This window comes from Salmonella sp. SAL04157 (assembly GCF_046551635.1).
GTDB lineage: Bacteria > Pseudomonadota > Gammaproteobacteria > Enterobacterales > Enterobacteriaceae > Salmonella > Salmonella enterica.
Map to the genome: position 1 here is coordinate 1 of NZ_JBGDVS010000007.1, position 57007 is coordinate 57007.

The 57007-nt window shown below is 47.4% G+C and carries 58 protein-coding genes and 3 pseudogenes; 14 read left to right on the forward strand and 47 right to left on the reverse strand.

The window, feature by feature from the left end; genetic code table 11:
• From ACLJRE_RS15790 to ACLJRE_RS15800, 3 genes and pseudogenes are all read right to left on the reverse strand, one after another.
• The coding region (locus ACLJRE_RS15790; RefSeq protein WP_410957446.1) for a class I SAM-dependent methyltransferase at positions 1–823 on the reverse strand (823 nt) is incomplete at its 3' end.
• A 10-nt stretch (positions 824–833) separates the two neighbouring features.
• The gene (locus ACLJRE_RS15795) at positions 834–1091 is read right to left on the reverse strand and encodes a YjhX family toxin (protein ID WP_001681810.1); all 258 of its coding nucleotides are present in this window, start codon (positions 1089–1091) and stop codon (positions 834–836) included.
• Positions 1092–1392: 301 nt separating this feature from the next.
• Positions 1393–1503 (reverse strand): annotated as a pseudogene (locus ACLJRE_RS15800) (autoinducer 2 ABC transporter substrate-binding protein); the annotation flags it as partial.
• 234 nt (positions 1504–1737) lie between these two features.
• Here ACLJRE_RS15800 and umuD point away from each other — a divergent pair.
• From umuD to ACLJRE_RS15815, 3 genes are all read left to right on the forward strand, one after another.
• Complete coding sequence (gene umuD, locus ACLJRE_RS15805; RefSeq protein ID WP_023226847.1) at positions 1738–2160, forward strand: translesion error-prone DNA polymerase V autoproteolytic subunit; 423 nt, start codon at positions 1738–1740, stop codon at positions 2158–2160.
• Positions 2160–3434 carry a Y-family DNA polymerase gene (locus ACLJRE_RS15810; RefSeq protein ID WP_071953562.1) on the forward strand — a complete coding sequence of 425 codons (1275 nt, stop codon included), beginning with the start codon at positions 2160–2162 and terminating at the stop codon, positions 3432–3434. Before umuD ends, ACLJRE_RS15810 begins: the two co-directional genes overlap by 1 nt.
• A gap of 131 nt (positions 3435–3565) precedes the next feature.
• Entirely contained in the window at positions 3566–3835 is a 270-nt protein-coding gene (locus ACLJRE_RS15815; protein ID WP_001222413.1) for a hypothetical protein, read from the forward strand.
• 99 nt (positions 3836–3934) lie between these two features.
• Here ACLJRE_RS15815 and ACLJRE_RS15820 read toward each other — a convergent pair whose 3' ends face one another.
• From ACLJRE_RS15820 to ACLJRE_RS15865, 10 genes are all read right to left on the reverse strand, one after another.
• Complete coding sequence (locus ACLJRE_RS15820) at positions 3935–4261, reverse strand: DUF3085 domain-containing protein (RefSeq protein WP_071953563.1); 327 nt, start codon at positions 4259–4261, stop codon at positions 3935–3937.
• Between the two features lie 76 nt (positions 4262–4337).
• A complete protein-coding gene (locus tag ACLJRE_RS15825) occupies positions 4338–5237 on the reverse strand; it encodes a hypothetical protein (RefSeq protein WP_071953564.1) in 900 nt (299 codons plus the stop codon).
• A 73-nt stretch (positions 5238–5310) separates the two neighbouring features.
• Entirely contained in the window at positions 5311–6219 is a 909-nt protein-coding gene (locus ACLJRE_RS15830; RefSeq protein ID WP_071953565.1) for a hypothetical protein, read from the reverse strand.
• 71 nt (positions 6220–6290) lie between these two features.
• Positions 6291–8240: a zincin-like metallopeptidase domain-containing protein gene (locus ACLJRE_RS15835; protein WP_071953566.1), complete on the reverse strand. Its 1950-nt coding sequence runs from the start codon at positions 8238–8240 to the stop codon at positions 6291–6293.
• Positions 8241–8328: 88 nt separating this feature from the next.
• Positions 8329–8787, reverse strand: coding sequence for a hypothetical protein (locus ACLJRE_RS15840; RefSeq protein WP_000115421.1), 459 nt, complete (start codon positions 8785–8787; stop codon positions 8329–8331).
• A gap of 77 nt (positions 8788–8864) precedes the next feature.
• Positions 8865–9158, reverse strand: a complete 294-nt coding sequence (locus ACLJRE_RS15845) for a hypothetical protein (RefSeq protein WP_171946858.1) — start codon at positions 9156–9158, stop codon at positions 8865–8867.
• Complete coding sequence (locus tag ACLJRE_RS15850; RefSeq protein ID WP_000979718.1) at positions 9158–9610, reverse strand: hypothetical protein; 453 nt, start codon at positions 9608–9610, stop codon at positions 9158–9160. Before ACLJRE_RS15850 ends, ACLJRE_RS15845 begins: the two co-directional genes overlap by 1 nt.
• 17 nt (positions 9611–9627) lie before the next feature.
• Entirely contained in the window at positions 9628–9837 is a 210-nt protein-coding gene (locus ACLJRE_RS15855; RefSeq protein ID WP_000018145.1) for a hypothetical protein, read from the reverse strand.
• A gap of 370 nt (positions 9838–10207) precedes the next feature.
• The gene (locus ACLJRE_RS15860) at positions 10208–10588 is read right to left on the reverse strand and encodes a hypothetical protein (RefSeq protein ID WP_071953568.1); all 381 of its coding nucleotides are present in this window, start codon (positions 10586–10588) and stop codon (positions 10208–10210) included.
• 95 nt (positions 10589–10683) lie between these two features.
• Positions 10684–10986 carry a hypothetical protein gene (locus ACLJRE_RS15865; protein WP_071953569.1) on the reverse strand — a complete coding sequence of 101 codons (303 nt, stop codon included), beginning with the start codon at positions 10984–10986 and terminating at the stop codon, positions 10684–10686.
• A 1011-nt stretch (positions 10987–11997) separates the two neighbouring features.
• Here ACLJRE_RS15865 and ACLJRE_RS15870 point away from each other — a divergent pair.
• On the forward strand, positions 11998–12738 hold the full coding sequence (locus ACLJRE_RS15870; protein WP_071953570.1) for a hypothetical protein: 741 nt from the start codon (positions 11998–12000) through the stop codon (positions 12736–12738).
• A gap of 375 nt (positions 12739–13113) precedes the next feature.
• Positions 13114–13758, forward strand: a complete 645-nt coding sequence (leuE, locus tag ACLJRE_RS15875) for a leucine efflux protein LeuE (protein WP_101994457.1) — start codon at positions 13114–13116, stop codon at positions 13756–13758.
• Between the two features lie 171 nt (positions 13759–13929).
• On the opposite strand, the gene ACLJRE_RS15880 is transcribed toward leuE, so the two are convergent.
• The gene (locus tag ACLJRE_RS15880; RefSeq protein WP_071953572.1) at positions 13930–15345 is read right to left on the reverse strand and encodes a UvrD-helicase domain-containing protein; all 1416 of its coding nucleotides are present in this window, start codon (positions 15343–15345) and stop codon (positions 13930–13932) included.
• The gene (locus tag ACLJRE_RS15885) at positions 15342–17069 is read right to left on the reverse strand and encodes an ATP-dependent nuclease (protein ID WP_071953573.1); all 1728 of its coding nucleotides are present in this window, start codon (positions 17067–17069) and stop codon (positions 15342–15344) included. The genes ACLJRE_RS15880 and ACLJRE_RS15885 overlap by 4 nt, the downstream gene beginning before the upstream one ends.
• Positions 17070–17267: 198 nt before the next feature.
• Here ACLJRE_RS15885 and ACLJRE_RS15890 point away from each other — a divergent pair, with 198 nt between their 5' ends.
• Positions 17268–17870, forward strand: a complete 603-nt coding sequence (locus tag ACLJRE_RS15890; protein WP_410957449.1) for a site-specific integrase — start codon at positions 17268–17270, stop codon at positions 17868–17870.
• A gap of 145 nt (positions 17871–18015) precedes the next feature.
• The gene (locus ACLJRE_RS15895) at positions 18016–18213 is read left to right on the forward strand and encodes a hypothetical protein (RefSeq protein WP_410957450.1); all 198 of its coding nucleotides are present in this window, start codon (positions 18016–18018) and stop codon (positions 18211–18213) included.
• A gap of 143 nt (positions 18214–18356) precedes the next feature.
• On the opposite strand, the gene ACLJRE_RS15900 is transcribed toward ACLJRE_RS15895, so the two are convergent.
• Entirely contained in the window at positions 18357–20621 is a 2265-nt protein-coding gene (locus ACLJRE_RS15900) for a restriction endonuclease (protein ID WP_410957451.1), read from the reverse strand.
• 329 nt (positions 20622–20950) lie between these two features.
• On the opposite strand from ACLJRE_RS15900, the pseudogene ACLJRE_RS15905 reads away from it, so the two are divergent.
• Together ACLJRE_RS15905 and ACLJRE_RS15910 are read left to right on the forward strand one after the other, a co-directional pair.
• Positions 20951–21092, forward strand: a pseudogene (locus tag ACLJRE_RS15905) (arsenate reductase); the annotation flags it as partial.
• 325 nt (positions 21093–21417) lie between these two features.
• The gene (locus tag ACLJRE_RS15910; RefSeq protein WP_410957452.1) at positions 21418–23358 is read left to right on the forward strand and encodes a tetratricopeptide repeat protein; all 1941 of its coding nucleotides are present in this window, start codon (positions 21418–21420) and stop codon (positions 23356–23358) included.
• Between the two features lie 422 nt (positions 23359–23780).
• Here ACLJRE_RS15910 and ACLJRE_RS15915 read toward each other — a convergent pair whose 3' ends face one another.
• Positions 23781–24701, reverse strand: a complete 921-nt coding sequence (locus ACLJRE_RS15915) for an integrase domain-containing protein (protein ID WP_071953575.1) — start codon at positions 24699–24701, stop codon at positions 23781–23783.
• Positions 24702–26013: 1312 nt separating this feature from the next.
• On the opposite strand from ACLJRE_RS15915, the gene ACLJRE_RS15920 reads away from it, so the two are divergent.
• Positions 26014–26622: a DUF1062 domain-containing protein gene (locus tag ACLJRE_RS15920; RefSeq protein ID WP_071953693.1), complete on the forward strand. Its 609-nt coding sequence runs from the start codon at positions 26014–26016 to the stop codon at positions 26620–26622.
• Positions 26623–26710: 88 nt separating this feature from the next.
• Here ACLJRE_RS15920 and ACLJRE_RS15925 read toward each other — a convergent pair whose 3' ends face one another.
• The 3 genes from ACLJRE_RS15925 to ACLJRE_RS15935 all read right to left on the reverse strand — a co-directional run bounded on the left by ACLJRE_RS15925 (position 26711) and on the right by ACLJRE_RS15935 (position 29414).
• On the reverse strand, positions 26711–27457 hold the full coding sequence (locus ACLJRE_RS15925) for a MipA/OmpV family protein (protein ID WP_057521402.1): 747 nt from the start codon (positions 27455–27457) through the stop codon (positions 26711–26713).
• An 83-nt stretch (positions 27458–27540) separates the two neighbouring features.
• On the reverse strand, positions 27541–28182 hold the full coding sequence (locus ACLJRE_RS15930) for an IbrB-like domain-containing protein (protein WP_057521403.1): 642 nt from the start codon (positions 28180–28182) through the stop codon (positions 27541–27543).
• Entirely contained in the window at positions 28167–29414 is a 1248-nt protein-coding gene (locus ACLJRE_RS15935; RefSeq protein WP_140212124.1) for a phosphoadenosine phosphosulfate reductase, read from the reverse strand. The genes ACLJRE_RS15930 and ACLJRE_RS15935 overlap by 16 nt, the downstream gene beginning before the upstream one ends.
• A 286-nt stretch (positions 29415–29700) precedes the next feature.
• Here ACLJRE_RS15935 and ACLJRE_RS15940 point away from each other — a divergent pair, with 286 nt between their 5' ends.
• Complete coding sequence (locus tag ACLJRE_RS15940) at positions 29701–30060, forward strand: hypothetical protein (protein ID WP_410957453.1); 360 nt, start codon at positions 29701–29703, stop codon at positions 30058–30060.
• Between the two features lie 223 nt (positions 30061–30283).
• Complete coding sequence (locus tag ACLJRE_RS15945; RefSeq protein WP_410957454.1) at positions 30284–30646, forward strand: hypothetical protein; 363 nt, start codon at positions 30284–30286, stop codon at positions 30644–30646.
• A 102-nt stretch (positions 30647–30748) separates the two neighbouring features.
• Here the strand turns inward: ACLJRE_RS15945 and ACLJRE_RS15950 are convergent, their stop codons facing one another.
• The 22 genes from ACLJRE_RS15950 to ACLJRE_RS16055 form a co-directional block, all read right to left on the reverse strand.
• The gene (locus tag ACLJRE_RS15950; RefSeq protein WP_220573955.1) at positions 30749–32257 is read right to left on the reverse strand and encodes a conjugal transfer protein TraG N-terminal domain-containing protein; all 1509 of its coding nucleotides are present in this window, start codon (positions 32255–32257) and stop codon (positions 30749–30751) included.
• A gap of 3 nt (positions 32258–32260) precedes the next feature.
• Entirely contained in the window at positions 32261–32593 is a 333-nt protein-coding gene (locus ACLJRE_RS15955; protein WP_410957455.1) for a hypothetical protein, read from the reverse strand.
• Positions 32590–34020, reverse strand: a complete 1431-nt coding sequence (locus tag ACLJRE_RS15960; protein WP_057520022.1) for an integrating conjugative element protein — start codon at positions 34018–34020, stop codon at positions 32590–32592. The genes ACLJRE_RS15955 and ACLJRE_RS15960 overlap by 4 nt, the downstream gene beginning before the upstream one ends.
• A 14-nt stretch (positions 34021–34034) precedes the next feature.
• Positions 34035–35003 carry a TIGR03756 family integrating conjugative element protein gene (locus tag ACLJRE_RS15965; RefSeq protein ID WP_057520021.1) on the reverse strand — a complete coding sequence of 323 codons (969 nt, stop codon included), beginning with the start codon at positions 35001–35003 and terminating at the stop codon, positions 34035–34037.
• A complete protein-coding gene (locus ACLJRE_RS15970; RefSeq protein WP_057521407.1) occupies positions 35000–35392 on the reverse strand; it encodes a TIGR03757 family integrating conjugative element protein in 393 nt (130 codons plus the stop codon). Before ACLJRE_RS15970 ends, ACLJRE_RS15965 begins: the two co-directional genes overlap by 4 nt.
• Before the next feature lie 154 nt (positions 35393–35546).
• Positions 35547–35933, reverse strand: coding sequence for a hypothetical protein (locus tag ACLJRE_RS15975; RefSeq protein ID WP_000054770.1), 387 nt, complete (start codon positions 35931–35933; stop codon positions 35547–35549).
• Positions 35934–36086: 153 nt separating this feature from the next.
• Positions 36087–38924, reverse strand: coding sequence for a conjugative transfer ATPase (locus ACLJRE_RS15980; RefSeq protein ID WP_057520019.1), 2838 nt, complete (start codon positions 38922–38924; stop codon positions 36087–36089).
• Positions 38924–39373 (reverse strand): TIGR03751 family conjugal transfer lipoprotein, encoded by a 450-nt coding sequence (locus tag ACLJRE_RS15985; protein WP_000244536.1) that lies wholly within the window; start codon positions 39371–39373, stop codon positions 38924–38926. Before ACLJRE_RS15985 ends, ACLJRE_RS15980 begins: the two co-directional genes overlap by 1 nt.
• Entirely contained in the window at positions 39360–40838 is a 1479-nt protein-coding gene (locus tag ACLJRE_RS15990; protein WP_410957456.1) for a TIGR03752 family integrating conjugative element protein, read from the reverse strand. The genes ACLJRE_RS15985 and ACLJRE_RS15990 overlap by 14 nt, the downstream gene beginning before the upstream one ends.
• Complete coding sequence (locus ACLJRE_RS15995; RefSeq protein WP_193834677.1) at positions 40828–41727, reverse strand: TIGR03749 family integrating conjugative element protein; 900 nt, start codon at positions 41725–41727, stop codon at positions 40828–40830. Before ACLJRE_RS15995 ends, ACLJRE_RS15990 begins: the two co-directional genes overlap by 11 nt.
• Positions 41727–42380 (reverse strand): PFL_4703 family integrating conjugative element protein, encoded by a 654-nt coding sequence (locus ACLJRE_RS16000; protein ID WP_057521411.1) that lies wholly within the window; start codon positions 42378–42380, stop codon positions 41727–41729. The genes ACLJRE_RS15995 and ACLJRE_RS16000 overlap by 1 nt, the downstream gene beginning before the upstream one ends.
• On the reverse strand, positions 42377–42751 hold the full coding sequence (locus ACLJRE_RS16005; protein ID WP_071953587.1) for a TIGR03750 family conjugal transfer protein: 375 nt from the start codon (positions 42749–42751) through the stop codon (positions 42377–42379). The genes ACLJRE_RS16000 and ACLJRE_RS16005 overlap by 4 nt, the downstream gene beginning before the upstream one ends.
• Positions 42752–42760: 9 nt before the next feature.
• Positions 42761–43126, reverse strand: a complete 366-nt coding sequence (locus tag ACLJRE_RS16010) for a TIGR03745 family integrating conjugative element membrane protein (protein ID WP_223228898.1) — start codon at positions 43124–43126, stop codon at positions 42761–42763.
• Between the two features lie 26 nt (positions 43127–43152).
• Positions 43153–43392: a TIGR03758 family integrating conjugative element protein gene (locus tag ACLJRE_RS16015; protein ID WP_001251281.1), complete on the reverse strand. Its 240-nt coding sequence runs from the start codon at positions 43390–43392 to the stop codon at positions 43153–43155.
• Positions 43392–43718, reverse strand: a complete 327-nt coding sequence (locus ACLJRE_RS16020; RefSeq protein ID WP_057521413.1) for an RAQPRD family integrative conjugative element protein — start codon at positions 43716–43718, stop codon at positions 43392–43394. Before ACLJRE_RS16020 ends, ACLJRE_RS16015 begins: the two co-directional genes overlap by 1 nt.
• Before the next feature lie 163 nt (positions 43719–43881).
• Positions 43882–44640: a TIGR03747 family integrating conjugative element membrane protein gene (locus ACLJRE_RS16025; RefSeq protein WP_071953589.1), complete on the reverse strand. Its 759-nt coding sequence runs from the start codon at positions 44638–44640 to the stop codon at positions 43882–43884.
• Complete coding sequence (traD, locus tag ACLJRE_RS16030; protein ID WP_220573949.1) at positions 44637–46727, reverse strand: type IV conjugative transfer system coupling protein TraD; 2091 nt, start codon at positions 46725–46727, stop codon at positions 44637–44639. The genes ACLJRE_RS16025 and traD overlap by 4 nt, the downstream gene beginning before the upstream one ends.
• Before the next feature lie 19 nt (positions 46728–46746).
• Entirely contained in the window at positions 46747–47316 is a 570-nt protein-coding gene (locus ACLJRE_RS16035) for a restriction endonuclease (protein ID WP_057520012.1), read from the reverse strand.
• Between the two features lie 9 nt (positions 47317–47325).
• The gene (locus tag ACLJRE_RS16040; RefSeq protein ID WP_410957457.1) at positions 47326–47826 is read right to left on the reverse strand and encodes an integrating conjugative element protein; all 501 of its coding nucleotides are present in this window, start codon (positions 47824–47826) and stop codon (positions 47326–47328) included.
• Between the two features lie 35 nt (positions 47827–47861).
• Entirely contained in the window at positions 47862–48548 is a 687-nt protein-coding gene (locus ACLJRE_RS16045; protein WP_071953591.1) for a transglycosylase SLT domain-containing protein, read from the reverse strand.
• Positions 48527–49258: a TIGR03759 family integrating conjugative element protein gene (locus ACLJRE_RS16050; protein ID WP_057520072.1), complete on the reverse strand. Its 732-nt coding sequence runs from the start codon at positions 49256–49258 to the stop codon at positions 48527–48529. Before ACLJRE_RS16050 ends, ACLJRE_RS16045 begins: the two co-directional genes overlap by 22 nt.
• 27 nt (positions 49259–49285) lie before the next feature.
• Entirely contained in the window at positions 49286–50200 is a 915-nt protein-coding gene (locus ACLJRE_RS16055) for a hypothetical protein (RefSeq protein ID WP_410957458.1), read from the reverse strand.
• 207 nt (positions 50201–50407) lie between these two features.
• On the opposite strand from ACLJRE_RS16055, the gene ACLJRE_RS16060 reads away from it, so the two are divergent.
• Positions 50408–51142: a hypothetical protein gene (locus ACLJRE_RS16060; protein ID WP_304988597.1), complete on the forward strand. Its 735-nt coding sequence runs from the start codon at positions 50408–50410 to the stop codon at positions 51140–51142.
• 312 nt (positions 51143–51454) lie between these two features.
• Here the strand turns inward: ACLJRE_RS16060 and ACLJRE_RS16065 are convergent, their stop codons facing one another.
• From ACLJRE_RS16065 to ACLJRE_RS16085, 5 genes are all read right to left on the reverse strand, one after another.
• On the reverse strand, positions 51455–52093 hold the full coding sequence (locus ACLJRE_RS16065) for a hypothetical protein (protein WP_071953594.1): 639 nt from the start codon (positions 52091–52093) through the stop codon (positions 51455–51457).
• Positions 52094–52155: 62 nt separating this feature from the next.
• Entirely contained in the window at positions 52156–53352 is a 1197-nt protein-coding gene (locus tag ACLJRE_RS16070) for a conjugal transfer protein TraF (RefSeq protein ID WP_071953595.1), read from the reverse strand.
• A 111-nt stretch (positions 53353–53463) separates the two neighbouring features.
• The gene (locus ACLJRE_RS16075; RefSeq protein ID WP_071953596.1) at positions 53464–54339 is read right to left on the reverse strand and encodes a hypothetical protein; all 876 of its coding nucleotides are present in this window, start codon (positions 54337–54339) and stop codon (positions 53464–53466) included.
• Between the two features lie 213 nt (positions 54340–54552).
• Positions 54553–55020: a hypothetical protein gene (locus ACLJRE_RS16080; RefSeq protein ID WP_071953597.1), complete on the reverse strand. Its 468-nt coding sequence runs from the start codon at positions 55018–55020 to the stop codon at positions 54553–54555.
• 96 nt (positions 55021–55116) lie between these two features.
• A complete protein-coding gene (locus ACLJRE_RS16085) occupies positions 55117–56268 on the reverse strand; it encodes a site-specific integrase (protein WP_071953598.1) in 1152 nt (383 codons plus the stop codon).
• An 82-nt stretch (positions 56269–56350) separates the two neighbouring features.
• Between ACLJRE_RS16085 and ACLJRE_RS16090 the strand changes: the two are divergent.
• Positions 56351–56737 (forward strand): annotated as a pseudogene (locus ACLJRE_RS16090) (phage tail protein); the annotation flags it as partial.
• Positions 56738–57007: the final 270 nt, after the last annotated feature.

Below are 57007 nucleotides of genomic sequence, written 5' to 3' on the forward strand. Positions count from 1 at the left end.
GCAGAGCAAAGAGCTTGCCCTCAAAAGTCTCGCTGACCGGCCACTCGCTACTGTCCGGGTGTGATAGTATTTTGAAGCCCGCGTTACCGAGCAAACTGGCATATTCGTCATCGCGCCAGGCCGTCATCTGACTGCCAAAACGGCTAATGCGACCGTTTTCATCTATCGCCCAGAACTGCGTTGAGCTGGTCTGCGTCTCTTCATCCCAGGCGTTTTCCGTCAGCAGCAGATGAGATGCCGCAAGGAACAGTCCGTGCGGACAACGCTGCCAGCTCGCCGGCGCCATACCCTGACGTTTAACTTCATCAAAAGTATGAACTTCAACAAGCAGCCTGCCGCCTGGTACCAGCCACCGAGCACAGCGGCTGATAAGGGTCTGAGCGTCAGTGGCACTGAAAACATTCAGCTCTCCAAACGTCATCATGATGAACTCGAACTGTGTCTCCGGCCAGTAGGTGCGAATATCCTGCCGGATGTAGTCAATGCTCAGACCGGCGGTTTGCGCCTGCTGACGAGCCCACTCGATGGATGCCGGTGAAAAATCAACGCCCGTACAGCAATATCCACGCTCCGCCAGCAAGCGGGTGTATAAACCCGGGCCGCAGCCGATATCCAGAATGCGTGCACCAACCAGTAGCTGACGGGCAATCCACCCAACCTGCTGTTCAATTACGATCTGTCTGCGGCTGGCCCAGTCATGCTCCTGCGACAGATGGTTTTCCAGCATGCGCTGGCTAAACGCCGGCTCTTCCCAGGGTATTTTACTTTCAGCTGCAGACAGCTGCAGCCGACCGGAGGAAGAAATGAGAGTACTGATATCCATAAAACTCTCCTTAACGGTTATCGGGCTGTGAGCGAACGTTGTTCAGCCCGGTGGTGTTGATGCGGTAAGGCTGACCGTTGACGGACTTGATCAGTTTTTTGGTTTTGAGCTTTTTGAAAACGGCGAGAGTACAGTCGGCGAGCAACAGCCCTTCGCGGCTGTAGCATTCAACAGAGGTAACGCGACCAGAAGCATCGCGAACGTGCACAATACGTCCACCTTTTGCGAGCACATGTAAGGTACGCTGTTCCTGACGGGATAAATTCATACTGGAAAACCTGTTAATCAACATGAGCAAAAACGAGCCAACATCCGCAGATGTTCGCGTAAAGTTTAAGCGCAGCGATAATCAGTCCGTTCTGAGCAGAACAGAAAACTGATTATCTGATGATTACATTCTCCAGCATCAAAGCCTCGGTGAGAGTTGAAAGGTATTTACGGCATGAATAATAACAACTGTTTTTTGTAATGAAAACACAGGAGAGAAAAAATGTGATCCGGGAGGAAATTTCAGAAGATAATGCTGGCGACTTTTATTGCCAGTAAGTGAACTTGTCAGCCCGCATTAGGTTCTGATCGGTCGCGGTCGGACTGGAAAAGAAGAAGGCCACTTTGGCTTTCTCTTTTTTGACCTCATTTGCGGCCATATCGACCAGCATGCCGCCTAACTGGGCAGGGCTTGTGGGAGACGTCGGTGTTCTGGTAGCTCAGACCGGTTATCCCCCGCTAAAACTTATCTGCGTACGCTTATATCAGTACTGTGGGCTCTGCATTGTTCAGTATTAAAGACTACTTTGGAGTAAACTTTAATTCCCGTTGCTTCAGCCACTTATCAGAAAAATCCTGTCATCGATTTGAACGTGGAAACTTATACCTGCATACTGTATATGCATACAGTTATTTTGAGGTATAACATGCTGCAATTTATTCCCATAGCATCCATTCCTGAAGCACTGACAATTCCTTTGTTTACAGAGCGATGTGCTGCCGGTTTTCCTTCTCCAGCAACTGACTATACAGAAGAAGAGCTGGATCTGAATGCGTATTGTATACGTCGCCCCAGTTCAACTTTCTTTGTTCGGGCCATTGGTGATTCGATGCGGGATATGGGGCTGCATTCCGGTGATCTAATGGTGGTCGATAAAGCCGAAAAGCCGCTACAGGGTGACATCGTCATTGCAGAAACAGAAGGTGAGTTTACAGTCAAACGTCTGCAACTTAAGCCCCGCATCGCCCTGCTTCCCATGAATCCTGCATACCCTGTCCTCTATCCTGAAGAGCTGCAGATATTCGGTGTAGTGATCGCATTCGTACACAAAACCCGGAGTAAAGACTGATGTTCGCCCTGGCTGACGTCAACAGCTTCTACGCGAGCTGTGAAAAAGTATTTCGTCCCGATTTACGTAATACACCTGTTGTGGTGCTCAGTAATAACGATGGATGTGTTATCGCGCGTTCAAAAGAAGCGAAGCAACTGGGCATTAAAATGGGGGTTCCGTGGTTTCAACTGAAAACAACCGAATTTCCTGTACCTGTCGTTGCGTTCTCGAGTAACTACGAACTCTACGCGTCGATGTCGAACCGTGTTATGGCGCATCTCGAAGAACTGGCACCTCGCGTTGAGCAGTATTCTATCGACGAAATGTTTCTTGATATCCGCAATATTGACAGTTGTATCGATTTTGAAGACTTCGGCCGGCAGTTGCGCGAGCATGTACGTTCAGGAACCGGACTGACCATCGGAGTTGGGATGGGACCGACTAAGACACTGGCAAAGTCAGCACAATGGGCGTCTAAGGAATGGCGGCAGTTTGAGGGCGTGCTTGCTCTGACTTCAGGCAATCCAAAGCGAACGGAGAAACTATTGTCACTGCAGCCAGTAGACGAAATCTGGGGGGTTGGTCGCCGGATCTCGAAGAAACTGCACACAATGGGGATAACAACTGCACTGCAGCTGGCGCACGCGAACCCAACATTTATCAGGAAAAATTTCAGTGTTGTTCTCGAGAGAACTGTCCGTGAACTGAACGGGGAAAGCTGTATTTCACTGGAGGAGGCTCCGCCACCCAAGCAGCAGATTGTCTGCAGCCGATCCTTTGGGGAGCGCGTCACAACATATGAAGCCATGCGCCAGGCAGTCTGTCAGTATGCTGAGCGTGCAGCTGAAAAGCTGCGCGGCGAGCGGCAATTCTGCAGACATGTTGCTGTATTTGTGAAGACGTCACCGTTCGCTGTGAACGAACCGTATTACGGGAATGTGGCCAGTGAGAAACTGACGACTCCCACGCAGGATACCAGGGACATCATAGCCGCAGCGGTGAAAGCACTGGATCGGATCTGGGTGAAAGGGCATAGATATGCAAAAGCGGGTTGCATGCTCAATGATTTCACACCAACCGGGATTTCTCAGTTAAATCTTTTTGATGAAGTGCAGCCGCACGAACGAAGTGAGCAGTTGATGAAAGTTCTCGACAGTATCAACCATTCAGGTATGGGAAAAGTGTGGTTTGCCGGAAGAGGGATAGCCCCTGAGTGGCAGATGAAAAGAGAGCTACTCTCTCCAGCTTATACCACTCGCTGGGCTGAATTACCTGTTGCACGATTGCGCTGAATCAGCTCATTGAGACTCAGTGAAAAAGGCTGAATTTCATGGTTGAAAATCAATACATTGCCATCTGAAGAACTGCTATCGTAGTGCCAATAACCATTCTTTTAATGTGCATGTTAACAAAAGAGGTTTAAATGAGAATAAACGTACTATTACTTACCAGTCTGTTAGTAGCTGGACCGGCGCTGGCAGGAGAAGCTCACGTTTGTAAATCACAGACGGTAGCGAACTCTGCAGCGAATGCCGAGTTGACGGATAACACGGTATTTAAATGCGGCGAAAGCATTTCCGGAACTATCCCGTCACTTGCCCGGGAGGGATGGAAAATTGTGCAACAGACAGATCAGGCAGATGTCACCGATCCATCAAAAACATACGCACAATTGATCATCCAGAAGGATTAATACTGTCGTTGATAATTCATCACACTTTCGTGCACGCTCCCTGACGGGAATACCCCCGTCAGGGTAAGATTTTACGCGGGTCCGGAGACCCGCTCAGTTTTAACACTCGATCTTAAATTCTTCGTTGCTGGCCGTGATATACAGCGGTTTCCTCTCGTTCAGAATGCGGTTAATCATGCTTTTCGTCAGATTTATCGTCTCACCAAAATCATCACCCCCTACTTCTGCCCGGGCGGTATCCCACCAGGCCTCATCCTTTTCCGGATGGCATCCCTTCGCATAAGCCACTTTTCGGCCACGCGGAGTGAGCTCACCGGTTTCAGACATAATATAAACGCCATGATCCTTGACCAGTACCACGCCACAGTGGTTTTCACGTGCCTCAAGCAGTACCGGTTTTAAGTCTTTTGCACTGAATTTCAGCATGATGTTTCTCCTGTAAAAAATAAGGGGAGAAACATCCCCACCGGGAGAGTTTCTCCCCGGTGGGTTTACCGTTGATTTATGCAGCCAGTCGTGGCTGCTGTGGTACCGGTTGATCAATCACCGGCTGCTCAAACTGCTCACGTACCCAGCTGATGGCCTGGCTCATCGCCTCACCATAATCGCTGCTGGTCATCCTGTTGATGTTATCCACCTCACTGTCCCAGGTGAACGACTCCAGCAAAATGCCGTTTTTATAGTAAACATTCACCACAAAGCAGACCGGAGTAAAAAGCCCGTCCGCGACTTTGTCGACCCAGGACACGATGTATTCCGGATTGAACTCCAGAATGTCTATCTCATCGATATCCTGCGGCCCCACAAATAAACGCAGTGAACCGTACTCCCCGCAGAATTCGCGCAGCTGCCTAGGCTCTGTCGTGCAGTTCGCCACAAAGCATTTCAGTTTCTGATAGCAATACTGAGTAATGTCCTGCAACTGCTGCGCCAGCCAGCTCTCAAAACGGTGCCAGTATCGTACCGTTTTGCTGAATATCACCTGTGGAATACGCCGGTGTGCCGGTAAATCCTGCTGGCCGGTCACCCGCAGGTACGTTTCTTCGTCCGCCTCCGTCAGCGCCGCAGGGTTTCCCTTCAGCAGCAGGTCGCACTGACCACTGCTGTGAGGGTGAACCCGGGGAAGCCAGTCAGGTTGTTCTGCCTCCTTCGACAGCATATCCAGTCCGGCTATCCACAGCGTCAGTACCTGCCGGCAGCGCGCCAGCGTGGTTTCATCACTGTCCAGACCGGACAGCATGACATCCATCACCGCCATCAGTTTTTCCCGGTCAAACTGTATCCGGGTATTCACGTAGTCGGAACGGCTGCCGCGAAGCTGCCAGGTAATATCCTCTTCGGTTACGTCCAGACACAGCCGCTCTGAGAAATGCTGGCTGATATATTCGTCAATAATGCTCACGGGAAAATCCTCTCTGGTTTATTAAAGGGATTTTCCCCCTCAGGGGAAAATCCCCTGAGGGTATAGTGGTTAATCAGGCGGCCAGTTTCAGTGCCGGCCGGGTTAAAGGTATCTCAACCAGCGACGTCCGTTCCTGGCGTATCCAGTCCAGGGCCTCGCTGACAACATTCTGCCAGTCGCTGACATGGGGATGCTCCACATCAATCACGTCGGCGTCTCGCCTGAAGACGTTCAGCTCCGAATCGTTGCGGTATATTACCCGCACTTCAAAGCGAACCGGCGTCAGATTACCGGCCATAATTTCCTCCAGATAATCTTCCAGCGATGCGTCGTCATACGCGTAGAGATACTGACATTCATCAATATCCCGTCCGGACATATGCAGCTCAATACGTCCGAAAGCCAGGTTAAAGCACCGTATTTTCCTGGGCTCCACGTGCAGCCGGCGATAAAGACGCCCGAGTTGCACCAGACAACGATCTTCCACCTGATACAGTTCACGGGCTATCCACGCCATAAAACGCGTCCAGTAAGGCATCGTCGCTGCAAGCTGTTCCCGGGGGAACTGCTCTCCGGACATCAGGTGACACTGGGCGGTCAGGCGTAAGAATGCATCATCCGGCAGCGCCAGCAGTGCCTGTGGGTCCCCCGGCAGCAGACGATCAACTCGTCCACTGCACTCCGTAATCGTCCGGGGCAGTATCGACATATCCTCAGACACTGTTGCCAGCGCGTCGAGACCACGAATCCATAGCGTCAGAATACGCTCTGCCTGACGGCATCTTTCCCGGAGCTCCGGATTAAGCGCCACGTCATCCAGCATAAACTGCATCACGGACAATAACCGGTCACGGTTCAGTACCATATCGGTATTGACGTAATCCGACTCCCGATCGTCCACCTGGTAAAAAACCTCCTCAGCGTTCACACTGAGGCTCAGTGCTTTACTGAGCTGCCGTTGAATATAGAAACTGGCCAGCATAAGTGACTCCTGTTCAGAACAGGAATTCTCCCCACAGGGAGAACCCTGTCGGGATGAAGATAAATACGCAACTAGGCCGCTTTACGCGTCCGATCTGCCTGCCACCGGTGATGCCAACGACCCAGTACAAACATTGGTGTTGCCATCTCCCGTTTAATCTCCACGGTCAGGCTGTTGCCGGTAGCCACAATGGCCGGAATACCCATCAGGGATAGCTGGATGTAACACATCATCGAGGCCACCGGGTCAATATCGACACAGTACGCTACCATCTGTTTCTGCGGATTAAATCCCGCCTCCAGCATGGCTTCTGCCAGCGCAACGACCATACTTCCGGCACCACTGGCAGGATCGCTGACAGTAATAAAGTCTCGTTCCCCGCTGGAAAGTTCAGGTATACGGTCACTGAGTGTCATTCGCGCCATCGCGTACGAAACGCTGTAAGGCGTGAAATACTGTGCGTTATGAAAATTTCCCAGTCCGGATATCATATAAATTCGCCCCAGGAAATCTGTTGGACTGAATTCCAGCCCCATAACAACTTCTGACAGTAAACGGGCCATGTTGTTTGCATCTTCAGCTGAATAGTGGGATACCCGCCTCATGTAGTCCGCTTCAAAATCAGGATCCCGATGTACAGCGTTGTACAGTGAACAGGCCGCCATATGGACGAAATCACTGAATACCTGCCAGCGGCTTTCATGAGGTGCAATACCGTTAAAGATACTGACAAAACGGTGTATATGCGGGTTCTCCTTTCCCCTGCGGGCAGCCCAGGGCAGCGCCACAACATTGTCATTACCATCCGGGTCATCAGGCCCGTCATCATTCGCCGCACTCTTACCTTCCGACACCGCCGGTGCCAGGAGCAAAGGTAAACTTTCGACCTGCACCGCTTCCGCTTTCCTGTCCGGTATACCGGATGGCGCAGGCACGCGGTAACAGGTCAGCAGTTCGGGACGAATTTCAGACAAAGTCAGTATTTCACTGTCTGGTCCTGCTTCGTTGATAAACAGCGACCGCTGAGGCTGGTCGTAGCGTTCCCACTGGTAAATGCGGGCCAGTGCATTAATCGCCATCAGTGGAGTGATCCCACATTCAATATGCCGCTCAACCACACTGCGACATCCCAGCGTGGTGTCATCGAGAGAAAAACCGTAATGCGTTTCAAGAATCAATGAGGCCATCTTCTGCCACATCTCCACTGTCGTCATCGAGGGTCTTCGCTCTTTCAGCCACATCATCGCCTTTCGCGCTGCCTCCGCAGCCCGAAAGAGACGCCACGGGTCCCCCTGTAAATATGTCACCCAGGGTGCCACATCCAGCCTGGATAGCATCGCTCCCGGTAATCCCAGAGCAGCCGAGAGAAATGCGGCGCCCAATTCTGCAACCAGGGCCTCATGAACCTCATCGGTACGTGTATCCACTGTTAATCCGAAGCGATGTAAGCGCTGCGGATGTCCGGTAGCCTGAACCAGCAGATTCAGTATGTCCTGCCAGTATGTCTCCTCTCCGACATACGATGCCACGGGTGGAAGCTCAATCCGGTCATGCAATGCCCGGTATACCGGCAAAACGTTGTCCCTGTGGATCACGGGAACCCCACTGTTCTGAAGCAGGTCGCGGATCACATTCAGTGACGGCTGAGGTCGTGGAGGCAGTGGCCACCCCGGTTGCAGCATATCCGGCAGACCATCACACTGTTCAGGGTTAATTACCTTGAAAAGCGATAACGAAGGCCGGTAGCGGACCAGGGTGACTGGCTTTTCACCGGATCTGACCTGACCGCCCAGTTGGCGGAGGTCATCTCCGGTCAGCCACCTTCCTGAACGAAGCGAACGCTGCTGCATGGCCTGCCACAATAACAGTACGTTAATACCGGTAAACGGCACGCCCGTAAGCGCGTGTTCCGGTAACCCGGGAATTGTGCCCCGCCACGGTACCTGGCCTGCAGCCAGGCTACTGATAAGTCGGCCGGAGATAAACCGGCTGATATCATCCGGATGTAACGATGTGTTCATATGCTCTCCTGAAAAAAAGGGAGAGCGCCCCCACAGGGAGTCACTCTCCCTGCGGGATAAGGTTCAGTAACGCAGGATGCGTACGTGATTACGGTACCAGCCGACCAACAAATCCGAGGATACGGCCAGGCAACGTCGCCAGCTCCTGTCCGATCAGCAAAAACTGCTCAGGATGAAAGTGACCGTATAACAACACTGATGTCACCACGCCCGTTAAGGTCATCCCCAACAGCAGACGGTTACGCCGCCGCCGGAACTGCGCCTCTTTTTGCTGCACCTGCAGATGCAGGTACAGCCCCAGCGTCTGCAGCTCGGCAAAGCGGGCAAATTCTTCCCGCCTTAAGGCCTCGCATGCCTCGTCATAGCGCAGCAGCTCCGTCGGATGGTTCTTCTTCAGAAAGCTGCGATAACCGCCATCCCTCATCGTGTGATAATGTCGGTCAAATTCCGCCTGTAACCACTGGTTGAAACGGTTACGGGTTCTTCGAAAAACTTCCGGTTCTGCTACTGTGGATGCAGGGGTTTCGTTAGTGGTCATTACGCTCATACAGACTCCTTTTGAGTAAAAAGATCTGACGGCGTCCCCCTCACGGGTTTCCCCGTCAGGGTAGGTGGTAAAACTGATTAACGATCGAAAGTGAGTGTCACCTGACCGTCTGAATATTCACGTTTAATACATACGTTCTGCCACAATGGGGCATGGAGGTCACCATCAGGCAGGAGACAGAAATAGCCAAACTCCACTATTCCCTGCCCCGAAGGTGCCTGACTGAGTGCCTGAAAACCGTGGTATATCAACCGCTGCAGCCGTTCGTTTTCACAGTCCGGAGCCTGGGGGTATTTTACCAGTTGTTCCCAGACCGGCTCCTCGATAGCGACGGCCGGCGGCGTGCTGCTCAGCAGCGCCATCATATCCATCATGCGGCCTCATCATTAACCGGGGCTGTTGTCACTACGTCAGTAACCAACACTGACACTGGAGCATTTCGCCGGTTCTGCCGCCGGTGCCGGCTGCCAAGAAACCGCAGCAACATCTGCTCAGCCACCATCACGGATTCCCTGTCGTCTACAAATTGTCTCTCGCTGTAATACGGCTCCGCAGCCTCTTCACCGAAGTAAAGCAGCTCCACGCCGGGTTTCAGCGCATCCCTGAGCCGGAGAACAACGGCCCGACCGCAGAACTGACCATCATCGGCCAGCTGCCAGCGACCGGTATACACCGTTCGGGGGCGCCAGTCGGAGGCCTGCAGTCTGGCCTGTCTTCGACGATATAACACCGAAATACCGTGATACACCGTCAGCCCGGTCCAGCGCATGACGCGCCAGAGATGGTGCAACAAAAATACAAACAAGCGGGTGGTTAACATCATTGTGAATCTCCTTCTTCTCAGAACAGACGCAGCACCAGTAACAACATTGCCAGCATGAGGGTTCCCGCCAGCTTCAGCAGGAGCATCAGGCCAATAAGCTTTATCAGTGCTGCGCGGTCGCGGGAATAACACTCCTCATGCACCAGATGGCGCACGCGGTTTTCCTGCTCCGGAGTCAGTGTGTTGCCGGTTTTTTCACAAACCGACGGAAGGTGAATGTGAGACATAGGATCCCTGTAGAAATAAAGGAACCTGCCCCTGACGGGGCTGGGCCCCGGGGTGTGAAACAAAACAATACGACCCCGTCAGCAACGACGGAAAATATGAATAATGGAATTATCAACCCATATCAGGCCTCCTGCGTAAAATGCGGGAGCCCTGGCGGGCATCCCCGCAAGGGTAAAAAAGTTGATACTATGGCATTCCCGGTCTTTCAACCGCCAGCTGTTCCCTTATCGGGTTACCACTGACAGACGAAAGACAGGAATGGTTAGCCGGTAATGTTCCGGGGAGCACCGCAAAACAACGGCAGCGCTCAGCCAGCCGACCCAGACAGGCCTGTAGTACAGACCTCAAAAAGTTAAAAACAATCTCATGCTAAGCAGGAGCATACAGCCAGCCATCCGCTTCTGCAGCGCATATAGCCCGGTCTGCCCGGGCTTCATTGCGCCCCAGAAGAACAGCCTGTGTCCAAACGGGTTCACACAACATTCTCCCCATATGTTCAATGGTGCCAGTCAGTTCATGTCCGGCTGTTGTCAGAACGTCAATATCTTCTGATTCAAGCCTTTCCATAAATTCTCCGAAAGCCATACCACAGTTAAATACCGCACATTCAAACTCCGGTTCCTCCTGCCTGTCATCATAAAGCGGATATAAACCGGCGTTCAGAGAAGCCTGGATACTCAGCAAATCGCCCTCAATCAGCGAAAGCCAGATCAAAACGTCAGTGCGGTTTTTCAGTTGATAAACGTTCATAAATCCTCCTGTCAGAACAACAACAGAGGGATTTACCCCCTACGGGGAAAAATCCCCTGTTGGGTGGTAACGTTAATGCAGTGGAAATTCGTTTTCTAATCGGTCAGTTCCCAGGCATAGCGAAGATGTGCAAGTTCAAGTGCCTGGGAGTACGCGGTATTCATGGCACAGTGAAATGAATCAAACTTGCCACAATCCACCACCTGTTCATAGCGTGGATTCATCCAGCCGGAACGTTTGTTGACGACTGCGTGAAAATGGTCGTTATCATCCAACCAGACCTCTGCCTGAAAACGCAGATAACCGGTGTGATTGGCGATCCATTCACTTTTGCCGTGACGTATACATGGAAGTGCCTTACGCAGAATACTGACCAGAGAAGTCAGAAAGATGTTCATAGTTTTCTCCAGAAGTAAAACGGAGAAAACCATCACCGTATCGGGGAGGCTTTCCCCGATGGGCAGGATGTAAGATTTGTGGTTTAAACGTCTCAAAGCGAGCGATACGAACGAGCGATCCTTCAAAGAAGACACTGGACCAAAATGATCAACAGTCTGTACCCGGAATACCGGTATAAAACCTGCCACAGTGGGAAGATTTCCCACCGGAAATGCTGAAAGACGAGTATCGAAGTGTGAATGTTGAGGATATCTTCATCGCAAAAATTGCGACAGCCATTTCCAAAGATTAAAGGGCTGTACCACCCGAAGGCGTCACCTCTCAGGCTACGGTGACATTGGTGTGCAATCACCCGAAGGCGTTCCTCTCAGATTGCCGGAACATTGGTTATGTGATCACCCAAAGGCGTTCCTCTCAGATCACTGGAACATTGGTGGTTGCCTAAGGCAACGTTTTAAGCGCTATCATATTAACCAGAGCGAGAATGAAAATTCAAGACCGTAACTGAAGTTTTTTAACATGCTAAAGACAGGTACATGAGAAGTCTGCACGAGATAAAGCTGGAAATTTCAGGTACTAAAAAACACTCCACTGAAAGTCAATCTTTCATACTGACGCAAATAATCACTTTTTGTGTATCTGCTTTTATGAATTAATGTGTATTAGCTTAGATTTAGTCTGACATAGGTATGGTGCAGGGGCGGACTTAATCTGACAGTCCGCTCAGTGCCAGGAGCGGACGCTATGGCACGATTTGTAGGATATCTAAATATTCCTGGCTTGATCGGACGAGATACTTAGAGTTTGTCGGAAGGCATTTTTGCCCGTTTTACATCAAGTTTTGAAGCTATTAGTGGAATGGTAACGGTTGACGACATGGTAATATGGGGATCCGAGGGGCCACATTTTCCCTCTCGAATAGTGGGTTCATGATGAAACTGGGTCAACATAATCAGAGTAATATGCTGATTTAATATGGCATAAAGCTATTTCTTTAACGGAGGGTTGTTGTGTTTAAATTCTGGAATGTCTATCTATATTTTTTCGTGGCATGGTTGTTGGTAATCACGTTCTCTTTAATAACAAAATCTGCCCTGTTATCTATAATTTTAATTTTCTACACAGGCTTGATTCCTTTTATTTTCGCAATCCTTTTTATATCAAGATCAATCATTGGAAAAAAACTAGAAAGCATAAAGAAAAAATGGCACTTTGCTGTATATCTTTCATGGGTTATATTTATATATTCTATTTTTGCTCAAAAGTGGGCTTCAGAAACCTTGAATAATATATTTCAGATTAATGCAGATTACCTTAGCATTACTTACAAGTTACTCGCATTCCTTTTTGCTCCTTTCGGCATCGTCTATCAAGCATATATACTATCTGGAGTTTGGTCATTATTCATTTTTATTAGCCTCGTCTTATCCACTATCCTACCATTATTTCTAATCTTTAACATTCATTTTAAAATTATTGGAAAAGCACTTGGCGTATTTTCCCTGATTTTTATATTCATATCATGCTCAGTTCCAATGCTATCAACTATGATGTTGCATCAAGAACAATTGATAATCAAATTTGCACTTTGGGCTGATTTCAACAGTAAAAACTTATGTACTGATTCTTGGGTTAAGAATACAGAAAGTGTCCTTTTCTTGGATGGAAACAAAGTACTAGCCTACCACCCTAATAATCCTGAAGGCTATCGTTTCACAGTTGAAACATGCAATTACAATAAAACTTTCTAGCTAAATGGGTGGAACCATACCAAGCCCCCTTACCCAATAATAATACTGAACGCAGTTGCGCAATAACGCCGCTGGGGCACATCCACGTTCGCATGACCAGTGTCAGGCTAACATTGGTTTCATAGCATGAGCTGCAGCGTTTACTGCTGGATCCCTGTTAATTATCACAGGCAAATGTTAGTCATCAGTCCCGGTGGTAATGACAAATACGAACTTCCGCTCCTCGCTCTCAGCGGACCTTTAGCCCAGTTAACACGTCAGTTCTGTGCCAGGAACGGACATTGGCTGAATAGATAGAAAGGAGCCTTGATGTGTTTTCATTAACGCTGGTTACGTTAGAATAGCCTCGATAAAAACGAGAGAACTGGAGTAAAAATGTTTGCTGATTTTGGTATCGTGAATTTCTGGACGTATCTGCTTGGAGCGACACTGATAGTGCTTGCTCCTGGCCCTGAGACCATGTTCGTGATCAAAACAAGCATTACGAGCGGCGTCAAACGAGGCTTCGCTGCAATATTTTCCATTCTGATGAGTGACGTACTTCTGGTTCTGCTGGCATGGTGTGGGCTGGCCGCAGTCATAAGCTCAACCCCTGCCTTGTTTAACGCCATCAAATACGCAGGTGCTGCCTATCTTTTCTATCTCGGTGTCCAGACGATACGCGCTATCTTTAAGCCAACTGTCGAAACTAGTCAGGAAAAGAAATCTTCAGCTGATGCCAGGGGGATCATCGGGCGTGGAATGCTTGTTACTCTACTGAATCCAAAGACGCTGCTGTTCTATATCTCTTTCTTCGCCCAGTTCATCAATGTTCAGGCTGAACATTCCTGGATGGCGTTTATCATCCTTGCAGCAGTAATGTTCGCGATTACTCTCGTTTATTTCGGTTTCCTCGTTTTCTGCGGTTCTTATCTGCTAAGCCGTCTGAAGGGCAACCGTAGATTATCAACCATTGGAAACGCGCTGGTAGGTATGTTCTTCATTGGATTTGCAGCACGACTCGCAAGCGCAACTTCCTGACTGGACAGCTAAACCGCCGTGAGGCGGTTTTTTTACGTTCTTCTGCTGGATGGGACGTCCGTTTTTCGCTCACAGCGGACTTTTAGCCCAGTTAACGTGTCCGCTGCGTGCCAAGAGCAGGCCTTATAAACACTAAGGTACGATCGTCTATGGGCAGTCTATGGTGGGCTATTAGGGTGTGAACTCATCACGACCTGAGAAGATCGTAACAGATTTAGCTCCCCTTGAGAGCGCAACATACAAATCAGTTGCCCCCATATTTCCCGCATCTAGTATCACCGCGTGGTCGCATTCCAGACCTTTCAGAAGAAGAGTTGAGCCTATTGAACGGTGCGATACGCGTCCTTCACCTTGGTATCTACGTTGTTCACGAATAACTGATGCAGACTCTCTAATGCTTTTGTCAGGTGAACTGATGGACAGATTTATCGCATCTTTTAGAACGTGCAGAGCTCCGGCCCTGAATACGCGTGTCTCTTCCTTCTCTTCGAGCAAAAGGAGTGTCGTTCGAATATTTTGTCGGGTTGGGGCCAGAGCAAGTGCTACCAAAGCATTCTCAAGCGAAGAAGGGGCTGTTCTGTTTCGTCCAGCCTGAATAGAACTAATTCTTCGTAAGGTTGTACTAACGCCAACGTTTGTCATCAGCTCAGCTGCTGCCTGTAAAAGCCTTGGCATCACGTTGGCAGCATTAGCATCGTCAAGGGATGCAGCCATTTTTATCACGTCACTCAGATCTACTGGTTCAACAACATCAATGCCATTGATTCGTTGTGCAAATTGATGCCTGGATGACGCTCTTCGTGAATCACCTATAACTAAAACCGAGTCGTTGGGAAACTGTCGCAGCAGCGAGTAATATTCGCGCTGCTGGCGCTGGATATTGTCATTATGATTTCGTAAAAGAGGCCGAAAACGTACATAGTCAGGACAGGACCTTAAGTCGATACGCTCCCGGAGAAGTAATCGATGTCTTTGCTCAAGGAGCCACTGGCCCAAATCTGGCGTTTGTGCATTGTTCCAACGCCAGGGCGTTTGTAAGGTTGCCAGAGTAGGGAAAAAAGTTTCCACGGTTTGGTTCCAGTTGGGCATAGGGCCGCTAAAGTTGAAAATACACTGCATCGGGTCACCAAAGACTACCGTTGGTAGCAAACGTGAAAGCGCACAAGTCAGTTCATGTTGCTCGCTATTGCAGTCCTGGTATTCATCGACCAGCAAACGCGAATAAGTAGCTGTGATGATTTCGCTAATATTACCGTTAACAACCAGATCCCGTACGGCACGGCGAAGAGAAGGGTAAAAAACGGTTGGATTTTCAGGACCCACACCGAGCGGACACAATCCCGGGAAGCAGCCAGCTATTTTCAGAGCCCATCCATCGATTGTTGTCACAACATAGTTCCGCGGAGGAATTGCAAAACGGCTCAGTCGCTTTTTGAGTGCCGTTACACCTGCGGTTGTGTGCGTCAGCACGAGATACGGCTTACTTTGCGCAAAACCAAGTGCTTCAGTAATCAGGTGGGTTTTGCCACATCCCGCTGGCGCTACAATCAGGCCTTTACTGGCGTTTAAAATGGCATCCACACTCATCGTGGGTCACCGTTTTCTGCTGCCCACGCCAGCATATCTCTTATAATTGCTTTGAATGGTCGTGAAAACTGATTGATGACCGGACCCACGATATTCTCCGCTAGATCCTCAGCCTTCCCGATCGTTTTAAACCAGCCATATTTGCCAGCAGCGTGAGCCACTGGCGTTCTCATTTCTTCTGTCGGTTCACCTGTGCATGTGTCAAAGTTATAAGCCCCTTGGGAGCAGTTATGAATGTGCTGATCCACTTGTTGTTGGCTGTTCAGATCCGCAGCAAGAAGAACGATGTCACGGATAGTCTCAGCAGGACACCAAGCTAGCAGGGCACCCTCTGTTGAAAAACCATTACCCCATTCAAAAATGGTAACGCCGCTTGCCCGGCAATGTTCTGTCTGTTGCCTGTGTGCAGGTGTCGTGATATCTGAATCTTTTAATAAGGCAGTACGATATCCCAGTTGTGCAAAAACCTCGGCGCGTTTGAAATAATTGTCCCCGCCGCCGCCATCTGTAGCAAAGGCCCCCTGATCCTGAAAGCCTGTTCTTCCCCTGCGTTGTCTGGACAAGTCCAGCCCTCTGATAAAACCAACCTCAGTTCCACCTTCGCCCACAATTACGGCTTTGCTGAAAAAGGCTTCAGCGCAGGCCCTTAAGGTAGCTTGTTCCTTATCGTCCCCACTTAGTGTCAGGAAATTGTGTGAAGGCTCTGGGGGCGGTTGTTCTAGTTTCCGCAACACACAGAGCTGGGTTGCCTTGAGTTCCCTGAGAACATATGGGGAATGGGTGGTGATGAATACCTGCGAAGTAGGCTCATCATCACGAGAACCCAGTTGATTCAAGAGTCGGCTGATCCTGTAAGGCTCTAGTCCGTACTCTGCTTCATCAACCAGTATGATCCCCGGCCCCCCGACAGCTTTTTGTAACCCGCTCACCAGCAATCGGGTTGATCCTGTACCAAGCATTCTCAGTGGCGTGTTATCACTGTTATGCAGGCTGATCGCACTGTTAGACAGGGAGACGCCATTCACGTCCAGCAGCGCTTTAAGTTCTCCAACCTGAACGCCTAACTCATTTGCAATGGTTCTGACCTCGGTAAGAATGTTATCCAACTGCGGTAGTTGCCGGGCAGCAAAGTTGTGTCGTGTCTGTCGGGACAGTTCGGCCAACGTTGAACTGATATCAAAATCTTCTGCAGATAATTTATTCAGTACTGAGCGGTTGCCCCATGCCAGATGATGATGCGAGGTTGCCCCAAGGCGAGTAGGGCTTAACTGCTCCCGGTGCTTCCACAGTAACCTTTTCTCTAACCCTTCCACTGTTGCTCGTTCTGAAAATAAGCACCAGTCTGGTTCGAGATCTGCACCAACGACCATTCTCAGTGTGAGTACGGTTTCATCTCCTGCCAGAGGTTCATCATGGATTTCCTTTGTTTCGCTATTGAAACCACGAAGATAACGCCCATAGTTCTCAAGGTTCCGAAGCCCGTCATCAAGCTGTCCGAGAGTTACACTGATGCAGACTGGAGTAGCGGAATTCATGAGATAAAAATCCGCATCACTGAATGTGAACGATCTTCGCGCTCCGAGTACTAGGTCAATAGCATCAATAAAGGTCGATTTCCCTGAATCTCCAGGCCCTATCAGACAATTCAGTCCTGAACCTGGAAACCATTCTGCCTGCCGTATTGAGCGAAAATTCTGAATGCTGATGTGGCGGATAACAGCCATGTTTCCTTCCTAATCCACGAATGTTGTATTTGCGCCGTAATAGCAGGAATTATGACACACCCTTTCTTATTTAATTGTGATATTGCGGGTATACACGCTGACTCAGCTGAGAGGAAACACTTCAATCAAACAAAGGTCCGCTGTTCGCTCATAAAGGACAACCATACTCAAATCTCCCACATTGCAGGAGATTTGAGTATGAACACGTCACCGTGGAATAAAGACCGTATCATAGGCCAAAAAAGACCACTTCAGATATCTCATATCTGGGGGATTCGAATCCGGCTTGAACTGGAAGGTAAAACGCGTGATTTAGCTCTGTTCAATATGGCCTTAGACAGTAAGCTACGAGGCTGCGATCTGGTGAGCCTCAAAGTATCTGATGTTGCATATGGTAGCTCGGTTTCAAGCAGAGCTACGGTGCTGCAACAGAAAACCGGTAGCCCTGTGCAATTTGAGATAACCAAAGGGACAAGAGAAGCTGTTGCTGCATTGATAAAGCTTGGCAATTTGCACAGTAAAGACTTCTTGTTTCGGTCTCGGATCGGAACTAACCGGCACATATCAACCCGACAATACAGCCGAATTTTTCATGGGTGGGTAGAAAAGCTTGGTCTCGAAGCTTCGCTTTACAGCACACATTCCATGAGAAGAACAAAACCTTACTTGATATACAAGAAAACCAAGAGTCTCCGGGTGATACAAATTCTGTTGGGCCATAAGAAACTGGAAAGCACAGTCCGTTATCTGGGCATCGAAGTCGATGATGCGTTAGAGATATCTGAATCGATTGAAGTCTAAGGTTGTCAGGGCTGCAACAGCAGCCCTGTGCCAGAAGCGGACATTGCTAAGTTCGGAACGTACTAAGCGGTAGGGGCAGGTCAGGTGGATGTGGCAATTAAAGGGCAACTTACGATGAAGGCCAGAAAAGTTAAACCGGAAGCGCGTGTGCGATTTTGAAAGGAACGGTCCAATTCTAACAATGCTCTGGGATTGGGAATATAAGGGCCAAAAGCTGCGTTACAGCAGGGCAGCGTTGCGGCAGGACTATGAAAGAGACACCAAAATGGTTGGGGTGGTTGTTGATTTTTGTGTGATCCAAATGGGACTTTTGGAAAAGGGAGTTGATGATGCAGCACAATGAAATCTTATGAAAAATCAATTTTGAACTATTCATCTGTGCATTCTGATGTATCAACAGCAAACCACCGGCTGGCCTCCGGTGGTCTTCGCATTTATGCAATAATATTTTTCATGTGTGGCCAAAAGGGTGAGTTATGAAATTAGTTAATGTTTTTGAAATAAATCGTTTATATAGCTTTCGCTATGTTCTTTTTCATCTCTGTGGCTATGGAAGTGATCTCTTTCATCCTCATCATAATCGTAAGAGTCATAGAGGTGTGTAGACGCATCGACTTTACTATACATATATTCAATTTCATTGTCCTCAAAGGGCAAATCGTATTCATTAATTAAATCATGTAGCATGTCATATGCAATGTCATCAGCTTTAGATCTTTCGTCATAATCTAATGATTGAATTTTCCCTGTTCCAGATAAATGTTCGTCATAATTTTCATGCCAATATTCTTTGATATGTTCCATTAGTTCATGAGTAACTTCCTCTCCTTTTATTGCAGGTCGAAGATTGATTAAGTGTGCTAAGGGGAGGTAATCGTCATGATTGAGTGTATATCTCCAACTAGACCTCATGGCATAATTTATAAAGTCAGAGATGAATTGATCTGAAAATAGACTTGGAGCATTTTTTACAGCCCATAACACGCACTCCCCAACTTCGTAATCGTAAGTGAGATATTCTTCTTCAATGTTTAAAAATAAGCTTGGGTACACCATTCTATTTTTATTGGTGGAGATTAAATTGGAATGTATGATCGAATGAAGGAGATGAATTGAGTAATCATTTAAGCATTTAAGATCAACAGCATTGAGTACTGACTCAAGCACTGAAATAAATACATCAGCATTGATTTTCCTATTGCTGTGCAAAGAGAATAAAGTGTTAATTGATTGATTTGTCTTAAGGGCTGAAAAGTAAAGTGCAAGAGAGGTTTCATCAGTAGCATAGCGATTGATGATATAGTCAGACACTGATGGGTTGAATGGTGTCAATCTTATCATTACATTTTTATTTAGCTGTGTCAGACTTCTATTAAGTGTTGATTTTATTGACTCTTTTATGTATTCATCTATTTTATTTACTTTGGAGTGAAAGTTATTTTTATATTTGATATTGAAAACACGCTTTAATGCATTTTTACACTCCCGTTCTTCCATGTTATTAGCATTAAAAACAACCAAGCAAACTAGATCAATGACTTCCTCACGTGTTTGATTATTGAAACAGTGCGACCAGATCATTTCTGGATTGTCTAATGAATTTTCGATATACGACCAAAAATTCGAACTATCGATTCCTGATATTCTGTCGCTATCTGTAATAAACGATATAAGTCGTGGGTTAAAGTTTGGATGATGTATTATTTTCCAATAATTACGATTATCATAAAAAGTGTCAATGTACTCCTGTGGTAATGAACTATGCCAAACATGATTGTAAAGTATATCAGCCTTTTCTATATCAGTAAGATCTGATACATTTATCTCAATTTCTTTTTTTTCAATTTTTTCTATATTAAATATCTCACTGAGATTTTTAGCTCTGTTTAATATGTTGGTTCTTGACGTCAAAATCATCTTTTTGTTTTTGTCGGTAATGATTTTTTTAATAAACTGAACGATTTTAGAATCAGAGTTTCTAGTGAAAATCTCTAAAAGAGTAGCGCCGAGAAAATCATCAAAATAGAAAAATTGCTTTCTCTCTTTTAAATATATAGATTCTATTTCTGAAATTGATCCTTCAATGTGGTAAATTTCATAGTCGCGATTACAATGCATGAGCATCACTTGTTTTGCAAGAGTGGTTTTACCAACGCCAGGTAAACCAGTGATGATTACAACTTTGTTTTCATCTAAAATCTCTAAAGCTTTTTGTAATTGCTTGGTTTCGATGAATTTGTATGATTCTTTTCTCGCATCTTCAATCAGAAAGTTACTATTTTGAATTGCAGCATTATTTAGCAGGCTCATTAAAAAATTTGTACTGGAAAGCCAAAGTTTGTAATGGTTCCGTTCTGTTTCGGGGTAAAGTGCTAAAAGATCATTGAGATGCTCAGGACCAATGATGTCATTATTGCTTAGAATGTAAGGGTTAAATAAATCGAAGATTTCTTTTTTATTAGCAGGGGATAAACCAACGCTTGTGATGAAAATGTATCGATTAGGTTTTAAGTTTTTAACTTTTGCAACTTCTTCGCTTTTAAGTTTACTTAATAATCCACTATAACCAGTTTTAACATAGTGTTTAACTTGGATTATTACTTCGCCAGAGTGATAAAAACGACCATCAATCCCACCATCTTTTCCTGATTTAAAACGCTCAATAAGCAGATTTTCTCTCTTACTTAAGAGGTCCGTAGCTAGTCTTTCAAACTCTTCATTATTGAGTGCTCTAAAATCATAGTTTGTCATTGGAGTTCTTAATAAGTGGCTGAAAATGAAAGCAATGTTACATGGTGGAAAAATCAAAAAAAAGTGGAATGATGATAGATTGTTATATTCATAGAGTTCATAAGGATTAAATTGTGATTTAGTGCATGATTTTGCGCAAAATTGCACAATTTTTTAAGGTAACTAAAAGTTGTGCCGCGTCGTATATGGCGCAGCTTTGCTGCCTTTCAGAAAGAGCACAAAAATGGGGTAGTAATGTGCGCAGGCGAGGCGGGGGAGCAAGCGCGCGCAAAGGTGGACAGGTCACTGGTTCACTGCATTGAATGACTCTGTACCTCCGCAGACCTGCATTAGTCGTTGCGCCGCTTGGCACTCGTCTTTGCCGCCCTTCAGAATATAGTACTGGATATTCTAACGGAAGGTCAGAAAGGAGCGTTTACCAAAGAGGATGGCGAGAAGGTCATTGACGAAACGGGGAAGCGGGTTAAGTAATCTGCCCACTTCAGAATATCGGACGCCTGTTTACACTATGTGGGCGTCCGGTTTTCGCTCATAGCGGCCCTTTAGCTCAGGTAACATCCGCTTCGTGCCAGGAGCAGACAAAGTTGACATAACTATACCTATCAAAGCGGAGCAAGCCAGTTAGTTGGTTGGTGATGGGAGTGAGTTGTCAAAAGTTGTCGCCCGCTACTATCTCCATCGGAGATTCTTAAGTTTACGCACTCTAAGTTACAGTTGCTTCAAATTGTTGCCAAAATACTGAAATCGAGTTTAATAGGGGGATGATATCTCAGCACACAGTATACAGGGACACAAAATGCATCATTTAAATGATTTCCCCAAAAGAGATAGAAATCGCAGGATTGAAAGACTTGCGATATCAGCTTTTGAAAACTTTCTTAGAGATTCAAATGATTTTTTTATTCAAAGTCAGGATATAAATGATTACGGCGTAGACTATCAACTCGAAATCACAACAAATGGTCAAGCAACTAATATTAGATTGTTTGTCCAACTAAAAGGTACTGAGCAAGAACTGAATAATGATGGATCGGTCAGTATATCTGTTAATAGAGCTAACCTGAATTATCTGTTAATGCACCCCTATTCTTTTTATGTGTGCTTCCATGCCCCAAGTAATAGTCTAAAAATAACATTCGCTGAAAGCGTAATTCGAAGCTATGAACAGTCTGAAAAGCAATGGATTGAGCAAGAAACACTCACTGTAAATTTTATTGAGGATATTTCTGACTCACGTTTGCATGAAATTGCAGAAGTGGCTAGATTTAATGCCATGAGTGACCGTAATGCTCGAATCGAGTTGATAACAAATAATATTTCAAATGTTAGCGATGTTATTAATAGAGTCATACCGAAGATACATATACCAGAAGATAAAAAATTAGCTCATGAATTGCTTAATTCATTGTATGAAAATAATCATGATGATGTAATAAGTGCTAATTTTCATGAGTTTTTGGCTATTTTCGGCCCTGACCATCCGGCGATGATCATTCCATATATGTCGGAAATTAATAAAGCTATGGATAGAGTTAATGGCAATGAAGAAAGGGTTATAAATGGTATACAATATCTTAGAGATAGATTGGAAGAGGGTAAGATAACAAAGGGAAGTTTATATTATTCAATAGGTAATGGGTTTACGGCTCTTGACAGGGACAAAGAAGCTATTCAAGAGTATAAGGCTGCTCTTGAGCATATAATCGAAGCAGAGAAATTAGCTGCGCAATGCTACAAAAATATGGGGAGTAGTTACTCAAGGCTAGGGAATGAAAATGAAGCATATGAATGCTATAAGAAGGCACTTGAGTTAGAACCAAACTTAAGTGAAGCTAATTTAGCTTTGGGAATAATTCATAATCGTAGGGGTAATTATGAATTAGCATTAGAATATTTAGACAGAGTGTTTTTTCCAAGAAATTACCAGTATAAACTAATTTATGTTGAAAAATGGAGAATAAACACTCTTTTCAATATGGGGGATTATCGTTCGGCATATAGAGAGATTAATAATCTATTAACTCGTAATGATAATAAAGAGGACTTATGGAAATGGTGCTTAATGCTAGTTGCAGCGTTCTGTCGAGCTTCGACTGCATCTGCTAAGCTTAGCTTGCCTTTTTGGGCTCGCTTTTTAGAATTCTATCCTAATCACCCTGATGCCTCTAGAGAAATTCTATTGGCGAAAAATTACTTAAGAGTTAATGATAATTTAACTAAATATTCGTACCATGATTTTAAGAAGGAGTTTGAACTGCGAATAAATAATGTTAGTAATGAAGATAGTGCTTTCCTGTGGGATCGTATAGGCCATTGGGCACAAGATGAAGACGAGTGGGAAGATGCAGAGATACACTTCCGTAAAGCATATGAAATTGCGGGTGGCGAATATGGATATTGTCTTGGGGTAGCTCTGAATCATCTTGGTCGCTTCCAAGAAAGCTTGCCTATTTTGGTTGAGCAAGCTGAAAAAATTCAACCTGATGATTTTAGCTGGTTCCAGGTTGCTGTTGCCTACGAATTTCAAGGATATATTCAAGAGGCAATCGATTCTTATGAAAAATGCTTATCAATAAATAAGAAAAACGAATTGGCATTGTTCAATCTTGGAGGCCTTTACTGGAATTCGAGAAATTATGATGAAGCAAGTCGTGTCTGGAAGCTGGCAGTAGCGTATTATCCCGAGCATGAGCTTTCGCATAAACTTCGAAAGGATATTCCATTTATTTTAAATTGATTTCCTTTATTAGCATCGAGCCTAGAGTCGTAATTCATAGAAACAATCATGAATATGGGACATAGGCTCGTTGCTACAGAAAAATATACTTAGATTTGAATGCATATGACCTCTAAATGTTAATGGCACGATTATGCAGGATACAGCTCATAGCAGTCATTTTGCGCGTCTTGCAGACGGCTTTGTGCTAATGTAAGTATCCCGCTTAGATACCCCATTCTCTTTTAGAGATCCACTTGCATATGGATTATGTTACCTGAAAACGGACTTCCGCTCCTCGCTCAAAGCAGACTGTCAGATTTGATTGTGTGCTACCAGTGAAAACCGTCAGATCAAGTCTGAGCTAATACAATTAATGTAAACCCTCATTAGAATCAGCAAATCCCTAAAAAACATTCCCTGCCTCATCGACTGAACATGAGTTACTCATCTTCAGTACCATCTCTGAAATAAACCTGTTTTACATATCTCCCTCTTCCGTCTCCATGACCTAAATCCATTGACACCTGAGCATATATTTCCTTACCAGAAAAACCATTCTTCTCATAATATTCCCGAGCTTCCTGTGAAAAATGATAACGCATACTGTGAGGTGCTTTTTCACCTGTCAGACCCGCACGTCTGACATGATAACGGTAGGTATCAATCGCCTTACGAATATCAGGACGATCAATCAATTTACCGTTATTTTCCTTCATTACTTTTTCAGCATAATTTATTGCCTGCCTTAAAGCGTCCTTATCAACAATCAGCGTATTTCGTCCTCTTCCTCCTTTCGTACCAAAAATTACACGAACTGAATGTTCCCCTGACTCAAGAGCACGTTTCCATGTCATCACGGATTTACAGGACTCCACTGCCTCTTTAGTTCTTAAACCCAGCGTATAAGAAAGTAACATTGTTGCTGCAACCCCCCGGTTGCTTTTCTCAACCTCCTTAAATGCCTTTTTAAATTCTTCCGGGCTTAACGGTAATTTTGTTCCCGACCTGCTACTTTTTTCTAATCCAAGAGCCTTATTACTCAGGAGCGGATTATTCGGGTCTGCCAGCTTATAACGTCCCGCCTTATTCAAAACGCCACGAATAGCAGCCCGCTCATTCTGAATTGTCCGCACGGAAATCCCCTGTGATTTTCTGAACTGGAGATATCCGGTGACATGACGTGTTTTAATACTGTCAGTATGACGTAGCTTAATACCGTTATCACGAAGGTAGTTCAGAAAGTATTTCGCGATACGCATGCTGTCTGCAGCCGTCGCGTATGCCCTGCCGGCATCCCGGGCTAAGGTCACAAAATCGCGACGGAATTTCTCCACTTTTGAACGAGCTGTTTTCCCTGCCATATTGCCCCCTGTATGACACTGGTGAAAAAAGACACACTAATCCCTCAGCGCATCCCATCAGTCAGAACACTTGTCGGTAGTTCTCACTCATGAAATGAACTGTCATAACCAGCTGGAAATATTAGTTTTTCGTCATCACAGACGTTCCCTGCGTGTCGGTGCGTTCGTCTTCCTGACTCGTCTGATATTGTGTAGCAGGGTAGCGCTATGTTGAGTTTTTGCAGGAGTTCAACCAGTACGCAGTACGGCGAATTTAACTCCCCGTCAGTAATTACTGACGCCTCAATATCATGACGATAAAACCTCCATTAATCATTATGTTAAGCTTCACAGATGAAACCTTAACAACGGGTTAAACACGGGCCCTGAGCGGCCGTCCGTGGAAAACGGACGCGACGGGCGTTGTAGAAAACGTTTTTTCAACACATTCCTCAAACTGGTTTCACGAACGAATACACTTTTTAAACTGTTCGGAAGATCAGGAAATACGTGCTGAAGATGTTTTACGCCTTGCGGCGTCACTTGGTTCTCGTTTTACTCGAACGCAAGTGACGCCGCGTATACTCAAACTGTCCAATGCATCGTCCGGAAGATGCCCCAAATGTTGCGACGTTCGTCGCGCCAAATGGCTGGCATACCCGTACATGCAAAGGTTGTCTGAGCACGGAGGCTTAAGAAGTGAGTACTAAAAGATACGGTATAAAACCGTAGAAAGAAGAAGCGATCGTCCACTGTTCGTGAAGACAGGTCAAAAATCTGATACCGAAAAACGGTACTTACACGTAGTAAAAATATCTTCGTCGCAGAAGTACACGACAGCCGTTTCCAAAGATTAAAGGGCTGTACCACCCGAAGGCGCCACCTCTCAGGCTACGGTGACATTGGTATGCAATCACCCGAAGGCGTCCCTCTCAGATTGCCGGAACATTGGTGTTGTGATCACCCGAAGGCGCCCCTCTCAGATCACCGGGGCATTGGTGGGTGCAGCTAATGCACCATTACAACGTTCGTATAGTAGATCATTGATGCCACGTTGATCAATACAACTCCCCCTGCTTAAAAGGCTAAACATCATATTCCACTTCATCAAAGGCAAGCCTGCGGGTGACGGCGCCAATATTGATTCAACGCATATATCTGAAGAAGACTTCTTTGATAGTCTGATCGTATCGCTTCAGTCGTTGACAGGATGGTAGTGTTGGAAATCTTTTTTTAACCCACTGAAAAATATCTTCTGATTATTTTTCATACACAAATCTCTATGGTCCGTTCCATACGGATCCGGTTTTGTATGGGTAAAAAAAGGTTAATTATGAAAGTAACATGGACTGTCACTCCTGTGGGGTATCAGCACATCGCAAAACGCTGTCCGTCATGCAATGTAAAACGAGACTTCACGCCTTCAGGTGCATTCAGGGTTAATTCACAAAAGAAAATGCTGGACGTATGGAGTATCTATAAATGTACTCACTGCGATTACACCTGGAATATAGCGCTGTATTCCCGCCTTCCTGTAAGCAAAATAAATCAGGAACTTCATCACCGGCTGATGACAAACGATGAATCCACAATCAGGCATTTTGCCTATGACACTGCTGTTCTGAAGCAAAACAATGCAGAACTATCAGGTCAACCTGATTTCCGTATTCAGGAGCGCTGTCAGCCCAGTTTAACGAGGCAATATCAGATATGTGTCCGAATCAGGTTAACCCACTCTTTCCAGGTAAGCCTGCTGTCCATACTGAAAAAACAACTTATGCTGAGTTCGGCAGATATCAGGAGGCGAATAGACTCCGGGCAAATAACTGGCGTTACGGCAAAAATGCTTAAATCGAGAAAGTTGAGGCAGACTGAATATTGTCTTGAGATAACGGAGGAAACATTCTATGCCAGACGCAGAATTAAGTGGATGCAGGCTTAAAAACTTTTAACCTGCTTTTATAACCGGGAGAACAGGGGGCAGGATGCCCCCTGTTTATATTCTGAGATGTTACACAAGTAAAATTAAATCAAAACTCATAGGTTATACCGGTAGAAATCAGGCCACTCCAGGATTTATTGACCATCGGGCTGTCGGTAATTTCGTCAGACAGACGTGTATAACGTGCCAAACCATATACATTCCAGTTTCCCAGAAAGTTATAGTTTGCACTCATTTCCAGATATGGGCTCCAGCTGTCATTAGGGTTGTAATTACGTAGCCCGCTACGAGTGGATTCCTTACGGGAAATACCATAATAATATTTGTTCTGATTCTTGCTGTTCCACTCAAACCCAATTCCCGGAGTTAAAGTCAGTCTCCCTGTGGAGTAGCTATATAGCCACGCCAGATCCCAGACGATACCATTACTTTTATCAAGAGTATCTCCCGCCAGGGTAGTACGCAGAAAACCTGACTGGGTATTATGAACGTAAGTCATCCCGGCCATCATGGTACTGTTTCGCTTGTCGAGATGGCGCAGCTGGCGATCATTACTGTCCCCAGGCTTAAAATAAACCGGAGACCAGTACGCCATGATCGACAGTTTATCCGTTTCATCGTTCCACAGGTAATAACCCCCCTCTAATCCGCTGAACCAGAAATGTTCACTCTCATAGTCGATAACCGGAACAGGATAAATATCGGTATCGTAATCTTTGTAAGGGTGTTCAACCACACCTACCCCCGCCCCGAGCGTAAAGTTACTTTTAGCCTGAACTACGCCAGAGGAAACTGAAATCAACAAGATTGCGGTTAATGTACTGATTTTATACATGACACATCATCCTTAATTACAGAATTAACGGACGATATGTCACCGCCCGGAATAGTTTTATTTGCGATAAGCTGCTGTCCACTTCAGCGAACCGTCCAGGCCGGGCTGAAATCTTCTTCTTCAAATAATTCAGTCAGTCCACTTATCTGTTTCAGACGAAGAACTTCATCCCTGTCCATTCCCAGCTCCTTGCCAATACGTTCATCTGCCCATCCGAGACGGGCAAGGTCTCTGACGATATCTGACATCGACGCTATCTGATGCTTCCCCCGGGCGCGGTTATGCCTGATCGTGGAGGCAATTCGTTCCGCCTGCCCCTTTCGTTCGGGATTGATACAGGTGACGGGCAGCCAGCCTTTCAGGCGTTTTCCTGCTCCTGACTCGCGTCTGCCCAGCAACTGCCGGTGAAAACCATCCACGACCAGGTATTGCCCTTTCTCTTCAGATACCACGACGGGCTGGGTAAAACCGTCCTCCTGCAGTGAGTGCTGCAGCAATTTTTTCTCTCCGGCAGCCATAACATTGGGATTGTAATCGTTGGCCACCACTTCGCCGGCTTTCACCCACAACACCAGGTCCACAGGCTCCCGGGAAAAGGGACTGAGTTCATGAAGTGTCTGGCGAAAATGATTGAGGGCCGCCACTTTTTCGTCATCTGAAATCTGCTGACTGAAATACCGGGTAATGAGACTGACCACCTGTTCCCTGGTTACAATATCCCCCATTCCTTCCTCCTTTGTTTCATACGCTCCTGGTAACGTTCGTAATGCCGGGGCTTATTCGGACTGAATGATAAGGTCCGGCACCAGAAGTCATTTTTAATCAGTGTCTTGCATATTCTCCGCCATGAGGGAATATCCCTGCTGCCCAGGTCATTCTCCTGTTCATCCGGAATATCTTCCGGATAACCGTGCGTCTGATACCAGCGCAGGTATACCGCTATCTTGTTCCGGTAATGCTCGGCTGTTTTTTGTGGCATGACATCAAGAAGAAACATGGCATAGCTGCGCCAGGTATGATGTGCTGGTCTGGAGATGCGTTTGCGCAGGGCAAAATAAGCGCCACTTTCATTAGCATAAATGGCCCCGCTGGCCGCGCCGGAGACGCGGGCACACATTCGCGCCCAGGTCTCAGGCTCCAGTACATGATAAAGCCACAGACCACGGCGCTGTTCGGGGCCAAAAGGTTCACAGACCCGCATATTCCGCAGGGGAACGCCGGCTCTGTACATCAGGTCATACAGCGGGTTGTAAATGGCGCCGGTGCGGGCATGGTAAATCCAGATGTCCCGGGCTTTCCAGTCATACAGAGGACACATCGTGTAATAAAACCCCTCGGGAGAGGCGGTGGTCCAGGGTTTGTCATCGGCATAACGAAGCTTTCGCTGGCTGGTGAGGCCTATAAACCTGTTAAGGGATTCATCTGCACGAACGCCAGTCAGTATGGCCACTCCACACTGATTGCCCGTGAACCATGTCGAAAACGCCGGGACAAACTCTTCAAATGTCATGGCGTAACGGTAAAAAGGAAAATACGCCGTATCAGTAATGGCATCTGTCGGTGGCTGACGCACCCACTCCACATCGGGCTCCCAGCAGACCCATTCCGGCTGAAACTGTGAAACACCATTTACCGTCGTCAGCGGAAGCGCCACCCAGAAAAACGTCTCGGTGACATCCCGGTACAGATCCTGCATTTTCTGCACATGTTCAATCGTGCAGTGATACTGGGCTTCCCAGTCAATAAACAAAACTGAGAAACGCCGGTGTTTCCTGCGGGCTATTGTGGCGGCGATATGAAACAGAACGGTGGAGTCTTTTCCACCTGAAAAAGACAGACAAACCTGAGAAAAGGTATCAAATATCCACTCCACACGGCCTGTAACCGCAGACAGCACATCCTCCCCGGTTCTGATCTTCTGTATTTGATTACGTTGCATAATGACGTTATCTGACATGAGTGTCTGAAAACCATCTCCCTGTTATGTTGAATAATTATCCTGCTAAGCATTAATTCAGTTGTTAGTGAGATGACAATATTAAAATGTGCTTTCTTAATTATATTTGATCTGTGCCCCGAAAACGGGAATGTAAAGAATGGAAACCAGAGTTTCCAGTATGCCATTTAATATATGCACAAGGATGATTCCAAATACTATAATATTAATTATAACAGGTGTATTATCGTTATCGTCTGAAATTGTAATAACTATTACATACATAAGAAATTCTTAAGGATAAGTTATGTGTAGAAGTATTTACAGGTTTAGGGTAATTCCAGCTTTAATATTTCCCCTTGTGGCTTTTAATGTCTCAGCCTCTCCTTGTTTCAGTGATAATTCTGTGACAAAAGGCACACAAATGAGTTCAAAGTTACCCCGCGACAAGGATTGTAATGATTCAGATTCTAGTTCACGTAAATCTGTAAGTGAAAAAATCACAGAATCCATCGCCGAGAAACAGAAGATAAATCAAGAAATTATGAAAATAGATCTTGAAATAGGGTTGTTACGAACGAAAAAAGGGAACATGACCGCACAGGATTATGATAGTAAAATGCGTGAACTGACAAATAAACGTTCGGCTTTAAAAAGAAAAATTTAATAATTTACTAAACAAAACTAAATCGCCTGATTGGTGGTGCTACTGATTCGCTAATCTGTAAACACAACCCTCAGAAGTTACAAGTTTATGTTCATTCTGTATTCGGCCAACAATTGTTAAACCAATCAATAACCCCACATTGATCGTCACAATGAACTTGATGTTTTCTTCGCCAATTGAGATGCTGAGGTTATGAAGATACCCACACTCAGGAGCACAGCATATGAACACACAAGCACGCGGTGCCCGGGCCGCAAGGCTTTATAAAAGAGCTAAGTCAAAGCTGATTGCACTCGACCAGTTTTGCGTTCAAAAAGCCAGAAAGCATAGACTGCCTGCATGGACTGGACATCTCCCGGTGACTACCCTAACAGGGATTCTTATTGCTGCGGTGATTTTTGGCTCACTGCTTTTCGTGGGTATAAGCCTGCTTATCTTCGCGCTTATTCTGCTTTCTCCGGTGATATCAAGAAATCTAATTTCTGATCCTTCATACAAAGCCAATTATGAAAAATTTTCTTGGGAAAAAAATAACTATGAACAATTTTCTTGGGAAAAAGAAATGTATGAACGTGATGATGATTAGCAGGGTATTTGAGCGGCGACTCACTTTTAATGGGTAGCTAGATACGATAATAATTTATAAATAGTAAAGGCACCGTTTTTTCTTCCAGTGCCCTTATGCTAGCTAACTTTTGCTAATAGTTCTCTCTATTACCCCTCCAGCTTTACCACCTGCAGCTTTAGAATCGTGGGAACCAGATTTCAAAGCTTCATTGATAACACCTCCAATCGCCACTCCAGCCCAGGAAAGCGCCCCCATCCACACTGCCGGCAACACCAGGAACATTGTCCCCATAACAAAGTTCATGATCAGGTCATCTGCGCTATTCTGAAAACCGGCCACATTCCATCGGCTATGACTGTCGGAGCCATACATGATCTCCAGAAGCCAGCTATCCAGCCAGCGCGCCAGCTCCCACCAGAACGTAAGAAAATGCATCCCAAACGTCACAAAAGTGAGAGTGACTACTGTCTTATATTCATACGTCCCGAATACCAGCACCAGGGGGATTAGTACGTACATGGCCATCAATAAGAGCGCCTGAACCATCGGTAACGCCTGGCGCATGGCATCAAATGCGGGGAACGCTCCAAGGGCACCCACACTGGTCCCCATCACCGAAGCCATGCGATTTACAGCATTATCTAACGTAAAATCGGCATTACCGCCATAACCAGCATAAGTACGTCCATTCTGTGACACAGAGAGACTTGTCGGACTGACCAGACGTCGAATTAACGCTTCCGTGTACTCCTCTTTGCTGACCATTCCCTTAAATGCTGCCGCCATGCGTGTCATCGTGGTGGTATTTACCGTATCCAGCACACGGGATTTCAGGCCGGTCTTGTTCTGAGACCACCACTCGCTACACGTCGGATACCCCCCCTGCCCGGTATTTGCGTACCCGTCATCGCGGCTTTGCGACCAGGGGAACGCTGACCTGGGCAACTTCGAATGCAACTGCGGGTAGAAATCCTTCAGGAATAATTTCGACCCCAGCCATTCAATATCCCTGAGTACATCAATATCCGTTGTTCTCCCCCCATCCTGCCGCTTCCATAGCGCAAAAGCCTGTGAATAACAGTCACTGGTAAAATCCTGCAATTCCTGAGCCAGAGCAGGATTGGTGATCTGCGTATGCTGAACGTCAAAACGCACCTGCCTCAGGTCTGGCCGACAGGGTAAACTTGCCACAGCCGCCTGAGTGACGCCTTTGGAAATCATATGCATAAATGCCCACCACACCGGCGCCGATGCAGTCATACCACTCATTGTTGAAACCACACTACCGTAGCCTGAATCTCCGGGTTTAACCGGTGTCCAGAAACCACACTGTTTCGCACGGGTTGTATCAAACGTCAGCGTTGTCAGTGACACTGTCTGAGTGGGGACACAGCAGGCGATAATAACGATAAATGCACCGTAAATAGCGTGCTCCATCCGTCGGGCCGACAGGATACCTTTATTACCCTCATCATCCCCTTCTTCCCGTGTTTTGATCCAGATACCAATGATTTTAAAGCCCAGTGGTAATGCAAAAAGTCCTGTGCCTGTCAGAACATCCCACAAACCGTTATTAACAACCCAGCCCAGAATCGTCAGGATGTACTCAAGATAGCTCGATGTCGTCATCTTCTACCTCAACACTGAATATTCGCAAATCGCGACAAAACCAACAGAAACGACAGCAATCCGCAGAAGACTCTGACGCAGAGCCTGAGAAGAGCCAGGGGAGTGATAACAACGCCATATCCCCCAACCAGTCACGCTGTAAAGCATCAGCCGCCACAGAAGCCACAACAACCAGGTTTCCTTCATCCAGATCCGGAACTGGGCTATTTCAGACTGATAACGAAACCCTAAATCAGCCAGTGCAAGGGACAGGCACGTAAACATAACCAGCATGAACACAAGCGTCAGAATAAATCTCAGAAATGAAGTTGTTTTGATTAAGATCCTCAGTGTCATTGGCTGTCCCCTGGTTTACGCGTTTCAAGCTCACTCAGCCGGGTATCAGCATTTGTCTGCGATTCTTTTTGAGGATTGGTGACCGAACGATTTTCTTCGCGCGCAACCACAACCAGCGCGGTATTTTTTGCCACTTCCCGACGCAGTTCCATCTCCAGCTTAAGAGAGTTAAGCTCACGATCGAGAGCTTCAATACGGCGATCGGCTTCAGCCATTGCCTGAGGCTGATCAGCTGCATTGGGTTCAGACTGGCCAGTCGTTAACATGCGACGCATCGCCAGACCGGTTTCAATCGTGTCGGACATGGCCAGTTCGCCAGCCAGTCTCTGAACCAACGCACCGGCATCAGGATCGCGTTTCAGGGCATCGATGACACCACGCGTTACCTTAAGGCTGCCACTTTTAATTTTATCCAGATTGGCCTGAGTCGGAGCCTCAGTACCATTTACAAGCTTTACCAGCTGTTCCAGATTCTCTTTGGTTGTATCCTCAAGCATGGGAGCAAAACCGGTACCGGCAATTGTCGTGCCCTGGGCATTATCAATCCCACCGCTTCCGCATTCTGTGGCATCTTTACAGGTGCGAATACTCCGATCGCCCAGAACTTTTACGACCGCTGCTGCAGCTTCTTCAGAGTTTTTAAATTTCTGGCATGCTGACCCCTTGCAACTACCAGCGGATACCGTGCTGTTGCTGGTAACGCTCAGGTTATTCATCATGTTGTATCCTGCCTTAGCAAGATCACGCGTTGGCTGAATGGCAGGCTGACCTTTCCCTCCGGCTTTCTTCCCGCCTACCCAGGTAGCGCCCTCCTTACCTGAAGCTTTGGTTCTGGCCTCTTCTGCCCGGAGCGCATCCCCGCCACTGGCACTGACCGCTTCCTTGTACTCTTCCCTCACAGCTGATTCTGTCCAGCTGCTCTTGTCACCCAAAGTGTAATCAGCCAGCTTGTTGGCCATGCTTTCACAATTCAGTTTCGATTTGTCAAAAGCCAGACCTGCCTGCAGTACACCGTTGGTGATCATTTCATACAAACCCGGATTTGCTCGCTGAAGGATCATCGCCGGCATACTTGAGACCGCCCCGGTCGCACCGGTGATCACATCCCCCATCAAATCTTTGAAACCATTCGTGACGCCATTAAGCTGGTTTCCGACAGTAGTCTTTATATCAAAGTTGCCACACATCAAATCACTGCTCAGTCCGGCATCCAGCCCGATACGTTTCATTCCGTACATCGTCCCGGGAGTGGAAATCACCGAACCACCACCAATGCTGTAAAACAGCTTGTCACTAACCGCGCCATTTACTGACTTTCCATATCCATCGCCACTCAACGTGGGGGCATCCAGTAATGCAGCACTTAACGGTCCCGAACTGAAGATACCCAGCATGAGACAGAGGGATAAAATGGATTGAGATCTCATTTTCGATACTCCACTTAATTTATGTCGGTGCTATAGAGAAACGTTTGCCCACGGCGTTTACAGCAGCTATATGGCTGCCAGAGTGTCCAGGCGTAATTACCGTTTTCCGCAATTTTTCCTGTATCCGGGAATACGCTGCATGACATAGAGAGCTTTGGTGATAACTGCTGCCATTTATGATTTTGCGTGCCGGTATTCTCTTTAACAGGTTCGGGAGGCCAGTAACCGGCAGACGGGTTTCCGGTGAGGGGCTTATAGACGTGGATCTGGTTAGTTCGGGTGATAATGTCAGCTACACGCTGCGCAACGATTGCCCCGGATTTGTAGTCATCCTGCTGAGTAACAAAGCCGCTTCGGGGATAGAGATTTCCCCACATATTTTGTGCCGATGTGGAACCGATTTCGCGTCTGCCAGGAATGAGTGCCTCAGGATAAACCGATTCAGGAACACCAGTACGCCAGGCAAGCGTATCAAGCGTGCTAAGAAAATAGGGTACCAGTGGTGTGGCGGCGCTGTTGCATGAGTAACCGGGGATTTGGCCGCCAATAATCGATGTTGAAGGATGGCCAATGGCATCTGCATATTTAAAACGCACATTACTCTTACGGGTACCCGGGAATTTCTGTTCCTGGTTTCCGCCACCGGCAGCAAGCCCGGATAACGTCCCCGTTACAGCATTCTCTACCCCTCCGGCCGTCTGACTCACTAATGACATTTCGGTCCACGGATTTCCACCAGACGCCTGATAAGTCGAAACAACAGCTTCCGGAATAAAGTGATGCACTTTTATCGAGGTTTTTACTGTACAACCGAAGGGGGTACACATCAGCCAGTAGCAGATACCGCTGATTCTCCAGCTGATACACGACGGAGAAATACTGCTGGCCACAATCGAGGCAGTGTTCAACGCAGCCTGAACATCCATGCCGCCGGTGATAAGCATGACTGACAGTAACGCTCGCTTCAGACGAAGAGATTTCATTGATTCTCTCCCCTGCGCAGCGCCACTGCCCGGGATATATCAGCAGTCCCGTAAACCACGTCACGGTTGTCAAAAACAACCGCCGGATATTTCAGTAACCCAAGCTGCCATGCTTCAATCATTCCCCTGTAATGTTCGATAAGCGCTTTTTGCCGTCTCTTCCAGTCAGGAGAATTCAGCAGAGAATGAGCCTGTCTGACAGCCTGTTCAGGATCAGAAGAAAGCTCTCCAAATTGTTGCTGCAGCCAGCGTTCGCTGGCATCGAGATAAACAACCCGGATAGCCGGTGTTGCACCGACCGGAGGATGCCCCTGGTCGGTGTAAACAACGATTTGCGCACTTGCAGAAAAGGAGCTGATTAATATCAGCGAAGATAGGATTCGTTTCATGCCACGCTCCTGACGATAACTATCCGGATAGCGTGCGAAAAACGCAGAAGTAATGCAGTAATAAACTCTGTTTTGCTTTTTAATAATTCCCCGCTTCAGAATATGTGGAAGCGGAATATGAAACGCCGGCTTTTACGCCGGCGAGTGTACCTGTCTACCTGATAAGCCACAGCGCCAGATAAAGGGCATCTGCGGCATCGGCAACATCGATGTACCATCGGGGATTAACGTAACTTTCCTCCGCAGGTAATGCTGTCTTTCCGCTTACCGTAATTAATATATCCAGCTTTTTTCCGCGTAAATTCTCAAGATGGATTGCCAGGCAGGCACGATGCCCGATACGCTGTGGATGGCAAACCCCACGATAAGTATTGCCAAGAGCTCCCTGAATATGAGAAGTCAGACGACTCATATCCTCATCATGTTCCTTGCGGATCCACGCTTTACCCTGCGGAGGCAAACCCAGCAGCGCATCAGGCGGAATACGATGTGATTCATCTTCACCGAGAATTAACCATTGCTCATGCTTTAACAGGCTCATAATCCCCCCATTGAAATACCATCATTGAGCAAAAGAGATCCTTCACGTCCAGCCTCCCCGGACAACCACTCTGATGACATAACAATGACTCCTCTGATAGTGGTAAAACTGGTCACTGGGCATGGCCATTGCCCGTGGCTCAGAATTGTTTTTTCAGGCCGCTTTTTGTGGACAAAAACCCCGTGCCTCATCCAGCCTGCGGGCCACCCGGATCGCTGCCTCAAGCTCACTGCACTGATACTCGCGCATCAGCCGCTGACGTTCTGCTTTTTCTTCTTTTTCAGTCATACCCAGGGCGAGATACAGACTGGGAGGCACAACCCGGAACAATGCCTCAACCTGCTTCGATAAAACGACGCCCTCGGTATAACAGTTTTTGAGCTTACTGGCTGATCGCAAAATAACTTTTTGCTCCTCGCTGAGGGTTTTGAAACGGGCAATCTGCTCGACCTCATCGGGAGGCATAACCAGGCACAACCACCATTCAGCCATGTTCAGCATTTTCTGCGCAATATCAGGAAAATCCTCGAGGTTCTGTGTCGCCAGCCACAGCCATGCCCCCAGTTTTCGCCACATTTTCACAACCTTGGTCATATAGGGCGACAACAAAGGATTCGTCGTGGAAATATGGGCTTCATCAAATACGGCCACAATATCCCGGGCTGTTCCCTGGTCACGTTCGGCGATATTGTTAATCGTGTTAATTAAAGAGACCATCGCCAGCGCCATTTGAGCACCGTAGCCTTCACGAGCCAGATGACCTAAATCGATCAGTGTGACATCAGCTTCTGGCCATGGTGTTCCCGGACGGTTGAATAACTCTCCCTCAAAACCCTGAGTGAACATGGCCATGGCTTCTGCCATCTCAGCAGCACGATCGCGACGGGACTGATTCCGCATAGGCTCGCCATTTGCACCAATGGAATTATCACGTGAGATATTCCACAGGGCAGCCTGTAAATCCTCAGCCAACATCTGATGTCCGTCCTGATATGTTTTCTCCGCCGCCATCATGATAGCTTCACGAATAAGACCGCGGTCAGCCCGGGTCAGACGCTCCTCCTCCCGCTTCTCGCCACCGGTGATCATCATCCGGGCTGCAATTTCCATTTCGCCAAGAATGTCACGCTCTTCACTTTCATCTTCTGCGCTGTCGGTATTGGCTGGCTCCAGCTCAGGTAGAGCTTCCTCAGAAACCACGTTTTTCTTTGGATCCACTCGCATTAAGGAATGAGCATCAGCAAACATCGGTAAAGAAATACCGCAGCCAGGTTTGATACTCAGTACATTTACGCTCAGTCCCAGCCCCCGGAAATACTCCGCCAGCAAACCAAAACTGTTGCCGGCTTCGGCAATAAAGAGGCGTGGACGATGAACGGCCATTAACTGTGATAACGCACTACATAAGGTGGCTGATTTACCCGCCCCGGTCGGACCAAAAAGCAACAGGTGAGCATTCTGCGTTCTGTCCAGACTATTTAAGGGATCAAAAGACAACAGTTCTCCGCCACGGTTAAAAAAACTAAACCCGGGGTGACCGGTTCCCTGGCTGCGACCGGTCACGGGAAGCAATCCAGCCAGATGCTGAACCCAGGTCAGGCGGGTATACCAGTTTTTTTTATCCAGTTGCGGGTTAAAACACATAGGAAGCGCACGCAAATAGTCATTCAGTGGCGCCACTTCGTATTCAGGTTTAGTGGGCTGGAGCCCCGCAGTCAGCAATGTAGCGGTAAGTTGCTGTATTTTTTTATTCAGCTCACTGACATCAGGTGCCCGCATCAAAAAAGTTATCGATGCACGATAAAGTTTGTGACGCATACCCAGCAAACTCTTCACCTGCTCCACATCACTACGGGTCCGTCTGGATTCTGTGTTCTGCCCTATTGCATTTTTACCCAGCGTGTCAAACCCGGCTTCCAGCGTGTCCTGAGCCTGAGCCACAATAGTAAGCGACACCATTGTGCCTTCAGGCAATAAATCCATCAGAGTATTAATATTATCGCCACGTTTAACCTCCCCCGTCAGATGACCGGGTCCCGGAGGGCGACGCAATGTTTCAACAGGAACGGCACGATGCGCCACATTATCAAACCACCACACACCATTTCGGGTATCAGAACGTGGAGGGTTAAACCACAACGTCTCAGTGAAATCATTGCCAAGAGGCAATGAATCAGGTGCATCATCATAATAACGAGCCTCCCGGTAAAGCGTATCTTTGTCTATCCAGTCGGGCTCAGGATTGAAGTGACGTAACAACCATCGATGTATCTGCTCGCCATTCTGTCGGACACTCAGAACGCCGGCTGCAGATAAGGCTGAAGTCAGGCGTTCACAAACCTGGTTGAGAGCGGCAACCGGCGAATCATCTTTGTAATTCGCTGGCAGGTATCGATATACCACCATCCTGACGGAACGATTTTGTCCCCGCCAGGGAACCCCAGTGACAAGTGAATCAGTGAACAAACCTTCCGGCCGGGTGATATTTCGCAGATGCTGTTCTGTTTCAGCCAGCCAGGCCTTCGTAAATGCCGTCCCCTGAGCATGCGGTTTGATGTAACTGGCTAACCGATTCATATAGGCACTGAAGTCAGTTTCATCCTGACAAAAAAACTGTACTACCCATGGGTTAGAATCAAACTCTTCAAGGCTGTCCTGAAGTGCATCTTCAACCGAATCCCTTATTTCTTCCAGACGGGCAGCTGTGCGCCCCTCTGATGCCACTGGCGATATACTGTATACCGCACCGACAGACTGGCCATCGTCAAGCAGCAGACATTGTTCGCGACTCAGGTACTCGGCCCAGGGCAAAAAATCAATAATGGACGGACGGGTTTCGTATAAACGGGATTCATCAGCGTGACTCATCATGCCCGGGCGTTTCAGTGGGTCACGGCCATGAACAGCAAAGTCACTTTCCGGTAACTCGTCAGGCTCCCGGGGAGAAGATGACTTCTGCCTGTTTTTGTTAAACAAAGAAAAGCTGACCATCACAGTGCCTCCGTCCGTTCACCAGGAAGCGCATACTGGGTTTGAGCATAAAAAGGAAAGACAGTGCTGTAGCCAGGAACAGGAGTATTTCCATTAGCCAGGTGCGGAAATATGTACATCACCATATCCGGATTAGGTAACCGGGGGAAAATCTGGCTCAGCTCATTCTCCTGAGTGCGGCTGTAGCTTTCATCAATACGCCCTGAAGCCAGTGTTTCCTGAGACGAAAGACTCCGCCTGAGAGTCTCCCGCCCTTTGACAACGGCGTGAGATGTCGGAGCATTCCCCTGCCAGAGCTCCATCATCGAACTGTCTCCCGGAGGCAATAATTCATCTTTGCTGGATGAGCATCCGCCAAGCGCGACACTGAACATGCCCGCTATAAAAAATAAAACGGGAGTTATTTTCACTGTACGTGAAGTGATTTTCTGATTATCAGTCAAGACCATAATGGCCTCCTGTTCCGGGCAAGCTAAAGTCATATCGAACCTTACGACCATGGTCTTCATAATCAACGGCCAGTTGACGAGTAATATGAATAGCGACATTTGCACCAGGTGGGACATACACCGCATCAAACGTCTGTCCGTAACGTTGTTTAACCCAGTCGGTAACTTCTTTAAATCCCCCTCCCAGCGTCTGCCCCAGGACCGCCTGCCCCGCATTGCCGGTTAAGGCTGATGTCACCCCACCATTCACATTGTTCTGAGTGGTATATTGATTTTGTGTTAACGCATCACCTGCGGAGCTTCCCATCCCCAGTAACGCAACCGTTGGCAGATAAGTTGAAGCATTAGATTTGCGCTCACCACTGATACAGGGAATTCCGTTGTTATCTGATATCCAGCCAATGCTGCCCCTGTCTCGGGCGTTGTCATTATTGTTGCCCTGAGTGTTTGCTACGGGTCTGGGAAGTGTTCTTATACGTCCATCGGAAAAAACAAAAGTGATCGAATGTATCGTTCCTTTGACACACGAAAGCACCATATCCCCTGTAGCTGTCCCGGAAACAATAGCCCCTTCAACATCGGGCAATTCGATACCGTTTGCAGTTAGGTTATCCTTACCGATCAGGACTTTAAATGGATAAGGATCGGTGACTTTGTCATTAATTGGTATACGACCAATTAATGCCGTCATCGCCTTACTGCCTACCAGGGTTGAGTTCTCAGGCAATGTATAAACAGGCCGTGTATCGGACTCTGCACCGTTTCCGTCCAGTTCCTGCTTATTTTTAACAACGCGATCGTACTCAGCTCGCTGACGACTGACGGGGTTATCATCCAGAAAAGAGGTGGGAAAGGTGAATTTATCATTATCACTCTGGCTTTGACCCTCCGTCTTTTTAGCATCCTGAGGAGATATCCAGATCACCTCCCCCTGAGTTGCAGAGGGTGCATTCTCTGGATCCAGTCCAAGACCAACCGGGAAATCGGTTCCTGAAGAAGAACCTGTCGACACCATGCCAGTGTTTTGTCCCTGTGATTTCAGTGTTCCGGTCAGGTCATTGAGCTTCTCCAGTAAGGACGTTTTCTGTTTTTCAAGAGCCTCATTCGTTTCCTGTTTTGCGGCATTTACAGCATTTGATATCTGGAGTCCTACCGATGAATTCTCACCCTTGAGCATATTATTTTCTGAAATGAGTGCCTTATTTTGCTCATCCAGCACAGCCTGGCGGGCCCGGACATCACGCAACGCTCCAATAAGTGTACGTAGCGTGTCTGCTGACGTATCCCCCTCAATACCCAGTGCTTTCAAATCATCCTGGCTCAACTCAGTCAATACATTAGTGGTTTTAGCGGGTTCAGGTTCAGTAGTACCTTTTGAACCACAGGCTTTAACGCCAATAAAACAAACCACCACGATCAATACTGGAAGTAAAACCTTCATCAGGCCATTGGCTTTAATTTGCATGCTGTTCCCCTTTTTTTACTGCCGGCAATAGTGCAGGTTCAGCAATAAAGGCATTCTCCGGGCGCCCTCTGATCACAAGATAAAGAGTTGTTGTATCTTCAGGCGTACCAGCCGCCCCAAGCCAGCGATGCTGGAAAGTCGCACTGACAAACGATCCTGATAAAGTCCGGGCATCAAGTATCACTTTGGAGGAAGAACGATTCCGGATTTTCAGTGCAACAACATTCAGTTCCTGAATACCCCATGCCCCTATTGGCGAAACAACTACATTCTCAGACGGATATAAAGTTGTGAGTCTCGAGGGAAGGCGTAAATTTACCGGATGAATTCCGGGTACAGCTTCAACAGTGCGTAGAGGGGCATACAGACTTTGTGCAGCATAACGAGTCAACACCACTGGCAATGGAGCACTGTACACCGGCGTTTTTCTGACAGTCTGATTTTTATCTTCTGTATCCAAAGAGGCGACTGGCAACGAAGAACCGGTTTCCATTCCTTTTTCGCTCACCGATAACACTTCTCCCGAATAAACCAGGCGAACAGGTTCAAGCGTCTTATTGTCATTTTTGGCAGCAATATCCAGTAATATAATCTCGCCCGATTCAACATCCTGCAGTTGAAGTCGGGTCTGTTCAAAAGGTTCGCTGGCCTGTAAATAAACCGTACCACCGCTGCTTTGAACCCTCAGCTTACCTTTGAGCATTGCCGGAAAACCTACACGAACGTTGCGGTCGACAAAGACAATTCGCTCATGGTTAACAGAAAGTGGAATAAGCAGAGGGATCCGTTCCCATTTCATCAGCTCCACAGCCTGTGTTGATGAAAACCATAAAAGGAGAATTATCGGCCACCATTTATACTTAAAATTAAGGACTTTAAACATCGCCATTAAAACATCCCCTTTTTCTCTGGCTCAGGGACCACTGCAGCTTCAAGTCGTTGTGGGACGCCTTTATAGCAATCAAGCGCCAGACCAAAAGCATTGCGCTCCGGATCACCTTCCCAGCGGACAATATGCAGGGGGTATCTGGCCAGTGCCCGTTTTACAGGTTCTGTGTGATAGTATTCATCGACTACCAAATCCAGACTGACCTCCCAACTGTCATCGCTCTCAATAATGACACTTTCAGGTTTGTAACCACGTTTGGGGATCTCATAAACGACACGAACGCGATCAAGCAACTCACCTTTTTGACTCCGTAGCTCAGCATCCTTATTCAAAAAATCCTGGCATGATGGCGTGAGATAAGGGCTCAACTGGGCAATTTTCATCGGATAGTCTTTTTCTCCGTCCTTCGGCCAGGCATTAATTTGCTGAAAAATATAAAAGGCAAAACTGTAGACCGTACCCGGAGGGACCTCCCACCATTTACGCGTACTCCCGCTGCGTAAATCTGGCGGGTTATGTATTGTCAGGTCACTGGGCGCCCGCATCCATCCTGTAATAACCAGAATCAATAAGAGAAGCAGAACTCCACACGCTAATCTCAGGGTCAAAATATGCTGATCGCGATCCTTCAGAGCATGGCGAAATCGGCTCATATTCCCCCCTTGCGTACAGGCTTACTCCTGCGTAATGACCAGCGTCGATCATGACGGACCAGAACTTTGCTCCCGATACCAATATGGCTCAGTATTTTTTGAATCCGGAGGTAGAGGTAAAAATTGGGTTTATTACGTTTAAAACGAACCAGAAAGCGTCCACCGATAAAAATTAATATCAATGGAGTGATAAGAGTACAGGTTGGAATAATTGGCCAGCCGATCCCCGTTACAAGCATCATTATCAGAGACAAAATTAAGCCTGACACGGCACCAATAAGTGCTGCATAGCCCAGTTCTGGTGTTGTAAACCCTCTGAAAACTACCGTTTCGGCATTCAGCCTGTCCGGTAAAAACTCGATTGTTTTCATGAGGCCACCTCAATTCAAAATCTTCGCGGCTTCAGTACACAACCAGACAATGACAACGAGAATAGCTATACCGACAACGACAATCGCAACAAATTTACCCCATTCTGCTTTACCGGAGCGTATTTCTGAGAATGTCGCCAGAATAGCGCCGGAAACCATATAAAATCCAACAGCACAAATGATTAGCCCCATCAGGACGAGAAACCCCGAAAACAGAAGCTTGATCGTTTGCATCATGTCACCCCCACCGCCCCCACCGGGAATATTGACCGTAGGTAATCCTGCATGAGAGGAGAAGCTCGCCACCAGTAACAGCAGAATCAAAAGACAGGGAAGTGGTACTCTTAACCCATGTTTACTCTTTGAAAGCATCATGTTTTCCTTTTAACCAAACAAATTATTCAGCTGGCGAACATCCATACTGAAAACACAACCAAAATGGCCGTACTGATAAAAAAATGGAGAGCATTTTGCTCAGTGACTTTTCCTGCCCGCCATCCACGAAACACAACTAAAACAGACCAGGCAAACCACAAAAAAAGAACGCTCAGAACAAAACCCAGAACAAACTTATTAAGTACCGTAGGATCGATACCTGACCCTGCTTTAAAAGCGTTTGCCTGTTCAGAATTCATAGCCATCAGGGCTGCTCCTTCCTGTATTGTCCGACAAGAGAACCTTTGTCTCTTGGCTGTGCCCGGGAAGGCTCCAGATAAGTTTCAATCCCCTGCTTCATGGTTTTCAAATCGCGTGTTGCCCGCTCATAGTCGAAGAAGAAACGCCCGTCAGACTTGTCCTGTACCGCTACAATTTTCGCGCGTTCAAGCGCAGACTGGACCTGGTCCAGCTGCCTGAGAGCGAGGGCAAGTTCATCCTTTTCAGCTGCACTGGCCATCACTGGCAGAGAGAACAAACTGAGGATGAGTAAAACCCTTAAAGGTCTGGAAGATAATTGACATCTTTGCATTACCACCTCTGTTTCATGGAGTACGTCTGTCACAACAGAGTGGCGAAATCAGGGAGGAGATGCAGCAGGAAACTCTTTATGCTTTTTTGAAATTTATATCCTCCCGCGGGGCTGGTGCCAGCCCCACAGAGAAGACAGTAAGTCAGCGGTTGACCCTGGCCGGTCACAGATATTTTTTGAATGCAGATGTCACTACAGTAACCGCCAGTCCCAGTAACAATGCCCCGGGCAGAAGTAACAGATTTGGATAAATCGACGCCGGCCATGACAAGTAAAGTAAGCAAGGGAGATAAACAGCCGGTTTAACAAACCGTTTGGCATGGTGATAAAGAAAACTCGACTCATAACCCGCCCCGTAACGTCTCAGGTCACGACGACACAACCCGTCTATCACAGCGACGATGATAACCAGAACAAATAACGGAATGGATAAAACAAGAATTAATACCCTGACGGCAAAAACGACGGTGACATAAACCAGCGCAAGCAGATAATCGCTTAACGCTGATAATAACCAGGCCTGCACTTGTCCCAGAAAAAAAACAACAGAGTCGGAACTGCTTATTGTCTCCCTTTGTTCTTTCTGAATCCAGGTGAGTAATCCACTGTCCACAAATGCCCACTGGTAAGCTGACGAAATCCAGCCCATCGTAGTTACTGATGGTGAAGAAAAAATAAGGCTTTGAGTAAAATCTGCTGATAAATAGCCAAGTTCTTTATTCATAACGGACTGGGAATGCAAAGCTCCCTGATCTGACCAGAAAAAAAACATTCCTGCCCATTCAATAAAAACACCAGCCATCCAGGATACCAGCAGAAAAGCCAAAAGCCTGACTGGCCAGATCCACAAAACAAGGGTCAGCAGACCTGGTGGCTTGCGCGGTGGTGGAGAACTTTGAGAGCTGTTTTTTTCTGTACTCATAGCGCATCCACCAGATTATCTCCGGGGAGCACACTCCCTGACCACCAGGTGTCTCCCGTTCGGTAGTGTTTACGCATTGTAGTGACAATACTCTGCAGGTTTACCGGCATCATTTCATCATCAACAGATGCCGGCAGCGGCATACGAATCTTCCATAATCGCCCTCCTTCCAGCAGTGCAAAAGCCTGCCCTTTAGGTAAATTCATTACTTCTGCAGGAGATAAAAGAGGAACACGTGTACTACTTACTCTGTCCTGAACGTTGGATGTGAAATCACTCCCCTGATCCGGATTGGATATATCTGTCACACCGGAAACCAGTGTTTTTGTATAAATTTCAACTTCAGGTAATTGCGTTGTCAGCAACTCAGCTGTCGTTTTCTCTCTCACACGAAGCATAATCATATTATTGAAATTGCCTGTGACCTGGGCAGCTTTAGCTGCATTACCAATTTTGGCCTCAATATCTGACCAGGTCTGGGTATAGGCTGTAACTTCAATACCTGCCCCACCGCCTTTATTTATCATCGGAATGAATTCTTCTCCCATTAACTCATTGAATTCATCACAGTGAAGACTGATGGGTAACCGCTTGCTACTCCCTTCGGGCATATCATCAGACAGTCCGAACTTATAAATATATCCAGCTGTTGAAACCAGATCGGCAAACATACTGTTACCTACCGCAGAAGCAACTTCAGAATCTGAAAGAGCATCAAGACCGACGTAAACAACACCGCCTTTCCGTATAATTTCCTGCCAGTCTATTAATGGGCGCGGATCATTCATATCACTGTAGTCAGGAGATAATAGTGCCGCAGTTTTGCCTGTGGTCAGTTTTTCCAGAAGAGGTAACAATGAAGCGACTATTTTATCGAAATATGTTCGATCATAACGTACAGCGCTACGCAACCCATCCAGTACGGGATCGTATATTTTTTTGCCCTGCTCACTGGATAATGCCACTTCAATGGCCATAACCCGAATAGCATTAACCTGTCCCTGCATCGTACGTGGTAAATCATCCTCAGTCAGGATCCCCATCTGGTTTTGAACCATCAGCCACAACTCCGGAGCCTGTTGAGTCAGTAACTTCTCGGCATAGGTCTCATAAAGCTCTGCAATATTTGTTACGTACCGCAGGATAAGTGAATAATCAGGTCGCAAACCAAGAACGACAAGAGCACGAGCGATGATATTGACAAAGCGCCATGCAAACTCTTTAAACGCAGCGTTATTTCCTTCTCCCCCAAGCTGCCCCGCAACACGTGAGGCCACTTCAGATACACGTCCAAAACGGCCGACTGCATTATAACGGGCACTGATATCTGGCCAGCCAAGATGAAAGATATAAAACTCGTCGCTACGCCTAGCTCGTTTCGTCTCAGCCCACATTCGTTTCAACAGATCAGCATCACCTTTGGGATCAAAAACGATAGTGACATTTCCTCTGCGAATATCCTGCGTGATTAACAATTCTGCCAGACGGGTCTTACCAACTCGTGTCGTTCCTAATACAAGAAGATGTCCAACGCGCTCGGTCAGACTCATCAAAACATTATCTTCCTCCATCTCGACACCATGTATCGCCGAATTACCACCAACAGGGGGTAATGGGCGTACCGGATTAAAAAATGAATCTCGCCTTGTCAGGCTACATAACCCAGGGAATGTATATTCATACCGTCGTTCAAACTGACGAGCCAGGGAGTAGAAAACTGACGGCTTCAGAAAGGGAGCAACTTCCGGCCGTTTCGTCTCAAGCAAACGTTGGGTATGCTTTTGCTCCCACATAAAGCCTTTCCCCAGAAACAAAAAATGTCGGCTTACCGGTATAGATTCACTGGACATTTGATACCGGGGTAACCGACGGATATTGCGTCGATAGCGCAAGATGCGCAAACCCTGACGAGTTCTGATTGTTGTGAAAATGGCAAAACCGGCTGCAGTCACATAACTGACCTGTGGTGCTAACGCCATCGACCATGGTGCGACAACCAGAACAAAAGTGGCAGCCCCGCCAGCAGCAGCTGAATAGAGCTCTACTGCTGGCCTCAGTAACGCCTCCATGACATAACGGTTACTCATAGCTCCTCCTTTCACACTGTTATGTAATAACCGGCTGCCCGGCAACTGACTTTGTTACTGACCGGTGGTACCAGCACTGGCGCCCCGCCAGCAAATCAAGTAGTCGCTGCCCGCTGATCAGTTGTATTGTTCGCCAGCACTGCAGGTAATTAACGCTTTTTCTACCCGTCCGCCCTGTATGAATAAAAAATCCACAACATTGCTCCCGGGTAATCAGCTCTCCGAACTCACGTATATGCTGCGGAGAAATAGTCCGTCTGTAGCGTTTTGCCTGAATTAACCAGCGCTTTCCGTCAATAAAAACCTGCCCGTCAAGTCCGCCATCGCTACTGTAGGTCTGGTTTCTCACAACCAGGAGTCCCTGCCTCTCAAACGCCAACAACAGCAGCTCTTCAAACACATACGGGTTAATTTTTCGAAGATACTTTAGACGGGCCCCGTCTGAATCAAGCGCGGTCAGACGGCACAGCACACGCTCCGCGTTCTGTCGGTAGCGCCGGTGCCGGTGGTCGCGTGCGGACGGCATTTTCTTACGCCATATGGCAGGAATGAGAAGACAGAAAAGTAAAAGAAGAATGGCTGTGATCATGAGAGCACCCTACTGGGCCAGACCGGTGGCGGTAATCAACACCGGGTAGTGGTTGAGATGCAAACGACGCGCTATTTCGCTTGCTGATGCCGGCAGCAGAATGACATCAGGTATGATTTGCTGAAGTTCCGACAACGCGTCCTTATCGCTGACATTCACCACCAGACCTGTAGCATGAAGTCGCTTAAGCTCATCACGCCGCAAAGTCAACCACTCGTGTGAAAGCGAATCATCCCCAACAAGAAAGACCGGTGTCATGCCGTTCAGATTTAACTCACGGGCTTCCACTTTCCCTGCACGCATTTCCGGTGTGGTAACGGGCAGCATATCACTTACATCCGCAGGGGCTGCGGGTACAGACGCGCCCGTGGCGTTCAGTGACCTCGGCGGAGTGAACTCGTTGTTCTTATTATTGATGGCATCAAAAAGCGGCTCTGTAGGTTCTCCGCCAAGATCAGCAATCACATTGAGTGCTGCCATCGATGATGTTGTCAGCAAAACACTGACCATGAATGTCCTGAAAAAAAAACAGACAGAATTAAATTTCACTGACGGGACTCCCTGGGTTCAACCCATTGCAGTTCACGGCTGTAGTGTGAGAAATGGGGCTGTGATGGCGATATCTGTGCGATCTGAAGTTCGGAGTACGCTACAGGCGCGTTTAAATCCAGTGTTGCCAGCTTGCGTTTCACGATGGACTTATAGATTCGTGCTGGTTTTCCACCTGAAGGATGGTGATAACATCCCGCGGCCTGTATCCAGCTTCCCGGATTGTTGTCATAACAGGATTTAAGAATACGGGCGGCAACCCGAAGGTTGGTATATGGATCCAACGCTTCGTAGTAACTGCTGAAATAAGTTCCATTCCAGCCCAGGTTAACCTGCGCGATCCCAACATCAATCCGCTTTAATGGATAGCGACGCATGAACGACAACATTGCGTCATACGCTTCCTGGCGGGTGTTATACCGATACCCTTTCCCGGCAACATTGAGTGTCCACGGCCACGGTCGCTCTCCATGCGGTAGTTTTCGGGATGTTTCTGCAAGAGAAACGGAATACAGGGCTTCAGCGGGTACGCCGACTTCAGTTGCCACAAGGTGGTAACCCGGGGGAATTGTTTGCAGACCGCGTCCCTTTTCTGCCGCAGCTGCACTACCAACACCCCCGATAAGAAGGATCAGAACAGGGACGCTGTATCCGACTGCTGTCAGAATGCTGCGATTTGCCATCCGGATACTCCCTGCTGAAGCATAACCGGCATATATCCCTGACCATACTTCAGCCAGTTGCCGTTATCGTGGTTGAGGGTAATCTGCCGGCTACGAACTTTATCGACCGGAATATGATGTGCAAGCGCCCACTGGCGAATAGTGTCATCACTGCCGCCACTGTCGACCAGGTAAATATCAACCGGACGGTTGTCTGCCAGAACCGCACTTACTCTGGCATCGCACGGTACACAGTTGCGCTTCACAAATAACGCCACTCTTCCCTGTGTATCATGGGCAATACCGCTGGCATTGCCCATGTTTACGGAGAGAGTATTGGGATAAAGGCGTTTCCAGGCAGCATCCACTTCCCGCTGAAAGGCCAGCTCCTTTTCAACCCGGGCATACTCTTCCTTCACCCACATTTCAGCAAAACGCCGGCGTTCGCTTGCCGAACCGGCCTCCAGCCCCAGTGCCATCAACGGGTCAATGCCAGGTGACTGTAATGCTCTGGGACCTTTAAGTACCTGTTGATACTGCTGCCATTCTTTTTCGCTGAGTCCCCATGCCGTTCCCGACGTCTGCGTCCTTCCTTCTGTAGTCGTATTTTGCTGCTGGGGTGCGCTTACACTGCGGCCCGTACTCACTGAAGCCAGAGCAGGCAGACTTACGATAACAGCCAGCATGACTGACGCAGTCCACCGTCGGGGGCAATTTAACGTTGATTTCATCGGTTTCATCCAGTATTTCTCCCTGACTCAGAGCGTTAAACGTTGTGCCTGCCCGTTAACCTGAAACTCAGCCTGGTTACCGCTGATGTTCACCAGCATCCAGCCTGACAGACTCTCTCCCGGGCTTACCATGCGCAGCTGTGTCCAGCCACTGTTCCCCGCCGGCAGAATAACGGCGTAAGCCTGCCCTCCCCTGCATTCAATACTCACCAGAGTGAAAGGCGGCTTAATGACCCGTGGTTTTGACGACTTTTTTGCGGCAGACTGTCCACCTCCGGGTGACGGGGTCGCCTTCGTGGCAGTCGCCACAGTGCGTTTACTCCACGTGTCTTTCCAGGACGCGAGGGTATCTATACGCGAAGTCTGCTCAGTCAGCGCTTTATGAACAGCGTCGAGCTTCATGCCCGTTTCATCCTGTCGGGCAACAGCCCTGGCAGTCGCCGCCTGAGTCTCTTTAACCTCTGTAACCAGCGAAGAAAATTGCTGCTCAAACGCGGTGAGTCGCTGCTCCTGCTCACTCAGCCTGAGCTGCCATTTTTCTCCCTGCAGTTTCGGAACGAATTGTTGCTGCCTGTCTTCTATGGCCTGCATACGATCGGGAAGTGTCTGCAGCTGTCCGCTGCGGAACGCCGCATCAAGGGTGGTAAGCTGTATCTGCTGCTGACGTACTGTCAGCCAGAGGATTAAGACAGCGCCCAGTAATACGCAGTACACCAGAGCGGATGACACTTTAAATATGAGGGAACGGCGGTCTGAAGAAGGATGCCACAGACGACTCCCCTTTCCTCCCAGTCGGTGTGCAGCTGACTGTGCTGAAGTGTCTGTTGTAACAGGGCTTTCCGACGTATCAATAGCCGGTCCGGCAGGTTCAGAGAGGTGAGCGGATAAAGGTAAATCATTATCTGACGGAATATCGACAGAAGATGCCGTCGTTGTCGCCATGGTATAAGTCCTCCGGAAAACGGTTTTCACCATGACTATGCAAAAACAGTTCAGCGGATACGACAGACAAATCAAAACTGAAAAGTGAAAATAAAGGGATCCAGATTGGCGTCAGGAACACAAAATGGCAGAGGCATGATTGCCAGAGATGGAACGCACTATGTAGTATAACCTTCAGAACAGATTCAGAGGTTATCAGGAAAAATAATGAAAAACACTCATGATAATATAAGCGCCGCCCTGGAGTCTTTCGGTAGAAAACATGACAGGGTAAAAATACTATCGGAATCCAAAGAGTTATTGGATTACTTTCATGCTAACACAAGAAGTCGCCCAATATTCTTTTGGTTATTGATTTTAAGTTTAGCCGAATTCTGTATTATGACAGCTCTATTTAACATCATGAAAAAAAATATAGCAGCAGGACTTTATGATGTCGAACTTTTCATGAAATTCGCAGTTATGTCTGTTATAATTTTAATGATGCCAGCCATTTATCTTCTGGTGAAGCAAAAAAGTCTAAGCAGAATGGATGACATAATCATAGAACAATGTATTAAAAAAAACGACTGGTCTGTTCCAGCATTAAAAGCATCATCAACAATAATATCATCTGTTCAGGGTTCTCTTGAAAAAAGGCTCAACACCTTCAAAATCATCTGCGGAGGATTTGCCTTTATCATTGTTCTTTTCACTAATAAGATAACAACTGCTATACCTTATGACATAATCAACCAGATTTTATCTGATACCTATCTCACTGGTATATCTTTCCTTATCATTTGCATCACAGCAGCAATTATCATTTATACATATATAGAATTTTGCTATTTAGTTTTTTACATCGGACACTGTTCAAAAATAAAAGCTTCAATTGATTTTCTTATTTCTATATCAGAGGAGGACTTTTCAGCAAAGAAAAAGCAAATAAAAAGAATCTAACTGAAGCCAAAACTATAAGCATAAGATTTCCCAAAAATAACAGTGTACCTAAAAACAAAATGACGAGTACGACACCTCCAAGATCTCCGTGTAACAAAGCACTTATGCCTGCTAAATCAGGTATTAAATTTACCATCGTTCAGCCTCTTGAATATATGTGCAGTATGAAGATAAAGCGTTGACGGGGCTCTTTGCCGCCCCACACCCCGCAGACTGCGTCGCCGGCATTCCCCGTCAACGGGCAATGCCGGCGACGCAGTTATGATCTTCCTGTAATTCATCACTTCAGCCCTGCGATGGCCGACTGCCAGTTCATGTAATCATGCTGCCGGCCTCAATACTGGTATCGAAATGGATACAGCGAATATAGCGAAGCGCCGCCTCCAGCCCCGAAAAACCGGTACGCTCTTTTTCCCTGCCATACACCCGCTTCATCACGCTGACCGCCTGAGTCCGCGCATCCACCATGAGGGACAGCGCAAATTTATCGCGCTGCGGCTGGCAGATACTGATTTCCCGCTGGCCCTGGCTCCCGGCTTTCAAGAACGGCAGGATAAACTGCACACCGTGAAGCTTATACTGCAGTTCGGCTTCACTATCCGTCCTGAACCCCAGCCAGACCACCCGCTGGCCGGTTTCCATGTTAATCATCGATGTCCCGAGTCCCAGACGTTCCAGACCATCGCGCGCCAGCTCATACATCACTGAACTCCGGCTTTCATCGCCGTCAAGCAGTGTCAGCCAGTCAGGCGTGTCGCCCCATGAGGCCACAAGGGCACAGTCATACCGGTATTGCACGTCAGCCTGAGAGTCTTCAGCTGCATCCAGCCGTTTTTCTGCTTTCTCCATCGCGGTCCTGTATCTGGCCGTTACCTTACGGGCGGCAGTCAGTTCAGCTTCAAGCAGCTCCAGGTGCGTGGCGGCCTCTTTTTTCCTGGCAGGTTGTGTCATTGCTGTTTAATCTCCCGCATAAGGGGATACGCTGATAGCGCCCCCCGTAATTGCATTTACAATCAGAACGTTACGCTCAGCTGTGCCACCGCACCATATGTGCGATCCGTCCCCACCAGGCCGGTCAGGTCAAGATGCATCACATCGAACGGGGAAATACCAATACCGGCGGTGAAGGCACTACCTTCAGAGGAAGCCATATTCTGGCGATAACCCGCGCGCAGCTGCGCCCATTTCCACGCATTGAATTCAGCCCCCAGGGAGGCAAACTGCCGCTTTTTGTCCGATGTGAAGCCACTGGCCGGGGTCAGGTCAACATCGAGCGCCGTTGTCACCAGCGTGTTGTGCCATGAGGCGCCAGCCGTCGCCTGAGGGCGAATTTTGAACGTTTCTTTCAGCCCGTTAACTTCTTTTGTATCGATACTGCGCGGAACAATATTCTGAGCAACCAGGCCCAGTGTCCAGTTAGCGTTCAGGTCAGTGGCAAAGCCAATGTCGGCGTTAAATCCAGTGGAAGTGTTGCGGTAATCACTGCTGCGGAAGTCATGACTGTCATAGTTCTGAATGGTGACATTGTAATTAAACAGGTCAACACGCTGGTATTTTGGGGTCACACCCACTGAGTATTTAAGCCCGCCAGTATTAAACTCCCGGGCTATCGAAATACCTACATCACTAACTACCGCTGCGCGGCCATAGGCACGGGATGTTAGCGAATCACGGTCAGCGTCAGTCGGGATAATTTTGCCGTTGGCCACATCATCAAGATACTGCAGGTCATGGTCGCTGACTTTGCCGTCCACCGTTGCCGTTCCCCACGATTTCACCATCAGTGCAAAAGGCGCGACATGATTCGGTACGGTTGCCACCATACCCACACTGGCCTGCGCACTGGCATGCGTGTTTTTGAATTTCAAAAGCTGCTGCTTCAAATCAGCTGCTGAACCCGGTGACAATTCGCTGTCATAGCGATCCCAGGCATCTTTTACATCATCCACACCCTTCTGAAGATGATCCGGATCTGAAACCTGCGCACCGACAGACGGCAGAATAAGACTGAAATCCTCAGAAGCCCCAAAATGCGTAAGCAAAGCAGGGTTTGCGAGTGCCGCTGTTCCGTAATGAGATGAGGCCACGCCGGTTCCGCCCATTGCGTCATTGCGGGCATCCATATAAGTTGTTGCCGCATTCGCAGTTCCTGATAAAGCGATAAGAACAGAGAAATACACCAGAGAATACTGACGAGATTTAAATTTCATTTTTCATCCTTAATAAATATACATACGCTACATTTTTAGATATATAGGTGCCCTTACCGATGTTGAATCGGAAAACTACTGGCGAGTTTTTTATTTGAAAAAAAGGAACAATCAGGGAATACCTGGATATTCACCCTTAGGTTTATCGAATATCATGGCAGGAATAACCGCTCCATTATCCAATGCCTGCATTTGTCGCGCTGAGAAAGTAAAATAACGCATGCGGATAGGAGGATATTTTTCTACTTTATCTTTTGTATACCCGCCGGGAGTGATACTGGTTATACGCCGCAATTGATTATATGCCTGCTGAACCTGCCCATCTTGCCAGTCTAGTGCCTGATATACCCTGAGGATCCCGATCGGCTCACCTGAAATAAGGGGGCGATAGCGCAGACACAACCCCACACTTTGAGGTTTACGCCCCTGCTGCCAGAAGAAAATTAACTCAACCGGATCCACTGACTGAATTGACTGCAGACGGCATAACAGAGAGGGAGTCTGCACAGCCCAGTCGCGCTGCCCGTCAGCCATATCTACCGGATAGGAGGAGTTTCCCAGCAACCAGTTAACATCTACATCAAACCATGTCGACAATTGCTGCAGCAAAGGTTTGTTCAGGAGATCAAGCGTCCTATCCTGACTCGCTAATACACTGGCCCTTATTCCCCAGGAAGCCAGTAGCTGTGCCTGTTCGATAACATTTAATCCATGAGCATCCAACAGCAGACAGAATCGCTCATAAAGTGTGGACGTTCTGTCCGCTATACTCTCTCTCGCCTCTGCTACAATGCCATCAATACACATACCAAACATAGCGGCCCGGGATATACCCAGATGCTCTGCGCACCTGTCCAGAAATACCCGAGTTTCCGGCCGTATTCTTACTGAAAACTGTGCACTGGATGCAGGTACTGATGCCCCCGATTCAAGTGGTATTTCACCAGATCGCATTAATGCAATTAGCGCGTTATAAGTTGCATTCATATTGACAACCTTAAATATTTTACTGGATACAAAAGAGTGAAATTCAACTCATTTCATTTTTTCAAGTTCTGCGCCCCAATGTAATAGAAAGATTAATCTCATTTATTCATCAGGTATAATGAAATATTTCGATCGGTTTGATCTAATGTATGAAGAAGATTAAAACCATGTCGACGTGAAATCGACAGAAAAATATAATTCTGAAAAAAAGATTTACTCCGGCAAACGATGAATGACTACCATTATCCCCTCTTCAGAAGGCAGTTGAATAAGCCGCCACTCCTGTAGCAGCATTTGCGCAACAATAGCAACACGTTCCCAGCGCGGAAGCGTAATGGGAGCGATCCGACAGCGATATCCCGTCCTGTGTGAAAGAACCTGACAGGCAAGCGCTACCTGGGCTGACCGCATAAGATGTGAACGGAAAAAAACGGGACACACCGGCCGCGCCATCAGGGCTGTCTCCAACGCCTGAACAAATGCCTGGTGATAGCGTCGGGCCTGGCGGCGGTTCATCGCCCCCACCCGATCAAGCAAGGCAAGATGTATAGCCCAGTATTGACGGCGACGATGCGTTACACTGAATACAGCAAACCCTTTCCAGGGCGTGAACAGCGCAATTAACGTAAAACACGGGCAATACAGCGCCAGACAGAACATCACAAACAAAGCGTACTCCACCCCTCCGTCCTTTTTTGCAGATAATGAACGGCAGCAGCGTACCTCCTCAACGACGAGAATAAATCACGTAAATGACTATCCGTAACGGCAAATTTATCAGGCAGCACTCAAAAGAGGATGAATCATTACCCGCTCATGCTTGCCTTCCGGCAAATCGCCGGGGCGAGGCACACGCTCTCCCCGCTGAGCCGCATTAGCCAGCGTTCGTAGCAACAGAACACCTGCAGCCTCCAGCGCACTTTCCCTCGATGCCGCTGACACTGAAAGATTGTCAAAATCGGGTAGGTGAACACGAAAACCACAACAGCCATCTGATCCTTCATTAACGGACTCAATACAGGCAGGATAAGGGACAAAATACGGAGCAATCTTTTGTGTTTGTCTTCGGCGAGCGTCAAGTTTACTGACAAGCTGGTATGCTCTGAGATGGGTATAACGTCTGAGCATATTCAGGGAACGGTGGCCGGAAATAGCCGCCACTTCCATAACGTTGAGTGTTCCCAGTTCAAACAGTCGGCTAATCGCTTCATGACGCAGATCGTGAAAATGGAGATCGACGATATTCAGGCGCTGCAGAGCCACCCTCCAGGCACTTTTAAAACCAGATGATGAATAGTGAAAAACATTGCCGCTAAGTGCGACCATCATTCCCTGTAGCAAATGGCGAGCTTTGCGGGATAAGGGAACATCTCGCGAACTGCCGTTTTTTGTCATTGGCAGATGGGCAACGCCATGCTGCAGGTCGATATGCTCCCATCGAAGTGACAAGATCTCTCCTTGTCTCATCGCTGTTTCAATGGCGAGGTGAAATATGGCGTGAAGGGCTGGATTCTGTTCCTGGAAGTAGCGGGATAAGCGCCGTTCCTCTTGTGATGTTAAACGTCGATCCCGTCCTCCTGATATTTTTGGCTTACGAACCATTTCAACGGGGTTAGTTCTGCATGTTCCCCACTCTACGCTGGCCAGATTATACAGTGATGACAGTAAAGCGAGTTCGAGCCGGACTGTGTTTCCTGAAATACACCGTCCGGTACGCGTATTCACCTGAGACAGCCGTTCATCGCGGTAAGACGCAATATCCACTGTTGTGATTTCATCCATCATCTTCTCTGCCAGGGGATGTCGCTGAATGACCCTAACACGATAGAATTCCTGCTGATGCCCCCGTTTATGCACAGACACAGTGGCGTAGTACTTTTCAAGGGCTTTCGACAGAGACATTTTTTTTATGCGTTGTGGGCGAGACATTGCAGATACCTTTGCGAGAAGAATTGAGGTTTTTCTCCACCGTAACGAAAAACTCTAATTCCCTCAATAAACGTAAGGACATGCGTGCCAATCCGGTCTGTGGCGAGAACTGGAAGGTTACCCCATCGGTAGTCCCATCCCATGGCCCTCTGTAACACCTCCCCCTGGATATTTTTTAATGGCCGGACAACGCTTTCCCTGCGGCTCTTATCCCGGACTTGCTCGTGTATACCCTGGGTGCGTTTTACCCGATCTTCGGGGGGCTTTTATCCGGGGGTGGGATAATGGACGAGGTCTTGATAACGGAAGAACGATTTTGAGTTATCAGGCTGACCAGAGCGATATGATCTATAACCCGGGTGGACATCTTCAGGGACATCACAGTGGGATGGCCCATTATTATCATACTGACGCTCGTGAAGTCAGGCCCAAAAATATTGCTTTTAATTACATTGTAAAGGCCGGTTGATCGCGCTAAGAAAGCTGTATCTCGTCTGTATCAATGGCAACTTATGTCCAAGCTGCCTACGCTATGTTCTTTCGATGAGCACATCAAATGAAGCAGTGAATACCCATATAGTAAGGTGAGTATTGAGTTGCGTTCGTAGCTCGCCAGTTCATATAACCGTTCTCGTCGGGGCCATCGGTAGGAATTAGTTCAGTAATGGCCAACTCGCGGCCGTCAATGCGGTATGTATTAATACATAGTTTAAACCGCCCAAGATTTACTGTTTGCCCA

Coding starts and splice junctions, on each gene's coding strand:
- ACLJRE_RS16075 (WP_071953596.1), bottom strand. CDS start 54,339: ATGAATGCAACTTATAACGCGCTAATTGCATTAATGCGATCTGGTGAA.
- ACLJRE_RS16070 (WP_071953595.1), bottom strand. CDS start 53,352: ATGAAATTTAAATCTCGTCAGTATTCTCTGGTGTATTTCTCTGTTCTT.
- ACLJRE_RS15955 (WP_410957455.1), bottom strand. CDS start 32,593: ATGACACTGAGGATCTTAATCAAAACAACTTCATTTCTGAGATTTATT.
- ACLJRE_RS15840 (WP_000115421.1), bottom strand. CDS start 8,787: ATGAGCGTAATGACCACTAACGAAACCCCTGCATCCACAGTAGCAGAA.
- ACLJRE_RS15855 (WP_000018145.1), bottom strand. CDS start 9,837: ATGTCTCACATTCACCTTCCGTCGGTTTGTGAAAAAACCGGCAACACA.
- ACLJRE_RS15810 (WP_071953562.1), top strand. CDS start 2,160: ATGTTCGCCCTGGCTGACGTCAACAGCTTCTACGCGAGCTGTGAAAAA.
- ACLJRE_RS16020 (WP_057521413.1), bottom strand. CDS start 43,718: ATGCAAAGATGTCAATTATCTTCCAGACCTTTAAGGGTTTTACTCATC.
- ACLJRE_RS15925 (WP_057521402.1), bottom strand. CDS start 27,457: ATGTATAAAATCAGTACATTAACCGCAATCTTGTTGATTTCAGTTTCC.
- ACLJRE_RS15940 (WP_410957453.1), top strand. CDS start 29,701: ATGTGTAGAAGTATTTACAGGTTTAGGGTAATTCCAGCTTTAATATTT.
- ACLJRE_RS15980 (WP_057520019.1), bottom strand. CDS start 38,924: ATGGTCAGCTTTTCTTTGTTTAACAAAAACAGGCAGAAGTCATCTTCT.
- ACLJRE_RS15835 (WP_071953566.1), bottom strand. CDS start 8,240: ATGAACACATCGTTACATCCGGATGATATCAGCCGGTTTATCTCCGGC.
- ACLJRE_RS15995 (WP_193834677.1), bottom strand. CDS start 41,727: ATGGCGATGTTTAAAGTCCTTAATTTTAAGTATAAATGGTGGCCGATA.
- ACLJRE_RS15830 (WP_071953565.1), bottom strand. CDS start 6,219: ATGCTGGCCAGTTTCTATATTCAACGGCAGCTCAGTAAAGCACTGAGC.
- ACLJRE_RS15850 (WP_000979718.1), bottom strand. CDS start 9,610: ATGATGTTAACCACCCGCTTGTTTGTATTTTTGTTGCACCATCTCTGG.
- ACLJRE_RS15965 (WP_057520021.1), bottom strand. CDS start 35,003: ATGAAATCTCTTCGTCTGAAGCGAGCGTTACTGTCAGTCATGCTTATC.
- ACLJRE_RS15935 (WP_140212124.1), bottom strand. CDS start 29,414: ATGTCAGATAACGTCATTATGCAACGTAATCAAATACAGAAGATCAGA.
- ACLJRE_RS15950 (WP_220573955.1), bottom strand. CDS start 32,257: ATGACGACATCGAGCTATCTTGAGTACATCCTGACGATTCTGGGCTGG.
- leuE (WP_101994457.1), top strand. CDS start 13,114: ATGTTTGCTGATTTTGGTATCGTGAATTTCTGGACGTATCTGCTTGGA.
- ACLJRE_RS15910 (WP_410957452.1), top strand. CDS start 21,418: ATGCATCATTTAAATGATTTCCCCAAAAGAGATAGAAATCGCAGGATT.
- ACLJRE_RS15920 (WP_071953693.1), top strand. CDS start 26,014: ATGAAAGTAACATGGACTGTCACTCCTGTGGGGTATCAGCACATCGCA.
- ACLJRE_RS16025 (WP_071953589.1), bottom strand. CDS start 44,640: ATGAGTACAGAAAAAAACAGCTCTCAAAGTTCTCCACCACCGCGCAAG.
- ACLJRE_RS15885 (WP_071953573.1), bottom strand. CDS start 17,069: ATGGCTGTTATCCGCCACATCAGCATTCAGAATTTTCGCTCAATACGG.
- ACLJRE_RS15900 (WP_410957451.1), bottom strand. CDS start 20,621: ATGACAAACTATGATTTTAGAGCACTCAATAATGAAGAGTTTGAAAGA.
- ACLJRE_RS15865 (WP_071953569.1), bottom strand. CDS start 10,986: ATGAACATCTTTCTGACTTCTCTGGTCAGTATTCTGCGTAAGGCACTT.
- ACLJRE_RS15845 (WP_171946858.1), bottom strand. CDS start 9,158: ATGGATATGATGGCGCTGCTGAGCAGCACGCCGCCGGCCGTCGCTATC.
- ACLJRE_RS15990 (WP_410957456.1), bottom strand. CDS start 40,838: ATGCAAATTAAAGCCAATGGCCTGATGAAGGTTTTACTTCCAGTATTG.
- ACLJRE_RS15820 (WP_071953563.1), bottom strand. CDS start 4,261: ATGCTGAAATTCAGTGCAAAAGACTTAAAACCGGTACTGCTTGAGGCA.
- ACLJRE_RS16065 (WP_071953594.1), bottom strand. CDS start 52,093: ATGACACAACCTGCCAGGAAAAAAGAGGCCGCCACGCACCTGGAGCTG.
- ACLJRE_RS15975 (WP_000054770.1), bottom strand. CDS start 35,933: ATGAGCCTGTTAAAGCATGAGCAATGGTTAATTCTCGGTGAAGATGAA.
- ACLJRE_RS15985 (WP_000244536.1), bottom strand. CDS start 39,373: ATGGTCTTGACTGATAATCAGAAAATCACTTCACGTACAGTGAAAATA.
- ACLJRE_RS15795 (WP_001681810.1), bottom strand. CDS start 1,091: ATGAATTTATCCCGTCAGGAACAGCGTACCTTACATGTGCTCGCAAAA.
- ACLJRE_RS16000 (WP_057521411.1), bottom strand. CDS start 42,380: ATGAGCCGATTTCGCCATGCTCTGAAGGATCGCGATCAGCATATTTTG.
- ACLJRE_RS15970 (WP_057521407.1), bottom strand. CDS start 35,392: ATGAAACGAATCCTATCTTCGCTGATATTAATCAGCTCCTTTTCTGCA.
- ACLJRE_RS15915 (WP_071953575.1), bottom strand. CDS start 24,701: ATGGCAGGGAAAACAGCTCGTTCAAAAGTGGAGAAATTCCGTCGCGAT.
- ACLJRE_RS16060 (WP_304988597.1), top strand. CDS start 50,408: ATGAAAAACACTCATGATAATATAAGCGCCGCCCTGGAGTCTTTCGGT.
- ACLJRE_RS15960 (WP_057520022.1), bottom strand. CDS start 34,020: ATGAGATCTCAATCCATTTTATCCCTCTGTCTCATGCTGGGTATCTTC.
- ACLJRE_RS16045 (WP_071953591.1), bottom strand. CDS start 48,548: ATGGCAAATCGCAGCATTCTGACAGCAGTCGGATACAGCGTCCCTGTT.
- ACLJRE_RS16035 (WP_057520012.1), bottom strand. CDS start 47,316: ATGATCACAGCCATTCTTCTTTTACTTTTCTGTCTTCTCATTCCTGCC.
- ACLJRE_RS15860 (WP_071953568.1), bottom strand. CDS start 10,588: ATGAACGTTTATCAACTGAAAAACCGCACTGACGTTTTGATCTGGCTT.
- ACLJRE_RS16010 (WP_223228898.1), bottom strand. CDS start 43,126: ATGATGCTTTCAAAGAGTAAACATGGGTTAAGAGTACCACTTCCCTGT.
- ACLJRE_RS15880 (WP_071953572.1), bottom strand. CDS start 15,345: ATGAGTGTGGATGCCATTTTAAACGCCAGTAAAGGCCTGATTGTAGCG.
- ACLJRE_RS16040 (WP_410957457.1), bottom strand. CDS start 47,826: ATGGTCAGTGTTTTGCTGACAACATCATCGATGGCAGCACTCAATGTG.
- ACLJRE_RS16085 (WP_071953598.1), bottom strand. CDS start 56,268: ATGTCTCGCCCACAACGCATAAAAAAAATGTCTCTGTCGAAAGCCCTT.
- ACLJRE_RS16050 (WP_057520072.1), bottom strand. CDS start 49,258: ATGAAATCAACGTTAAATTGCCCCCGACGGTGGACTGCGTCAGTCATG.
- ACLJRE_RS16005 (WP_071953587.1), bottom strand. CDS start 42,751: ATGAAAACAATCGAGTTTTTACCGGACAGGCTGAATGCCGAAACGGTA.
- ACLJRE_RS15890 (WP_410957449.1), top strand. CDS start 17,268: ATGAACACGTCACCGTGGAATAAAGACCGTATCATAGGCCAAAAAAGA.
- ACLJRE_RS15930 (WP_057521403.1), bottom strand. CDS start 28,182: ATGGGGGATATTGTAACCAGGGAACAGGTGGTCAGTCTCATTACCCGG.
- ACLJRE_RS15945 (WP_410957454.1), top strand. CDS start 30,284: ATGAACACACAAGCACGCGGTGCCCGGGCCGCAAGGCTTTATAAAAGA.
- umuD (WP_023226847.1), top strand. CDS start 1,738: ATGCTGCAATTTATTCCCATAGCATCCATTCCTGAAGCACTGACAATT.
- ACLJRE_RS15815 (WP_001222413.1), top strand. CDS start 3,566: ATGAGAATAAACGTACTATTACTTACCAGTCTGTTAGTAGCTGGACCG.
- traD (WP_220573949.1), bottom strand. CDS start 46,727: ATGAGTAACCGTTATGTCATGGAGGCGTTACTGAGGCCAGCAGTAGAG.
- ACLJRE_RS16015 (WP_001251281.1), bottom strand. CDS start 43,392: ATGGCTATGAATTCTGAACAGGCAAACGCTTTTAAAGCAGGGTCAGGT.
- ACLJRE_RS16055 (WP_410957458.1), bottom strand. CDS start 50,200: ATGGCGACAACGACGGCATCTTCTGTCGATATTCCGTCAGATAATGAT.